At 73.6% G+C, this 56062-nt stretch carries 59 protein-coding genes (1 of these 59 cut by a window edge); 41 read left to right on the forward strand and 18 right to left on the reverse strand.

What is annotated here, in order from left to right:
- Positions 1-1109 (forward strand): AAA family ATPase (locus E4P39_RS19700; RefSeq protein ID WP_167761990.1); only part of this gene is annotated, 1109 nt, incomplete at its 5' end.
- A 9-nt stretch (positions 1110-1118) separates the two neighbouring features.
- On the opposite strand, the gene E4P39_RS19705 is transcribed toward E4P39_RS19700, so the two are convergent.
- Together E4P39_RS19705 and E4P39_RS19710 are read right to left on the reverse strand one after the other, a co-directional pair.
- Positions 1119-1943, reverse strand: coding sequence for an endonuclease/exonuclease/phosphatase family protein (locus E4P39_RS19705; protein ID WP_245159973.1), 825 nt, complete (start codon positions 1941-1943; stop codon positions 1119-1121).
- A 12-nt stretch (positions 1944-1955) separates the two neighbouring features.
- On the reverse strand, positions 1956-3629 hold the full coding sequence (locus E4P39_RS19710) for an alkaline phosphatase D family protein (RefSeq protein ID WP_135138292.1): 1674 nt from the start codon (positions 3627-3629) through the stop codon (positions 1956-1958).
- Between the two features lie 67 nt (positions 3630-3696).
- Here E4P39_RS19710 and ftsY point away from each other — a divergent pair, with 67 nt between their 5' ends.
- Positions 3697-4890, forward strand: a complete 1194-nt coding sequence (gene ftsY / locus E4P39_RS19715) for a signal recognition particle-docking protein FtsY (protein ID WP_135138293.1) — start codon at positions 3697-3699, stop codon at positions 4888-4890.
- Here ftsY and E4P39_RS19720 read toward each other — a convergent pair.
- From E4P39_RS19720 to E4P39_RS19735, 5 genes are read right to left on the reverse strand one after another with little or no spacing between them, the layout of a single operon-like run.
- Entirely contained in the window at positions 4887-5249 is a 363-nt protein-coding gene (locus tag E4P39_RS19720) for a nuclear transport factor 2 family protein (RefSeq protein WP_135138294.1), read from the reverse strand. The genes ftsY and E4P39_RS19720 overlap by 4 nt on opposite strands.
- A 22-nt stretch (positions 5250-5271) precedes the next feature.
- A complete protein-coding gene (locus E4P39_RS19725) occupies positions 5272-6021 on the reverse strand; it encodes an ABC transporter ATP-binding protein (RefSeq protein ID WP_135138295.1) in 750 nt (249 codons plus the stop codon).
- Positions 6018-6800 carry a cobalt ECF transporter T component CbiQ gene (cbiQ, locus tag E4P39_RS19730; protein WP_135138296.1) on the reverse strand — a complete coding sequence of 261 codons (783 nt, stop codon included), beginning with the start codon at positions 6798-6800 and terminating at the stop codon, positions 6018-6020. The genes E4P39_RS19725 and cbiQ overlap by 4 nt, the downstream gene beginning before the upstream one ends.
- A 1-nt stretch (position 6801) precedes the next feature.
- The gene (locus E4P39_RS22715; RefSeq protein ID WP_209306634.1) at positions 6802-7125 is read right to left on the reverse strand and encodes a PDGLE domain-containing protein; all 324 of its coding nucleotides are present in this window, start codon (positions 7123-7125) and stop codon (positions 6802-6804) included.
- Positions 7122-7826, reverse strand: coding sequence for an energy-coupling factor ABC transporter permease (locus E4P39_RS19735; protein ID WP_209306635.1), 705 nt, complete (start codon positions 7824-7826; stop codon positions 7122-7124). Before E4P39_RS19735 ends, E4P39_RS22715 begins: the two co-directional genes overlap by 4 nt.
- A gap of 312 nt (positions 7827-8138) precedes the next feature.
- Between E4P39_RS19735 and E4P39_RS19740 the strand changes: the two genes are divergently transcribed.
- From E4P39_RS19740 to E4P39_RS19765, 6 genes are all read left to right on the forward strand, one after another.
- Positions 8139-9491, forward strand: a complete 1353-nt coding sequence (locus tag E4P39_RS19740) for an ammonium transporter (RefSeq protein WP_135138297.1) — start codon at positions 8139-8141, stop codon at positions 9489-9491.
- Complete coding sequence (locus tag E4P39_RS19745) at positions 9488-9826, forward strand: P-II family nitrogen regulator (RefSeq protein ID WP_091980408.1); 339 nt, start codon at positions 9488-9490, stop codon at positions 9824-9826. Before E4P39_RS19740 ends, E4P39_RS19745 begins: the two co-directional genes overlap by 4 nt.
- Before the next feature lie 92 nt (positions 9827-9918).
- Entirely contained in the window at positions 9919-12300 is a 2382-nt protein-coding gene (locus E4P39_RS19750; protein ID WP_135138298.1) for a [protein-PII] uridylyltransferase, read from the forward strand.
- 80 nt (positions 12301-12380) lie between these two features.
- Complete coding sequence (locus tag E4P39_RS19755) at positions 12381-12572, forward strand: hypothetical protein (protein ID WP_135138299.1); 192 nt, start codon at positions 12381-12383, stop codon at positions 12570-12572.
- Between the two features lie 65 nt (positions 12573-12637).
- The gene (gene ffh / locus E4P39_RS19760) at positions 12638-14209 is read left to right on the forward strand and encodes a signal recognition particle protein (protein WP_135138300.1); all 1572 of its coding nucleotides are present in this window, start codon (positions 12638-12640) and stop codon (positions 14207-14209) included.
- On the forward strand, positions 14206-15288 hold the full coding sequence (locus E4P39_RS19765; protein ID WP_245159974.1) for an amidohydrolase family protein: 1083 nt from the start codon (positions 14206-14208) through the stop codon (positions 15286-15288). The genes ffh and E4P39_RS19765 overlap by 4 nt, the downstream gene beginning before the upstream one ends.
- Here E4P39_RS19765 and E4P39_RS19770 read toward each other — a convergent pair.
- The gene (locus tag E4P39_RS19770) at positions 15241-16539 is read right to left on the reverse strand and encodes a HAMP domain-containing sensor histidine kinase (RefSeq protein WP_135138301.1); all 1299 of its coding nucleotides are present in this window, start codon (positions 16537-16539) and stop codon (positions 15241-15243) included. The genes E4P39_RS19765 and E4P39_RS19770 overlap by 48 nt on opposite strands.
- On the reverse strand, positions 16536-17225 hold the full coding sequence (locus E4P39_RS19775; protein WP_135138302.1) for a response regulator transcription factor: 690 nt from the start codon (positions 17223-17225) through the stop codon (positions 16536-16538). Before E4P39_RS19775 ends, E4P39_RS19770 begins: the two co-directional genes overlap by 4 nt.
- A 102-nt stretch (positions 17226-17327) precedes the next feature.
- Between E4P39_RS19775 and E4P39_RS19780 the strand changes: the two genes are divergently transcribed.
- From E4P39_RS19780 to E4P39_RS19835, 12 genes are all read left to right on the forward strand, one after another.
- Positions 17328-17915 carry a hypothetical protein gene (locus E4P39_RS19780; protein WP_135138303.1) on the forward strand — a complete coding sequence of 196 codons (588 nt, stop codon included), beginning with the start codon at positions 17328-17330 and terminating at the stop codon, positions 17913-17915.
- Between the two features lie 140 nt (positions 17916-18055).
- A complete protein-coding gene (locus E4P39_RS19785; RefSeq protein WP_245159975.1) occupies positions 18056-19813 on the forward strand; it encodes a proline--tRNA ligase in 1758 nt (585 codons plus the stop codon).
- A gap of 168 nt (positions 19814-19981) precedes the next feature.
- Positions 19982-20509 carry a 30S ribosomal protein S16 gene (rpsP, locus tag E4P39_RS19790; protein ID WP_135138305.1) on the forward strand — a complete coding sequence of 176 codons (528 nt, stop codon included), beginning with the start codon at positions 19982-19984 and terminating at the stop codon, positions 20507-20509.
- Positions 20510-20512: 3 nt separating this feature from the next.
- Positions 20513-20749 carry an RNA-binding protein gene (locus E4P39_RS19795; RefSeq protein ID WP_135138306.1) on the forward strand — a complete coding sequence of 79 codons (237 nt, stop codon included), beginning with the start codon at positions 20513-20515 and terminating at the stop codon, positions 20747-20749.
- Between the two features lie 8 nt (positions 20750-20757).
- A complete protein-coding gene (rimM, locus tag E4P39_RS19800; RefSeq protein WP_167761991.1) occupies positions 20758-21297 on the forward strand; it encodes a ribosome maturation factor RimM in 540 nt (179 codons plus the stop codon).
- Positions 21294-22031: a tRNA (guanosine(37)-N1)-methyltransferase TrmD gene (gene trmD, locus E4P39_RS19805; RefSeq protein WP_135138308.1), complete on the forward strand. Its 738-nt coding sequence runs from the start codon at positions 21294-21296 to the stop codon at positions 22029-22031. The genes rimM and trmD overlap by 4 nt, the downstream gene beginning before the upstream one ends.
- Positions 22024-22524: an NUDIX domain-containing protein gene (locus E4P39_RS19810; RefSeq protein ID WP_135138309.1), complete on the forward strand. Its 501-nt coding sequence runs from the start codon at positions 22024-22026 to the stop codon at positions 22522-22524. The genes trmD and E4P39_RS19810 overlap by 8 nt, the downstream gene beginning before the upstream one ends.
- Positions 22525-22664: 140 nt before the next feature.
- Complete coding sequence (rplS, locus tag E4P39_RS19815) at positions 22665-23021, forward strand: 50S ribosomal protein L19 (RefSeq protein ID WP_135138310.1); 357 nt, start codon at positions 22665-22667, stop codon at positions 23019-23021.
- Between the two features lie 145 nt (positions 23022-23166).
- Positions 23167-24012 (forward strand): signal peptidase I, encoded by an 846-nt coding sequence (gene lepB / locus E4P39_RS19820; protein ID WP_245159976.1) that lies wholly within the window; start codon positions 23167-23169, stop codon positions 24010-24012.
- Positions 24013-24249: 237 nt separating this feature from the next.
- The gene (locus E4P39_RS19825) at positions 24250-24984 is read left to right on the forward strand and encodes a response regulator transcription factor (RefSeq protein WP_135138312.1); all 735 of its coding nucleotides are present in this window, start codon (positions 24250-24252) and stop codon (positions 24982-24984) included.
- A 132-nt stretch (positions 24985-25116) separates the two neighbouring features.
- Entirely contained in the window at positions 25117-25872 is a 756-nt protein-coding gene (locus E4P39_RS19830; RefSeq protein ID WP_135138313.1) for a ribonuclease HII, read from the forward strand.
- Positions 25869-26189 (forward strand): DUF2469 domain-containing protein, encoded by a 321-nt coding sequence (locus E4P39_RS19835; protein WP_089336022.1) that lies wholly within the window; start codon positions 25869-25871, stop codon positions 26187-26189. The genes E4P39_RS19830 and E4P39_RS19835 overlap by 4 nt, the downstream gene beginning before the upstream one ends.
- Here the strand turns inward: E4P39_RS19835 and E4P39_RS19840 are convergent, their stop codons facing one another.
- Positions 26190-26423, reverse strand: coding sequence for a hypothetical protein (locus E4P39_RS19840; protein ID WP_135138314.1), 234 nt, complete (start codon positions 26421-26423; stop codon positions 26190-26192).
- A gap of 109 nt (positions 26424-26532) precedes the next feature.
- Here E4P39_RS19840 and E4P39_RS19845 point away from each other — a divergent pair, with 109 nt between their 5' ends.
- The 7 genes from E4P39_RS19845 to E4P39_RS19875 all read left to right on the forward strand — a co-directional run bounded on the left by E4P39_RS19845 (position 26533) and on the right by E4P39_RS19875 (position 32861).
- A complete protein-coding gene (locus E4P39_RS19845) occupies positions 26533-26892 on the forward strand; it encodes a YraN family protein (protein WP_135138315.1) in 360 nt (119 codons plus the stop codon).
- Positions 26889-28409 carry a YifB family Mg chelatase-like AAA ATPase gene (locus tag E4P39_RS19850; RefSeq protein ID WP_135138316.1) on the forward strand — a complete coding sequence of 507 codons (1521 nt, stop codon included), beginning with the start codon at positions 26889-26891 and terminating at the stop codon, positions 28407-28409. The genes E4P39_RS19845 and E4P39_RS19850 overlap by 4 nt, the downstream gene beginning before the upstream one ends.
- Positions 28406-29662 (forward strand): DNA-processing protein DprA, encoded by a 1257-nt coding sequence (gene dprA, locus E4P39_RS19855; RefSeq protein ID WP_135138317.1) that lies wholly within the window; start codon positions 28406-28408, stop codon positions 29660-29662. The genes E4P39_RS19850 and dprA overlap by 4 nt, the downstream gene beginning before the upstream one ends.
- A 60-nt stretch (positions 29663-29722) precedes the next feature.
- The gene (locus E4P39_RS19860; protein ID WP_135138318.1) at positions 29723-30193 is read left to right on the forward strand and encodes a hypothetical protein; all 471 of its coding nucleotides are present in this window, start codon (positions 29723-29725) and stop codon (positions 30191-30193) included.
- Between the two features lie 126 nt (positions 30194-30319).
- Positions 30320-31255, forward strand: a complete 936-nt coding sequence (locus tag E4P39_RS19865) for a tyrosine recombinase XerC (RefSeq protein WP_135138319.1) — start codon at positions 30320-30322, stop codon at positions 31253-31255.
- A gap of 102 nt (positions 31256-31357) precedes the next feature.
- A complete protein-coding gene (gene whiG, locus E4P39_RS19870) occupies positions 31358-32158 on the forward strand; it encodes an RNA polymerase sigma factor WhiG (protein WP_245159977.1) in 801 nt (266 codons plus the stop codon).
- A gap of 88 nt (positions 32159-32246) precedes the next feature.
- Positions 32247-32861, forward strand: coding sequence for a class I SAM-dependent methyltransferase (locus E4P39_RS19875; RefSeq protein WP_135138321.1), 615 nt, complete (start codon positions 32247-32249; stop codon positions 32859-32861).
- 90 nt (positions 32862-32951) lie between these two features.
- Here E4P39_RS19875 and E4P39_RS19880 read toward each other — a convergent pair whose 3' ends face one another.
- On the reverse strand, positions 32952-33458 hold the full coding sequence (locus tag E4P39_RS19880; protein WP_209306636.1) for a M23 family metallopeptidase: 507 nt from the start codon (positions 33456-33458) through the stop codon (positions 32952-32954).
- Positions 33459-33756: 298 nt separating this feature from the next.
- On the opposite strand from E4P39_RS19880, the gene rpsB reads away from it, so the two are divergent.
- The 5 genes from rpsB to E4P39_RS19905 all read left to right on the forward strand — a co-directional run bounded on the left by rpsB (position 33757) and on the right by E4P39_RS19905 (position 38229).
- Positions 33757-34722: a 30S ribosomal protein S2 gene (rpsB, locus tag E4P39_RS19885; protein WP_135138323.1), complete on the forward strand. Its 966-nt coding sequence runs from the start codon at positions 33757-33759 to the stop codon at positions 34720-34722.
- Between the two features lie 89 nt (positions 34723-34811).
- Entirely contained in the window at positions 34812-35627 is an 816-nt protein-coding gene (gene tsf, locus E4P39_RS19890; protein ID WP_135138324.1) for a translation elongation factor Ts, read from the forward strand.
- 123 nt (positions 35628-35750) lie between these two features.
- Positions 35751-36500: a UMP kinase gene (pyrH, locus tag E4P39_RS19895; RefSeq protein ID WP_135138350.1), complete on the forward strand. Its 750-nt coding sequence runs from the start codon at positions 35751-35753 to the stop codon at positions 36498-36500.
- Between the two features lie 59 nt (positions 36501-36559).
- On the forward strand, positions 36560-37117 hold the full coding sequence (gene frr, locus E4P39_RS19900; protein ID WP_135138325.1) for a ribosome recycling factor: 558 nt from the start codon (positions 36560-36562) through the stop codon (positions 37115-37117).
- 128 nt (positions 37118-37245) lie between these two features.
- Positions 37246-38229: a phosphatidate cytidylyltransferase gene (locus tag E4P39_RS19905; protein WP_245159978.1), complete on the forward strand. Its 984-nt coding sequence runs from the start codon at positions 37246-37248 to the stop codon at positions 38227-38229.
- Between the two features lie 4 nt (positions 38230-38233).
- Here E4P39_RS19905 and E4P39_RS19910 read toward each other — a convergent pair whose 3' ends face one another.
- The 4 genes from E4P39_RS19910 to E4P39_RS19925 are packed head-to-tail and all read right to left on the reverse strand — an operon-like array spanning position 38234 to position 41954.
- Positions 38234-39325, reverse strand: a complete 1092-nt coding sequence (locus E4P39_RS19910; RefSeq protein WP_135138327.1) for a DUF952 domain-containing protein — start codon at positions 39323-39325, stop codon at positions 38234-38236.
- 13 nt (positions 39326-39338) lie between these two features.
- Positions 39339-40106, reverse strand: a complete 768-nt coding sequence (locus tag E4P39_RS19915; protein WP_135138328.1) for a UDP-galactose-lipid carrier transferase — start codon at positions 40104-40106, stop codon at positions 39339-39341.
- 46 nt (positions 40107-40152) lie between these two features.
- Complete coding sequence (locus tag E4P39_RS19920; protein WP_135138329.1) at positions 40153-40809, reverse strand: response regulator transcription factor; 657 nt, start codon at positions 40807-40809, stop codon at positions 40153-40155.
- Complete coding sequence (locus tag E4P39_RS19925) at positions 40806-41954, reverse strand: sensor histidine kinase (RefSeq protein WP_135138330.1); 1149 nt, start codon at positions 41952-41954, stop codon at positions 40806-40808. The genes E4P39_RS19920 and E4P39_RS19925 overlap by 4 nt, the downstream gene beginning before the upstream one ends.
- Before the next feature lie 141 nt (positions 41955-42095).
- Between E4P39_RS19925 and E4P39_RS19930 the strand changes: the two genes are divergently transcribed.
- The 4 genes from E4P39_RS19930 to E4P39_RS19945 all read left to right on the forward strand — a co-directional run bounded on the left by E4P39_RS19930 (position 42096) and on the right by E4P39_RS19945 (position 48767).
- The gene (locus E4P39_RS19930; protein WP_135138331.1) at positions 42096-42491 is read left to right on the forward strand and encodes a hypothetical protein; all 396 of its coding nucleotides are present in this window, start codon (positions 42096-42098) and stop codon (positions 42489-42491) included.
- A gap of 107 nt (positions 42492-42598) precedes the next feature.
- Positions 42599-44782, forward strand: a complete 2184-nt coding sequence (gene helR, locus E4P39_RS19935; RefSeq protein ID WP_135138332.1) for an RNA polymerase recycling motor ATPase HelR — start codon at positions 42599-42601, stop codon at positions 44780-44782.
- Positions 44783-44938: 156 nt separating this feature from the next.
- Positions 44939-45775, forward strand: a complete 837-nt coding sequence (locus E4P39_RS19940; protein WP_135138333.1) for a methyltransferase domain-containing protein — start codon at positions 44939-44941, stop codon at positions 45773-45775.
- 169 nt (positions 45776-45944) lie between these two features.
- Positions 45945-48767, forward strand: coding sequence for a BTAD domain-containing putative transcriptional regulator (locus tag E4P39_RS19945; protein ID WP_135138334.1), 2823 nt, complete (start codon positions 45945-45947; stop codon positions 48765-48767).
- Between the two features lie 119 nt (positions 48768-48886).
- Here E4P39_RS19945 and E4P39_RS19950 read toward each other — a convergent pair whose 3' ends face one another.
- Positions 48887-49546: an RNA methyltransferase gene (locus E4P39_RS19950; protein WP_135138335.1), complete on the reverse strand. Its 660-nt coding sequence runs from the start codon at positions 49544-49546 to the stop codon at positions 48887-48889.
- A gap of 33 nt (positions 49547-49579) precedes the next feature.
- On the opposite strand from E4P39_RS19950, the gene rlmN reads away from it, so the two are divergent.
- The gene (rlmN, locus tag E4P39_RS19955; RefSeq protein ID WP_135138336.1) at positions 49580-50752 is read left to right on the forward strand and encodes a 23S rRNA (adenine(2503)-C(2))-methyltransferase RlmN; all 1173 of its coding nucleotides are present in this window, start codon (positions 49580-49582) and stop codon (positions 50750-50752) included.
- Between the two features lie 76 nt (positions 50753-50828).
- A complete protein-coding gene (locus E4P39_RS19960) occupies positions 50829-51551 on the forward strand; it encodes a VIT1/CCC1 transporter family protein (protein ID WP_135138337.1) in 723 nt (240 codons plus the stop codon).
- On the opposite strand, the gene E4P39_RS19965 is transcribed toward E4P39_RS19960, so the two are convergent.
- On the reverse strand, positions 51552-51839 hold the full coding sequence (locus E4P39_RS19965) for a DUF2631 domain-containing protein (protein ID WP_245159980.1): 288 nt from the start codon (positions 51837-51839) through the stop codon (positions 51552-51554).
- Between the two features lie 87 nt (positions 51840-51926).
- Between E4P39_RS19965 and dxr the strand changes: the two genes are divergently transcribed.
- Entirely contained in the window at positions 51927-53123 is a 1197-nt protein-coding gene (gene dxr, locus E4P39_RS19970) for a 1-deoxy-D-xylulose-5-phosphate reductoisomerase (RefSeq protein WP_135138339.1), read from the forward strand.
- Positions 53081-54493, forward strand: coding sequence for a site-2 protease family protein (locus E4P39_RS19975; RefSeq protein WP_280790879.1), 1413 nt, complete (start codon positions 53081-53083; stop codon positions 54491-54493). The genes dxr and E4P39_RS19975 overlap by 43 nt, the downstream gene beginning before the upstream one ends.
- Here E4P39_RS19975 and E4P39_RS19980 read toward each other — a convergent pair.
- The gene (locus tag E4P39_RS19980) at positions 54480-55865 is read right to left on the reverse strand and encodes a hypothetical protein (RefSeq protein ID WP_135138341.1); all 1386 of its coding nucleotides are present in this window, start codon (positions 55863-55865) and stop codon (positions 54480-54482) included. The two genes, E4P39_RS19975 and E4P39_RS19980, sit on opposite strands and share 14 nt — an antisense overlap.
- Positions 55866-55991: 126 nt before the next feature.
- On the opposite strand from E4P39_RS19980, the gene ispG reads away from it, so the two are divergent.
- Positions 55992-56062: the 5' portion of a flavodoxin-dependent (E)-4-hydroxy-3-methylbut-2-enyl-diphosphate synthase gene (gene ispG / locus E4P39_RS19985; protein ID WP_135138342.1), read on the forward strand. The gene runs 1090 nt beyond the window's last position; the window shows 71 of its 1161 coding nt (coding positions 1-71); it begins with the start codon at positions 55992-55994; its stop codon lies beyond the right edge, outside the window.

Raw genomic sequence — 56062 nt, forward strand, 5'->3', positions numbered from 1 at the left:
CAACCACCGCCGCCCCACGCTCCCGCGCGGCCGTCGCCCGGGCCGCGCGGGAGCGTGGGGCGGCGGTGGCTGCCCGCGTGCGGGGCGATGCCGAGCGCGCGCTCACTGCGCTGGGGAACTCTCTCGCTCGTGCCGTCGCCGAGCGGGACGCCCTCGCCACGGCCCGGTCGTCGTCCGAGGCGGAACTCCTGGAGGTGCGGGCCCGAGTCCGTGCCGCGACGTCGGACCTCGACCGGCTCACCGACGAGGTGCACCGTGACGAGGTCGCCCGCGCCGAGCAGCGGTACCGGATCGAGGCGCTGGAGGAGCGGGCCGCCGAGGAGTACGGCGTCGACCTGCCCACCCTGCTCGCCGAGTACGGCCCGGCCGCGCCGGTGCCGCCCGCGCCCCAGCAGGTGGCCGCGGCCGAGGCGGCGGGGGAGCCCGAACCGGCGCCGACGCCCTACGACCGCGCCGTGCAGGAACGCCGCGCGGCGCGGGCCGAGCGGGACATGGCGACGCTCGGCAAGGTCAACCCGCTGGCGCTCGAGGAGTTCGCGGCGCTGGAGGAGCGGCACGGGTTCCTCGCCACCCAGCTCGAGGACCTCAAGTCCACGCGACGGGACCTGCTCACCGTCGTCCGCGAGGTGGACGAGCGCATCCACGACGTCTTCGCCGCGGCGTTCGCCGACGTCCAGCGCGAGTTCGAGATCGTCTTCGCCACGCTGTTCCCGGGCGGGCACGGGCGGCTGTTCCTCACCGAGCCCGACGACCTGCTGGCCACCGGCATCGAGATCGAGGCGCGTCCGCCGGGCAAGAAGGTCAAGCGGCTGTCGCTGCTCTCCGGCGGGGAGCGTTCCCTGACCGCCGTCGCCCTGCTCGTGGCCATCTTCCGCGCCCGCCCCTCGCCGTTCTACGTCCTCGACGAGGTCGAGGCCGCCCTGGACGACGTCAACCTGGGCCGGCTGCTCACCCTGGTCGAGGAGCTCCGGTCGACGTCCCAGCTGATCGTGATCACCCACCAGAAGCGGACGATGGAGATCGCCGACGCCCTGTACGGCGTGAGCATGCGCGGCGACGGGATCACCGGCGTCATCAGCCAGCGGCTCCGCGAGCTCGAGACGGCGTAGCCACCCGGTTCAGACGCCGCTGCGGACCTCGAGGTCGACGACGAGCGGCAGGTGGTCCGACGCGCCCTCGGCGTCCAGCACCCGGGCGGCGGCGACGGTCACGCCGGAGGAGACCCAGACCTGGTCGATCCGCTTGCGCGGCGAGCGGGCGGGGAACGTGTCGCCCTCGTCCCCGCGCCAGAACCGCCACCCCGCCTGGTCGTCGCGCTCCGTCGCCAGCTCCCAGGCGTCGGTGAAGCGCCCGCGGAGCGCCTCCAGCTCAGGGGCGTCCGGGGACGCGTTGAAGTCGCCCACCAGGACGCCGCCCTCCATCCGCTCGGTGTGCAGCGCGGCCAGCGCCGCCACCTGCTCGGCCCGCTCCGGCACCGACCGGGTCGTGAGGTGCGTCGCGGTCACCCACAGCGTGCCGCCGTCCAGCTCGAGCATCGTGCGGAGTGCGCTGCGCGGCTCGCCGCCGCCGGGCAGCCGGTGCACGTCGCTGACCAGGATCGGCAGCCGGGACAGCAGGGCGTTGCCGTACTGGCGCGGCTCGGCCGGCCCGTCCCCGCCCACCCGCGGCTCGTCGATCGCCGGCCCCCAGGCCAGCTGCATGTCCAGCGCCCGGGAGAGCAGCAGAGCCTGGTCGACGTCCTCGCTGCGGTCGCCGTAGTACCGGTCGACCTCCTGCAGGCAGATCACGTCGGCGTCCACCGCGTGCAGCAGCTTGGCCAGCCGCGGCAGGTCGTGCCGATGGTCGTCCCCGACGCCGTGGTGGGTGTTGAACGTGACCAGACGGACGGGGATCGGAGGCTGGTCGGGTCCAGGCGCCGGCCGCATCCCGGGGAGAGCTGTCACCGCCCCACCCTGTCAGGCCTCGGCCAGCGGCATGTCGAGGACCTGGGTCAGCTCCGTGGCACCCAGCTCGCTCACCGACAGCACGAACCGCGCCTCGCGCCCGGTGAGCACCAGCTCGCCGATCTGGTTGCCGAAGTACGGGCCGGCCTGCTTCTCCCACTCGAGCGTCGTCGGCTCGGCCCGCACCAGGCGGGCGAGCCGCTCGGTGAGACGCCGTGCCCGGGCGCTCCACCCGATCCGGAAACCCACCCGGATCGGGTGCGGGGCCTGGTTGTGCAGCGGCGAGACCGTCAGCTGGTGCACGCGGGCCGCGAGCCCCTCCGGGCGGACCACCTCGGCGGCGTAGGCGTGGTGGACGTCGCCGGAGAGCACCAGCGCGGTCGCCGGCGCGCGGCCGTGCTCGCCCCGCGCGACGGCGGTGAGCGCCGACCCGAGACGGTCGAAGGAGTGCCCGAAGGCCGCCCAGTGCTCCAGGTCGGACGCCTGGCGCACCGCCTCGGACAGGCGCCCCCGCCACCGGCCGTGGTGCCGGACGTTCAGCGTCTCGTTCCACCGCTCGAGGTTGTGGATGGCGTGCGGCAGCAGCCACGGCAGGGAGGTGCCGAGGATGAGGTGTTCCACGCCCTCGTCGACCGCCCGGTGCATGGCCGCTTCCACCCAGGCGAACTCGTCCTCGTCCAGCATCCGCCGGTGCTGCTCCTCCAGCACCCGGCCCGCCCGGCTGTCGATCATGATCAGCCGCGCGTCGCCCCAGTGGCGCACGAAGCTCCACCGGATCGTGGCCGGTTCGGCGTCGGCCAGTTCGGCCATCTCGCGCAGCATCGGCTCGGCGTCCCGGGCGGCGTCATCGGCGCTCATGCCCTGGATCGCCTGCCAGGTCTTGTTCTCCGCCAGCTCCTGCGGGCTGAGGTTGCCCAGGTGCTGGTAGACCCAGTAGCTGACCAGGCCGCCGCAGATCCGCCCGTGCCACCACGCCTCGCTGGTGACCTTCTCCCGCCACGCGGCGGAGGTGTTCCAGTCGTCGATCATCTCGTGGTCGTCGAAGATCATGGACGACGGGATGGTCGACAGCAGCCAGCGGACCTGCGGGTCGCCCCACGACTCCACGTAGAGCCGGGTGTACTCCTCGAAGTCCGCGACCTGGTCCTCGAGTGCCACCGCTTCCTTGCGGGACGTGCGGCGGCGCCTGAGGACGGACTTCGTCTCCTTCGTCAGCTCGTCGGCGTAGACCTGGTCACCGAGCAGCACCAGGGCGTCGGGCCACTGGTCCTCCGGCAGCGGCGCGATCCGGCTCGCGTACAGGTCCAGCGCGTCGGGCGGGATCCCCTCGGACTCCCCGACCGTCCGCGGGCTGGCGTACCGGCAGGAACCGAAGGCGATGCGGAAGGGGCCCGAGCCGCCGGCGGTGCGGATGCGGCTCGGCGGGAACTCCGACCCGGCCGGCGGCCACACCTGCCCGCCGTCGAGGCGCACCTCGTAGGGGGTGCTGCTTCCCGGCTCGAGGTCCTCCACCAGGACGAGCGCGTAGTGGTGGCCGCCGACGCAGAACGTGCGCGCCCGCCGGCCGAGCACCTCGACCTCGCAGGGGCGGTCGGTCTCCACCCACACCGTGGCGGACACGGGGTCGACGTGCCTCAGGAGTGGGCCGAGGAGGAGGGCGGGGGGGCTCTCGTCGGGCGGTGGCATGCCACCAGACTGGCCCACGCACCTGTGTCCCGCCTGCATCCCCGCTGTGGGCTGGAAGACTCGGGGCATGGAATTCGTGCTCATCGCGATCGTGATCCTCGTCGTCGCGCTGATCGCCGGGCTCGGCCTGCTCGTCGGCCGGGGACGACGCACCACCCGGCTGGACGACGACGCGGTCGCCGGCACGACGCTGACGCGGCCGCGCCCTCCCGTCGAGGAGGCGCCCCCCGCACGGGGTTCGACGGCATCCGGTCTCGGTCTGCCGCCCGAGGCGCCGGAGGTCTCGCTCCCGCCCGCCGAGCCCGAGCCGGGGCTGCTCTTCGAGACCCCGCCGCCGTCGGCCGGGCGGCTCGTGCGGCTGCGCTCCCGGCTGGCCCGCTCCCAGTCCTCGCTCGGCCGTGGCCTGCTCACGGTGCTGGCCCGCGAGAAGCTCACCGAGGACGACTGGGAGGAGGTCGAGGAGACCCTCCTCGCCGCCGACGTGGGCCTCGCCGCGACCACGCAGATCGTCGAGCGCCTGCGCACCCAGTCGATGGTGCTCGCCACCGCCAGTGGCACCGACCTGCGGGAGCTGCTGGTGCGCGAGCTCGTCGCCGTCCTGGGGCCGGACCTGGACCGCACGCTGGGCACCGACCGGCACGACGGGCTGCCGGGCGTCGTCCTCGTGGTGGGGGTCAACGGCGCCGGCAAGACGACGACCGTCGGCAAGATCGCCCGCGTGCTCGTCGGCGACGGGAAGAGCGTCGTCCTCGGTGCCGCCGACACCTTCCGCGCCGCCGCCGCCGACCAGCTGGAGACCTGGGGCGAGCGCGTGGGCGTGCTGACCGTGCGCGGCCGCGAGGGCGGCGACCCGGCGTCGGTGGCGTTCGAATCGGTCCGCACCGGCGTGGAGGGCGAGGTCGACGCCGTGCTGGTGGACACCGCCGGCCGGCTGCACACCAAGTCGGGCCTCATGGACGAGCTGGGCAAGATCAAGCGCGTCGTCGAGAAGCAGTCGCCCGTGACGGAGGTGCTGCTCGTGCTCGACGCGACGACCGGGCAGAACGGGATCGTGCAGGCGCGGGTGTTCACCGAGGCGGTGGACGTCACCGGAGTGGTGCTCACGAAGCTCGACGGCACGGCCAAGGGCGGCATCGTCGTCTCGGTGCAGCGGGAGCTCGGCATCCCGGTGAAGCTCATCGGGCTGGGGGAGGGACCCGACGACCTCGCGCCGTTCGAGCCGGGTGCCTTCGCGGAGGCGCTGGTCGGCGGAGGGGACTAGACGAGGTCCGCCGGGTCCAGCTCGACGGTGTACGACGTGATGGCGGTGACGACCCCGTCGCGGAACTCGTAGATGTCGCAGGAGGCGACGACGCCGACCTCGCCCTCGGCGTCCACGTAGCGGCCGATCGCGTCCACCGCGGCTGCGTCGCCCTCGGCGACGACCAGGAAGCGCTCGAAGCATGCCGTGCCCTTCGCGAGCTCGCTGAGCGTGGTTTCGCACGCGTCGATCACGGCCTCCCGCCCGGTCAGCGTGAACTGCCCGGGGGAGGTCCAGCGCACGTCGGTGGCCAGGGACGGGTAGGCCTCGGCGAAGCGGTGGCCGGAGAAGGCCTCGGCGATCTGGCGGGGCGTGGCCATCAGGTGTCCTCTCGGGCGACGGCTAGGACGACGGGACGTTCGCCGGGTCGAACCCGTAGGGGAGCTCCAGCCGGTGCGCGGCCAGCAGGTCGGCGTCGGCGAGCAGGTCGCGCGTCGGCCCGTCCGCGACCACGGCTCCGCCGTCCAGGACGACCGATCGCGGGCAGAGCTGCAGGGCGTACGGCAGGTCGTGGGTGACCATCAGCAGGGTCACCGGCAGCGCCTGCAGCACCTCGGCCAGCTCGCGGCGGCCGGCGGGGTCGAGGTTGGACGACGGCTCGTCGAGCACCAGGATCTCCGGGTCCATCGACAGCACCGTGGCGACCGCGACCCGACGGCGCTGGCCGAAGGACAGGTGGTGCGGCGGCCGGTCGGCGAACTCCGCCATGCCCACCCGGTCCAGCGCCGCCGCGACCCGCGCCGCGACCTCGGGTTCCGGCAGGCCGAGATTGCGCGGGCCGAACGCGACGTCCTCGGCGACGGTCGGCATGAACAGCTGGTCGTCGGGGTCCTGGAAGACGACGCCGACCCGCCGCCGGATCTCCCGCAGGGTCGGCTTGCCGACCGGCAGCCCGGCCACCGACACCCGGCCGCGGCCGGCCCGCAGGATGCCGTTGAGGTGCAGCACGAGCGTCGTCTTCCCGGCCCCGTTCGGGCCGAGCAACGCCACCCGCTCGCCCCGCTCGAGCCGCAGGTCGACGCCGAACAGTGCCTGGTGCCCGTCGGGATAGGCGAAGGCGACATCCTCGACCAGCAGGGAGGGAGCCGTCATCCGAGCACGAACCCCGCCGTCAGGACCGCCGCCGCGGCCACCGGCAGCGTCAGCGCCGTCGCCCAGGCCCGCGGGCGGACGGCGGCGGCCGGGCCGGTGCGCAGGTGCCCGTCGTAGCCCCTGGACAGCATGGCGAGGTGCACCCGTTCGCCCCGCTCGTAGGAGCGCACGAACAGCGACCCCGCCGTGGCGCCGAGGACGCGCAGCCCGGCCGCGCCCCGCGCGCGGAAGCCGCGGGACTCGCGGGCGACCCGCATCCGCTGGAGCTCGCCGGTGACGACGTCGGCGTAGCGGATCATGAACATCAGGATCTGCACGAGCACCGCCGGCAGCCGCAGCCGCTGCAGCCCGCGGAGCAGTGCCCGGGGCTCGGTCGTGACGGCGAGGACGGTCGCGGCGAGCACCGAGAGCGTGGCCTTCGCCAGCAGCCCGCCGCCGGTCTCCAGCCCGCTCCGGGAGACCGCCAGGCCGAGCACCTCCACCCGGGGCCCCGCCGTCACGAACGGCAGCAGCAGGGCGAACGCGACGAACGGCAGCTCGACGACCAGACCGCGGGCGAGCCGCCCGGGCCGCACCCGGGCGACGGCTGCCACGGCGAGCACCACCACCAGGTAGCCGGCGTAGGCCGCCGGGGCCCAGGCGGCGTGCACCGGCGTCGCCACCACGACCAGGGCGAAGGCCAGGACGGCGACGAGCTTGACGTGCGGCTCCAGCCGGTGGACCCGGGTGGTGCCGCCCACGTAGCGGGCGGTCAGGGCGCCGCCGTGACCCGCGCCCACGTCAGTCCGTCGGCGTGCCGGCGCCGGCGGCCCGCCGCCGGACGAGCAGGGTCAGTCCACCCGCCAGTGCGAGGGTGACCACGACGCCGGCGACGCCGGCCGTTCCGGTCGAGACGCGGCTCTCCTCGCCGGCCACGGCGTAGTCGGCCAGCGGAGAGTCCGCGGTCGCGCTGTCCTGGGCGGTGTCGGCGAAGCCCGCCTGCTCGGCAGCCGATTCGAGCCCGTCCGGGGAGGAGCTGGCGTACCAGCTGCCCACGCCGGCGACCAGCAGGGCCAGCAGCAGGCCGGTGACCCAGACCGTGCGGGTGCGGGGTGCGCGGCTCACCGGGTGATCCCGGCCCCGACCGGCTCGGCGCGGCTCTGCAGCGGGGCGGCCTGGTGCAGGTGCGTCGCGCCGTGGACGAGGTCCGGCCGCACGGCGAGGACGGCGCCGAGCACCGCGACGGTGATGGCGGCCTCGCCGACGCCGATCAGCAGGTGCACCCCACCCATGGCCGCGGCGACGGCGCCGAGGGGCACTCCCGCGACCCCGCCGACCGCGAACAGGGCGACGAACGCGAGCGCCGCCGCGGGCACGGAGAGGAACGCAGCCGTGGCCGCGGCGGCCAGCAGCCCGCCGCGCGTCCGGGGCAGCACGGCGGTGAGCAGCCGGAAGACGCCGTAGCCGAGCACGACCGACACCACCGCCATCAGCGTGACGTTGGTGCCCAGTGCCGTGAGCCCGCCGTCGGCGAAGAGGACCGCCTGGACCAGCAGGACCACGGTCATGCACAGGATCGCCGTCCACGGTCCCACCAGGACGGCGGTGAGCACCGCGCCGATCAGGTGCCCGCTGGTGCCGCCGGCGACCGGGAAGTTGATCATCTGGGCGGCGAAGACGAAGGCGGCCGTCAGGCCCGCGAGGGGCGCGGCGCGATCGTCCAGCTCGCGCTCGGCGCGGCGGATCGCCAGGGCGACGACGCCGACGGCCAGGGCCCCGGTGGCGACGGACGTGGCGGGGTCGAGGAACCCGTCGGGGACGTGCACGCTGCCTCCGGAGTGCTCGCGGGTGGTGGGCGGCGACCGCGCCCAGCTGGGGGTCTGCCGCCTGCGGAAACCTTATTGCACATCGTTTGCAATTGCACTGCCGGGTGTGTCCGGTGCCACGAACGGGGGGTCCGCAACACGACCGGAACGCAGGAGCGGGACACGCGGACCTGAGTTCACCGCCACGAAACGTGCCGAGGACGCCGCCAGAAACACGGGGACGGCACCGTGAACGCCACGTCGCCCTCCTCCCGAGGAGCGCCGGACACACCCGCCCCGGCCCCTGGCCGACGATCCACTCAGGAGGTTGCCGTGGACACCGGCGACACTGCCTGGGTCCTGACCAGCGCCGCCCTGGTGCTGCTCATGACCCCCGGTCTGGCGCTCTTCTACGGCGGCATGGTCCGCGCGAAGAGCGTCCTCAACATGATGATGATGAGCTTCGGAGCGCTCGCGCTGATCAGCGTGCTCTGGGTGCTCTACGGCTACTCGATGGCCTTCGGGAACGACATCGGCGCCGGCCTGCTCGGCAATCCCTTCGAGTTCTTCGGCCTCTCCGGGCTGCTCGGCACCGAGGGCATCGACAACGGGTTCGCCGCCACCTCGCTGGTCTTCACGGTCCCCTCGATGGCCTTCGTGGCCTTCCAGGCGGTCTTCGCGATCATCACCGTCGCCCTGATCTCCGGCGCCATCGCCGACCGGGCCCGCTTCGGTCCGTGGATGATCTTCGCCGGCGTCTGGGCGACCGTCGTCTACTTCCCGGTGGCCCACTGGGTGTTCGCGTTCGACGGTGCGGAGTCCGAGACCGGCGGGTGGATCGCCAACACCCTGCTGGCCATCGACTTCGCCGGCGGCACGGCCGTGCACATCAACGCCGGCGCCGCGGGCCTCGCGCTCGCCCTCGTCCTCGGCAAGCGCCGCGGCTTCGGCCGCGAGCCGATGCGGCCGCACAACCTCCCGCTCGTGATGATCGGTGCCGGCCTGCTCTGGTTCGGCTGGTTCGGCTTCAACGCCGGCTCGGCGCTGTCGGCCAACGGCCAGGCCGCCGAGGTCTTCGTGACCACGATCGTCGCCACCGCGGCCGCCACGCTGGGCTGGCTCGCGACGGAGAAGATCCGCGACGGGCACGCCACGTCCCTGGGCGCCGCGTCCGGCGTCGTCGCGGGCCTCGTGGCGATCACGCCGGCGTGTTCGTCGGTCACCCCGGTCGGCGCGATCTTCATCGGCCTCCTCGCCGGTGTCCTGTGCGCCCTCGCGGTAGGCCTGAAGTACAAGCTGGGCTACGACGACTCGCTCGACGTCGTCGGCGTCCACCTCGTCGGCGGCCTGTGGGGCACCCTGGCGGTCGGCCTGTTCGCCTCCGCCGCCACCACGGCGGGCGTCGACGGGCTGTTCTACGGCGGCGGCGTCGACCAGCTCTGGAAGCAGGCGGTCGGAGCCCTCGCGGTGCTGGTCTACTCGTTCGTGCTCACCATGGTCATCGGGATCGCCATCCAGAAGACGATCGGCTTCCGCGTCACCGACGAGGCCGAGATCGCCGGGATCGACAACGGCGAGCACGCCGAGACCGCGTACGACTTCGCCTCCCTCGGCGGCGGTAGCGGAACATCACTGGTCGGCCAGGCACACGCCGAGGCCCGCAACACGGAGGGAAGCCGGGTATGAAGCTGGTCACCGCGATCGTCAAGCCGTTCAAGCTGGACGACGTCAAGAACGCACTCGAGCTGATCGGCGTCGCCGGTCTGACCGTCAGCGAGGTCCAGGGCTTCGGCCGCCAGCGGGGACACACCGAGGTCTACCGCGGGGCGGAGTACCAGGTGGACTTCGTGCCCAAGGTGCGCATCGAGGTGGTCGTCAGCGAGCTGGACGCCGCCCGCGTGGTCGATGCCGTGGTCGAGGCCGCCTCGACGGGGCAGATCGGCGACGGCAAGGTGTGGGTCACCACGATCGACGAGATCGTGCGCGTCCGCACCGGTGAGCGCGGCGACGACGCGCTCTAGGTCCTGAGGACGGCCGCCGGCCGGGGGAGCGGATTCCGCTGCCCCGGCCGGCGTTCCTCTGCCAGGCGGCTCACATCCATCGAGGGGGAGACGTGCTCGACGTCGCCGCGCTGCCCGGCCTGACCCGCGCCGAGCGGGTGCAGGTGCTCGACGCGTGGCTCGGCAGGCTGCTCGACGAGGCGGTCGCCGGCACGCCCCCGTCCCGGCAGCGCCGCGGCGCGCCCCCGCCGCGGACCGGCACCAGCGGCATCGCGCTCGTCGCCGTCGGCAGCCTCGGCCGCCGCGAGCTGCCCCCGTTCGGCGACCTCGACCTGGTCCTGGTGCACGACGGGCGGCCCGAGATCGCCTCCGTCGCCGACGCCCTCTGGTACCCGGTGTGGGACGCCGGCCTCCGGCTGGACCACTCCGTGCGCTCGATCCCCGAGGCCGTGGGCGTTGCCTCCACCGACGTCAAGGCGGGCCTGGGGCTCCTGGACGCCCGGCTGGTCGCCGGCGATGCCGAGCTCGCCGCCCGGCTGCGGACGGCGACGCTGGCGAGCTGGCGGCAGTCCGCCTCCCGACTGCTGCCCCAGCTGCGCGACCTGCGCCGGGGACGGGCCCACCAGGTCGGCGAGGTCGCCTTCCTCCTGGAGCCCGACCTCAAGGAGGCCTACGGCGGCCTGCGCGAGGGCCAGGTGCTCCGCGCCGTCGCCGCCGCCCAGCTCGGCGACGAGCCCACCGCCGAGATCGAGGCCGCGTACGCCTTCCTGCTCGACGTCCGCGACGAGCTGCGGCGGCGCACCGGCCGCCCCGCCGACGTCCTCGTCCGTCAGGAGCAGCGCCCCGTCGCGGTCGCGCTCGGCCTCGCCGACGAGGACATCCTGCTGCGCGAGGTCAGCCTCGCCGGCCGCCGGCTCGCCTTCGTGGCCGACGAGACCTGGCGCCGGGTCGAGGCGGGCCTCGTGCGGCGGCCGCACGGCCGGTACCGCCGGGTGCGGCGCGAACCGCTGGCCGAGGGCGTCGTCCGGCAGGGGGACGAGGTCGTCCTCGCCCAGGGCGCCCGGCCGGCGGTCGATCCGGGGCTCCTGCTGCGCGCAGCGGCTGCCGCGGCCCGCGCCGACCTGCTGCTCTCGCCGTACACGCTCAAGGTGCTCGCGGTGCACAGCCCGCCGGTGCCCGAGCCGTGGCCGGCGGAGCTCCGCTGGTCCTTCCTCCGGCTCCTCGCCAGCGGTCGTGCGGCGGTCCCGATCCTCGAACAGCTGGACCAGGAGGGTCTCCTGGCGCGCCTGCTGCCGGAGTGGGACCGGGTCCGCTCCCTCCCGCAGCGCCACCCGTGGCACCGGTTCACCGTGGACCGGCACCTCGTGGAGGCGGCCGCGGCCGCCTCCGAGCTGACCCACGACGTCGACCGTCCCGACCTGCTGCTGGTCGCCGCGCTGCTGCACGACATCGGCAAGGGCTGGCCCGGCGACCACAGCGTCGTGGGCGAGCCGATCGCGGCGGAGATGGCCACGCGGATGGGGTTCTCCCCGCCCGACGTCGCGGTCCTCCGCGTCCTGGTCCGCCATCACCTGCTGCTGCCGGCCACCGCCACCCGGCGGGACATCGACGACCCCGCGACGATCGACCGCGTGGCCGCCACCATCGACCACGACCCCGCGGTGCTCCAGCTGCTGCACGCCCTCGCCCAGGCCGACGGAGCCGCCACGAGCGCGTCGGCGTGGTCCCCCTGGAAGGCGCATCTGGTCGCCGCCCTGGTCGCCCGCGTCCAGGCGAAGCTGGGGTCCGTGGCCGGGGCACCGGAGCCGGTGCTGCATCCGACGGAGCCCCAGGTGACCGCCCGGCCCCTCGACATCCCCGGGGCGGGCGGCGCGGTCACCGTCGGGATCGAGGACGTCGCCGACGGACAGCAGGTGACCATCGGTGCACCCGACCGGTCGGGCCTGCTCAGCACGTGCGCCGGCGTGCTCGCCCTCAACCAGCTCGACGTCCGCGCCGCGCGGATCGCCGTCGAGGCGGGGTACGCGACGGCCGTCTTCGCCGTGCGCCCCCGGTTCGGTCGCGCGCCCGTGCCGGAGATCCTCGCCGACGGCGTCCGCGCCGCGCTGGAGGGCACCCTGCCCCTGGCCGAACGCCTGCGGCAGCGGGAGGCGGACTACCGGCAGACGGGCGGCCGGTCGGCGCCGCCGCGCATCTCCTGGCACAACGGGGAGGTCAGCGGGGCCGCGAACGGCATCGTCGAGGTGCGGGCCGGGGACCGGGCCGGGCTGCTCTACCGGCTCACGGCGGCGATCACGGGGGAGGGGCTCGACGTCACCTCGGCCCGGATCGAGACCCTGGGGGCGGATGCCGTCGACAGCTTCTACGTCCGCAACCCGTCCGGCACACCCGTGGACGCCGAGCAGCGCCGACGGGTCGACGAGGCGCTGGTGACCGCCACCGGAGGCGCGGTGCACGACGTCCTCGCCGGCGGGACGACCGACACGCCGGGCTGAACTCCCCGGAACTGTCGTACGTACGTGCGACCGTCGAGACAGATCGGGACGGAACGGTCCCGCAGTCGAGAGGAGCGTCCATGGACAGCCGGCTGTGGCCCTGCCCGCCCTGTGGCGAGATCCGCGAGTTCATCCAGCCGACGTGCCTCGACGGGCACACCGACGACGGCGGCGAGTGTCCCGAGTGGGCGTGCGTCGACTGCGGCTCCGCCGTCGTGTTCGGGGACGTCGGCGTGGTCGCCGGCGTCCTGCGCCTGCGACAGGCCGCCTGAGCGGTCGATACCCTCGGGTCGGACGGCGCGACGTGTTTCGCGCCCGTGACTGCTGAGGACGTGCTGTGTTCGAGACCCTCTCCGACCGACTGGACAAGGTCTTCGCCGGCCTGCGTGGCAAGGGCCGGCTCACCGAGGCCGACATCGACGCCACCGCGCGCGAGATCCGCATCGCGCTGCTCGAGGCGGACGTCGCGCTGCCGGTGGTCCGCGCGTTCATCGCGTCGGTAAAGGAGCGCGCGACCGGCGCCGAGGTGTCCGCTGCGCTGAACCCGGCGCAGCAGGTCATCAAGATCGTCAACGAGGAGCTCATCGGCATCCTCGGCGGGGAGACCCGCCGGATCCGGCTGGCCAAGACCTCGCCGACGGTGATCATGCTGGCCGGCCTCCAGGGCTCCGGTAAGACGACCCTGGCCGGCAAGCTCGGCCGCTGGCTCAAGAGCCAGGGCCACACCCCGCTCCTGGTCGCCGCCGACCTCCAGCGCCCCAACGCGGTCAACCAGCTGTCGATCGTCGCCGGCCAGGCCGGGGTCGACGTCTTCGCCCCCCAGCCGGGCAACGGGGTGGGCGACCCGGTGGAGGTCGCCCGGGAGTCCATCGAGCACGCCCGGCGCACGATGCACGACGTCGTGGTCGTCGACACCGCCGGCCGCCTCGGCATCGACGCCGAGCTCATGGCCCAGGCCGCCGCCATCCGCGACGCCGTCCAGCCCGACGAGACGCTGTTCGTGGTCGACGCCATGATCGGCCAGGACGCGGTCACCACCGCGACGGCGTTCCAGGAGGGCGTCGGGTTCACCGGCGTCGTCCTGACCAAGCTCGACGGCGACGCCCGCGGTGGTGCCGCACTGTCCGTCCGGCACGTCACCGGCCAGCCGATCATGTTCGCCTCCACGGGCGAGAAGCTGGCCGACTTCGACGTCTTCCACCCCGAGCGGATGGCCTCCCGGATCCTCGGGATGGGCGACGTCCTCACGCTCATCGAGCAGGCCGAGCAGCACTTCGACGCCGACCAGGCCGAGAAGATGGCCGGCAAGCTCGCCTCCCGCGAGGGCTTCACCCTCGAGGACTTCCTCGAGCAGATGATGTCCATCCGCAAGATGGGCCCCATCGCCAACCTGCTCGGCATGCTGCCCGGCGCCGGTGCGATGAAGGAGCAGCTCAAGCAGATCGACGACCGCGACCTGGACCGCACCGCGGCGATCATCCGGTCGATGACGCCGACCGAGCGGGTCACCCCGAAGATCATCAACGCGTCGCGGCGGGTCCGGATCGCGAACGGTTCCGGCGTCAGCGTCACCGACGTGAACCAGCTCCTGGAGCGCTTCACCCAGGCCCAGAAGATGATGAGCCAGATGGCCGGCAGCATGGGGCTGCCCGGTATGGGCCCGATGTCGAAGAAGGCGCGCGGCCGTCAGATGCAGGCCCAGGCCAAGAAGGGCAAGAAGGGCAAGGGCGGCAAGGCCAAGGGCGGGCCGGCGCGGCGTCCCTTGGGCGCCCCAGGGCTCCCACCCGGCGCCGGCTTGCCCGGCGGCGGGCTGCCTGGCGGCATGCCGGGCCTCCCGCCCGGCCAGGGGCTGCCGGATCTCACGAAGCTCAATTTCGACCAGTTGAAGGACGAGCGGCCCGGCCGGTGAGCGCTCCGCTGCATCTGTCCGGGGTCGTCCTTCCGGAGGGGGAGCATCGCGACCTCTGGGTCCGGGACGGACGCTTCACGTTCGAGACGGTGCCGGGGGCCGAGACGGTGACCCGGGGCGGCTGGCTCGTCCCGGGGCTGGTCGACGCGCACTGCCACGTCGGCATCGCCACCGGCGGCACGCGCGTCCAGGACCTCGACGCGGCCCGCCAACAGGCACTGGCCGACCGGGCGGCCGGGGTACTCGCCCTGCGCGACTGCGGCTCGCCCGTCGACACCCGGGCGCTGGACGACGAGCCCGACCTGCCCCGCATCCTCCGGGCCGGCCGGCACATCTCCGCGCCGCGCCGCTACATCCCCGGCCTGGCGGTCGAGGTCGAGCCGCCCGACCTGGTGGCCGAGGTCCGCACCCAGGCCCGCCGCGGCGACGGCTGGGTGAAGCTCATCGGTGACTGGATCGACCGGGACCTCGGCGACCTCGGCCCCCAGTGGCCGCGCGAGGCGCTGGCCGCGGCGATCACCGCCGCCCACGAGGAGGGCGCCCGGGTCACCGCCCACACGTTCGGCACCGACGCGCTCCCCGACCTCGTCGCGGCCGGCATCGACTGCATCGAGCACGGCACCGGCCTCACCGAGGACCTCATCGCGGAGATGGCCACCCGCGGCACGGCCGTCGTCCCGACGCTGGTGAACGTGGCGAACTTCCCCGGCTTCGCGGCCGCGGGGGAGAAGAAGTTCCCGGGGTACGCGAGCACGATGCGGCGGCTGCACGCGAACTCCGGCGCCGTGGTCCGCGCGGCGTTCGACGCCGGGGTGCCGGTCTTCGCCGGCACCGACGCGGGCGGTGGCATCGCGCACGGTGTTCTCGCCGACGAGGTCCGGGCGCTGCACGGGGCCGGGCTGCCAGCCGAGGCGGCGCTGGCCGCGGCGTCCTGGTCCGCCCGCGCCTGGCTCGGGCTGACGTGCATCGAGGAGGGGGCATCCGCCGACCTCGTCGTCTACGACGCCGACCCGCGGACGGACCTCGACTCGCTACGGCGACCGCAACGGATGCTGCTCCGGGGCCGCGTCGTCGCCTGAGCCGGGCGCGCCCAGCGCGAGGACAACGGTCGAGCCGTCGTCCGAGGAGCCGAGCCGCAGGGTTCCGCCGGAGGACTCGGCGGTGCGGCGGGCGATGTCGAGACCCAGGCCGGTCGACCCGCCTCCGCTGCGTCCCCGTTCGACCGCGGTGTCCGGCATCCCGGGGCCCGCGTCCGACACGGTCACCTCGGCGCCACCCGCGGCCCGCGGTTGCACCGCCACGCGGAAGGCGGTCCCCTCCGGGGTGTGGGCGAAGACGTTGCCGAGCAGGGCGTCCACCGCCGCGCCGAGGTCCGATGCGGCGACGCGCACCGGCAGCGGCACGGGGCTCAGCTCGACCGTGACGGCGCGGCGCTCCTCCTCGGCCAGCACCGACCAGAACCGCACCCGCCGCGCGACGACGTCCACCGCGTCGCAGCCGGCACCCAGTCCCTCGCGGACGGTCCGCCGGGCCTCGGAGATCACCTCGTCGATGCCCCGGCTCAGGGCGTCGACGTCCCCGAGCAGGCGGGTCCGGTCCTCGCCGGGCAGCGCCTCGACGTCCAGCCGGAGGGCGGTGAGGGGGGTCCTGAGCCGGTGGGCGAGGTCCGCGGCGGCCTCGCGCTCGGCGGTCAGGAGCTCGGCGATCCGGCCGGCCAGCGCGTTGACCGCGGTCGCGACCTCACGGACCTCCGCCGGGCCGGCAGGGGTGGCCCGCGCCGACAGGTCGCCGCTCCCGAGCCGGTGTGCGGTGGTCGCCAGGTCGGTGACCGGCCGCGTGAGCGAGCGCGCCAGCCGGTCGGCGACCAGCAGCGCCAGCAGCAGCAGGACGACCCCCAGCCCACCGAGCACCAGCCAGGTCCGCGAGACCCCCGCGCGCAGCAGCTCGCGCGGGACGAACACCTCGATGACCGCGGTGCCGTCGGGGCGCCGCACCGGCTGCAGGAGGCGGGTCCCGGTTCCGCTCTCCACGACCGTCGGGGTCAGCGGGATGCTTCCGGCGTCGACCGAGCCGGGTTCGGTCAGCCACTCCCCGTCGGTCCACCGCACCGCGACGATCCGGCCGCCGTCGACGGAGGCCGCCAGTCCGGCGGCGACCTCCTCGGGCGGGTCGAGCCCGACCGACGGGATCAGCACCTGCAGCTGGGCCTGGGCGGCGTCCATGGCGCGGGCCTCGGCCACCCTCGCGACCAGGGAGGCCGCCGGCAGCAGGAACGCGAGCAGGACGATCGACGTCGTCGCCGCGACCAGCAGCGTGATCTGGCGCCTCACGACTCGGGCTCGGCCAGCCGTACCCCGACACCGCGCACCGTCTGCAGCAGGCGCGGCTCGGCGGCGCTCTCCCCGAGCTTGCGGCGCAGCCACGAGAGATGGACGTCGACGGTCTTGTCCGATCCGCCGTAGGGCAGCTGCCACACCTCGGCGAGGAGCTCCCGCTTGGTCACGACGGTGCCGACCCGGGCGGCGAGATACGCCAGCAGGTCGAACTCCTTGGGGGAGAGGTCCACCGGCCGGCCGGCCTGCGTCACCCGGCGGCCCCGCGGATCGACCACCACGTCGGCGACGGTCACGGTGGCGCTCGCCGCATCGGCCGCGCCCGCCGCCCGCCGCAGCACGGCCCGGATGCGCGCCTCGAGCTGGCCGGCCTGGAACGGTTTGAGCACGTAGTCGTCGGCACCGGCGTCGAGGGCCTGCACGATGCTCTCGTCGTCGTCCCGCGCCGTGGCCACGATGACCGGCACTGCGGAGACCGCGCGCAGCATGCGCAGCAGCTCCCGGCCGTCGAGGTCGGGCAGGCCCAGATCCAGGACGACGAGGTCCGGGCGCTCCTCCACGGCCGATCGCAGCCCGGCCAGCGCCGTACCCGCCGAGCTGACCGCGTGACCCCGCTCGCGCAGCGCACGGATCAGGGCAGTGCGGATCCGCTCGTCGTCCTCCACCACCAGGAGCTGGGCCACGCGGCGACGCTAATGCCGCTCCGGACCCTCCCGGGGGATCCGGGCCGGGTCTTGACCCCTTCTTGGGGTGGTCTTAACCCGTTCGGCTGCACCCTCCCTGGCATGAATCGATCAGTAGCACTCGGAGCCGCCTGGTCCGCATCGGCGGTCGCCGCCGTCGGCCTGGGCTTCCTGGCCGTGTCCCTCGTGGACGCCTCCGCCACGCCGAGCACCTCGCCCGTGGCGGCGACGACCACCGCATCGACGACGCCCGAGGCGCCGTCCGGCACCTCCCCGTCCCCGGTCCTGGCCACCGGCGAGTACGCCACCGTCGCCGGCACCGTCTTCGCCGACTGCACCAGCGGATCCCCCGTCCTGGCCGGCGCACCCGCGGTGGGCTGGTGGGCCGACGACTCGAACCGGCCCGGCGAGTTCGAGTTCAAGAGCGGCAATCAGAAGCTCGAGGTGCACGTCTCCTGCGTGAGCGGCAGCCCGCAGTTCTTCGACGAGGGTCTCCGCACCGACGACAGCGGCGGCAGCGGCAGCAGCTCGCACTCGTCGTCGTCCTCGGCGGCCTCGAGCTCGTCGGCCGGGCACTCCTCCGGGTACGACGACTCCTCCGGTCGCGACGGCGGCGGCCACGGCTCGGACGACTCCGGTGGTGACGACTCCTCCGGTCGCGGCGGCAGCGGGCACGGCTCGGACGACTGAGGAGATGCCCCCACTCCTGGCGACGCCCTGCGAGGGCGTCTCCGGGAGCGGGGGCCGAAGGCTCCCCGAGCGGGGGCGCGGACACGCTCGTCGCAGCCGGGGGAGGGGCGCTGATCGCGGTGTCGGGCAGTAGCCCGACAATGGGCATCGTGCTCCTTCGGATGTCGACGCTCTTTCTCCGCACGCTCCGTGACGACCCGGCCGACGCCGAGGTCCCCAGCCACCGCCTGCTGGTGCGGGCCGGCTACATCCGCCGGGCCGCGCCCGGTGGGTTCAGCTGGCTGCCGCTGGGCTTCCGCGTCTTCCGCAACGTCGAGCGCATCGTCCGCGAGGAGATGGACGCGATGGGCGCGCAGGAGGTGCACTTCCCCGCGCTGCTGCCGCGCGAGCCCTACGAGGCGACCGGCCGCTGGACCGAGTACGGCGACAACCTGTTCCGGCTGAAGGACCGCCGCGGGGTCGACCACCTGCTCGGCCCCACCCACGAGGAGATGTTCACCCTCCTCGTGAAGGACCTGTACTCGTCCTACAAGGACCTGCCGCTCTCGCTCTACCAGATCCAGACCAAGTTCCGGGACGAGGCGCGGCCCCGGGCCGGGCTGCTGCGGGGCCGCGAGTTCACCATGAAGGACAGCTACTCCTTCGACGTCGACGACGCCGGCCTGGAGCGCTCCTACGCCGCCCACCGCGACGCCTACATCCGCATCTTCGACCGGCTCGGCCTCGAGTACGCGATCGTCTCGGCGATGTCGGGCGCCATGGGCGGGTCGAAGAGCGAGGAGTTCCTGCACCCGACGCCGATCGGCGAGGACACCTTCGTGCGCTCGGCCGGCGGCTATGCCGCGAACGTGGAGGCGGTCACCACCGTGGCCCCGGACCCGGTCCCGTTCGACGGGCTACCCGAGGCGCACGTCGAGGACACGCCCGATACGCCGACGATCGAGACGCTGGTCGCGGTCGCCCGGGAGCTGTTCCCGGACGCCGGCTACACCGCGGAGTCGACGCTGAAGAACGTCGTCGTCACGCTGGTGCACCCCGACGGCAGCCGCGAGCCGCTGGTCATCGGCATCCCGGGCAACCGCGAGATCGACGCCAAGCGGCTGGAGGCGCAGGTGGCGCCGGCCGAGGTCGAGCCGTTCACCGAGTTCGACAAGCACCCATCCCTGGTGAAGGGCTACATCGGCCCGCAGGTGCTGGGCGGCGAGAGCGAGTCGAAGATCCGCTACCTCGTCGACCCCCGGGTCGTGCGCGGCAGCCGGTGGATCACCGGGGCGAACGAGCAGGGCCGGCACGTCTTCGACCTGGTGGCCGGTCGCGACTTCAGCTGGGACGGCGTGATCGAGGCCGCCGAGGTGCTGCCCGGTGACCCGGCGCCCGACGGCTCCGGCCCCCTGGAGCTGGCCCGCGGCGTGGAGCTGGGCCACATCTTCCAGCTCGGCCGCAAGTACGCCGAGGCGCTCGAACTGAAGGTGCTGGACGAGAACGGCAAGCTCGTCACGGTGACCATGGGCTCCTACGGCGTGGGCGTCTCGCGGGCGGTCGCGGCGATCGCCGAGTCGACCCACGACGAGCTGGGGCTCTGCTGGCCACGGGAGATCGCGCCGGCCGACGTCCACCTCGTGGCCACGGGCAAGGACCCGGCGATCTTCGAGGCGGCCGAGACGCTGTCGGCGGAGCTCGTCGCGGCCGGGCTCACCGTCCTCTACGACGACCGGCCGAAGGTGTCGCCCGGGGTCAAGTTCAAGGACGCCGAGCTGCTCGGGATGCCGACGATCGTCACCGTCGGCCGGGGTCTGGCCGAGGGCACGATCGAGGTGCGCGACCGCGCGACGGGCGAGCGCCAGGAGGTGCCCGTGGCCGACGCGGCGACCTTCGTGCTGGCCGCCGCCCGGGGCTGAGCGGACGGCCGGACGACCCTTCCGCGACGTCTGGCACAATGGCTGGTCGAACACGGCGGTGGCGGCCCTCTCACCGTTTCCGGCCGTGTCCATGGCTCCGCCCCGGCGTAACCCCACACGTCGCCCGGCGAGCAACCGATCCAGCGTTCGAGGAGTACACCACCCACCGTGGCCACCAAGATCAAGCTCATGCGCCTGGGCAAGATGCGCGCGCCGTACTACCGCATCGTCGTCGCCGACGCCCGGACCAAGCGTGACGGCCGCTCGATCGAGACGATCGGCAAGTACCACCCGAAGGAGGACCCGTCCTTCATCGAGGTCGACACCGAGCGCGCGCAGTACTGGCTCGGCGTCGGCGCCCAGCCGACCGAGGCCGTCGCCGCCATCTTCCGGGTGACCGGTGACTGGCAGAAGTTCAAGGGCGAGGCCGCGCCGCCGCCCATGCGGGTCGCCGAGCCCAAGCCGGACAAGAAGGCTATCTACGAGGCCGCCGTCCGCTCCGGCATGGACGAGCCGACCGCCGACGCGACCACGGCCAAGAAGAAGGCGGCGCCGAAGAAGGCCGCTGCTGCCGAGGCTCCGGCCGCCGAGGCTCCCGCCGCCGCCGAGACCCCCGCCGCCGAGACCCCGGCCGAGGCGACCGAGGCTCTGGCCACCGAGGCCGCCGAGGCCCCGGCCGAGAAGCCCGCCGAGTAAGACGTGCTCGAAGAGGCGCTCGAGCACCTGGTCAAGGGCATCGTCGACCATCCCGAGGACGTGACGGTCGACCTGCTCACCAACCGCCGTGGCAAGACCCTCGAGATCCGGGTGCACCCCGACGATCTCGGCAAGGTCATCGGCCGTGGCGGGCGCACCGCCAAGGCGCTGCGCCAGGTCATGAGCGGTGTCGGTGGACGCGGCCTGCGGGTCGACGTCGTCGACACCGACGGGCGCTGAGCGCAGGCTTGCCGGAACAGCCCTTCGACACCGTGGTGGTCGGCCGGATCGGCCGGCCCCACGGTGTCCGTGGTCTTGCCACCGTCGAGGTGCGCACCGACGACCCCGACCTCCGGTTCGCCCCGGGAGCGGTGCTGCTCACCGATCCGCCGGAGCGTGGTCCCCTCACCGTCGTGGAAAAGCGGTGGCACAGCGGGACGCTGCTGCTGCAGCTGGCGAGCCCGGCCGGCGAGGTCTACGGCACCCGCGAGGCGGTCGACGAGCTGCGCAACACCGTCTGCCTCGTCCCGGTCGCGGACCTCCCGGAGATCGACGACCCCGACTCGTTCTACGACCACCAGCTGGTCGGCCTGACCGTGCGGCTGCCCGACGACACCGTCGTCGGCGAGGTGACCGCGATCCGGCACGAAGCGCAGGACCTGCTCGTCGTGGACCGTCCGGACGCGGCCGAGGCGCTGATCCCGTTCGTCTCCGCGATCGTCCCCACCGTCGATCTCGCGGGTGGCTTCCTGGTCGTGGACCCGCCGGAGGGGCTGCTCGACCTGTGAGCTTCGCCATCCAGGTCGTCACCATCTTCCCGGAGTACCTGGCGCCGTTGCGTCAGTCGCTGCTGGGCAAGGCCGCCGAGCGTGGGTTGGTCACCATCGGCGTGCACGATCTGCGGCAGTGGACCGACGACGTCCACCGCACCGTCGACGACGCCCCCTACGGCGGCGGGCCGGGCATGGTGATGCGGCCGGAGCCCTGGGCCCGCGCCCTGGAGGCGGTGCGCCCGCCCGGAACCCGGCTCGTCGTCCCGACCCCGGCCGGGCAGCCCTTCACGCAGGCGCTCGCCGCGCAGTGGGCCGGCGAGCCCGGCCTCGTCTTCGCCTGCGGCCGCTACGAGGGCATCGACCAGCGGGTCGCCGACTGGGCGGCCGATGCCGGTCCGGTCTCGGAGGTCTCGATCGGCGACTACGTGCTCGCCGGCGGGGAGTCCGCCGTCCTCGTCATGGTCGAGGCGGTCACCCGGCTGCTGCCCGGGGTCGTGGGCAACCGCGAGTCGGTCGAGTTCGACTCGCACGCCGACGGCCTCCTCGAGGGCCCGTCCTACACCCGTCCGGCGTCGTGGCGCGGGCACGACGTGCCTCCGGTCCTGCTCTCCGGCGACCACGCCGCGATCGACCGCTGGCGTCGCGCGGAGTCGCTGCGGCGCACCGCGCAGCGCCGTCCCGACCTGCTGGCGGCGCTTCCCGACGGCGCGCTGACCGACGCCGAGCGGGCCCTGCTCGACCGTGACTGACCGCCCGATCATCCGGCCGACGGCGCGCGTGGTGGTGCTGGACCCGGACGGGCGGATCCTGCTGCTGGGCGCCCGGCTGACCGACCCGGCGATCGCGCCCGGCGACGTCCTGTTCTGGTACACGCCCGGCGGGGGAGTGGAGGGCGGCGAGAGGCTCCGCACGGCGGCCGTCCGGGAGCTGGCCGAGGAGATCGGGCTCGTGGTCGCCGAGGAGGACCTGGAAGGGCCGGTCTGGCTCCGCCGGCACGTCGGTGCGTTCGCCGGTCAGGACTACGACTCCCGGGAGACGTTCTTCGTGCTGCGCGACGTCGTCCACGAGGTCGACGCCAGTGGGCGCACCGAGCTGGAGCTGCTGGGGGAGGAGCCGCACCGCTGGTGGTCGGTCGCCGAGATCGCGTCGAGCACCGAGACCTTCGCGCCCGCCGACGTCGCGGCGGCCCTGCAGGAGCTGCTCGCCGGCCCGTGGACAGGGGCCCCGCGCGTCGTGTCCTGAACATGTGGCACAGTAGAGAGCTGCTGCAGAAGCTCCGACGAGGAGCCGCAGCCATTGATTCGGACGGCCGGGCTTTCCGCTGTCTGCACCGAACGAGCTCCGCCCGCCTAGACCTGAGCCAGAACATGAGGACTGCCGAGATGAACACCCTGGACGCACTCGACGCCGACTCGTTGCGCGACGACATCCCCGACTTCCGTCCCGGGGACACCGTCAAGGTCCACGTCCGCGTGGTCGAGGGCAACCGCTCGCGCATCCAGGTCTTCCAGGGCGTCGTCATCCGCCGTCAGGGCGGCGGCATCCGCGAGACCTTCACCGTGCGCAAGGTGAGCTTCGGCGTGGGCGTCGAGCGCACCTTCCCGGTGCACACCCCGGTCGTCGAGAAGATCGAGGTCGTCACCCGCGGCGACGTCCGCCGCGCCAAGCTGTACTACCTGCGCGAGCTCCGCGGCAAGGCCGCCAAGATCAAGGAGAAGCGCGACATCATCTCGCGCTGACACGCCTGAGGGCCGTTCCGGCCCACCGGCGACCCGGCGGGTCCTTCGCGCCGTACGCTGCTTCCTGATGAGCAGCGAACGGCATGGAGGGCCCGCCGATGTCGTTCCCGGGGATCCCGGATCTTCGTCGTCGGGAGAGCCCGGGATGACGCCGGCCGAGGGGACGCCGGCCGAGGGGAACGGCCGAGCCTCCCGACGCGCCCGTCAGCGGGCCGAGGCGAAGAAGGGCTCCCTGCTCCGCGAGCTGCCGGTGCTGCTGCTCGTCGCGTTCGTCCTCGCGCTGATCGTCAAGACGTTCTTCGTGCAGGCATTCTTCATCCCCTCGGGGTCGATGGAGCAGACCCTGCACGGCTGCACCGGCTGCACGGGTGACCGCGTCCTCGTCAACAAGGTGCCCTACTGGTTCGGTGAACCGGAGCCCGGCGACATCGTGGTCTTCAAGGGCCCCGACACGTGGACCCCCGAGGTGACCGTCACCGAGCCCAGCAACTGGCTCGGCGGCGCGCTGCTGTGGCTCGGCCGCACGGTCGGTGTCGCGCCGCCCAGCGAGGACGACTTCGTCAAGCGCGTGATCGCCGTCGGCGGCCAGACGGTGCAGTGCTGCGATCCCGAGGGCCGGGTCACGGTCGACGGTCAGCCCCTGGAGGAGCCCTACATCTTCGAGGACTCCCCGATCGACCAGCGGGCCTTCGGGCCGGTCACGGTGGACGACGGCCGGCTGTGGGTCATGGGTGACCACCGGTCGGCCTCGGCGGACTCCAAGGTGCACATGGGTGACCAGTACTCCGGCACCATCGGGGTCGACGACGTCATCGGCAAGGCCGCGATGATCGTCTGGCCGGTCAGCCGCTTCGGGATGCTCGACTCACCCGACATCCAGGGCACCGAGACCGCGTCCGCAGGTGCGACGGTCGCGCCCTACGCGGTGGGTCTGGCCGGGGCCGTCCCGTTCGTCGCCTGGCGCCGTTCGCGCGCCCGCAGCGGCGACTGAGCAACTCTCTCCCGCCCTTTTGCGGTCCGCACCGCGCGCCTGATGCGGCGCATTCGCAGCCATTGGCGACGCCCGACCGTTTCGCTGTTACCGGTGAGGCCGTCCAACGGGCCTATTGCTATCGCGGGATAGCAATCAGAAAAATGTACGGAAAGTATTCAAGCAACCGTTTCACCCTTCCGATGGAGACATTGCAAGTTCACCGGAGTCGAAACGGAGTCAGTTGTGTCTGCACCTATGGCGAGCACCGCCCGCGGGGTCACCCGCGTGCTCCTCCTCGCTGACGCGCCCGTCCTGCGTCGCGGTCTGGTCGGCATGATCAACGAGACCGCCGGCATGCAGTCGGTGGGTACGCCCGGCGAACTGCGCCGCGCCCTCACGCTGGTCGAGTCGGCCCGCCCCGACGCCGTCGTGGTCGAGCTCGGCACCGGCCGCGCCGCGACCCTCAACGCCTGCCGTGACCTGCGGCGCCGCTTCCCCCGTGTCGCGATCGTCGCGCTGGCCTCGTCCGAGGACCCGGCCGTCGTGAACGAGGCGCTCGCCGCGGGTGTCCGTGGCTACCTCATGATCAACACGTCTCCGACGCTGCTCGGCTGGGCCATCCTGGCCGCCCGGGCCGGCCGGACCGTCGTCGACCCGCAGATCCGCCGGGTCGAGCCCTCCGACGTGCCGGCCGCGAAGCCGTTCACGCCGGAGATCCCGCTCACGCGGCGGGAGTCCGACGTGCTGGACGAGCTCCTCCAGGGCCAGTCCAACCGTGCGATCGGCCGCAACCTGTTCATCAGCGAGGACACCGTCAAGTCCCACGTGAAGGCCATCCTGCGCAAGCTGGGTGCCCGCGACCGGGCCCACGCGGTCTCCCTCGTGCTGTCCAACCGTCAGCCCGGGTGCACGTGCGGGCACGCCGGCGGCTCGGCGGACCTCGGTAGCGCCGAGATCGCCGAGTCCGAGATGGGTACCGCCGAGATCTGATCGGCTCCGCACTCCGGCGTACGACGGGCCGGTCCTCCTCGGAGGGCCGGCCCGTTCCGCGTCGCGGGTAGGCGATGTCGGGTGGTGTCCCGCTCCCGCCCTCGGTCCCGCCCGTCGTAGGGTCGTTCTGCGATGGCCTTCCGATCCGCTGTGCACACCCGAGCCGCCGACGACCGCCCCGACGCCCTCTGGGACATGGAGCGCTCGCTCCGCCGCCGGGGCTTCGCCATCGTGGCCGGCGCCGACGAGGCGGGGCGCGGCGCCTGTGCGGGCCCGCTCGTCGCGGCCGCCTGCGTGCTGCCGGCGGGGAAGCGCGGCCGGGTGCCCGGACTCGCCGACTCCAAGCTGCTCACCCCCGCCGCCCGCGAGCGCGTCTACGCGGAGGTCGTCGACCGGGCGCTCGCCTGGTCGGTCGTCACCATCCCGGTTCCCGACCTCGACGCCCGGGGCATGCACGTCACCAACATCGAGGCGCTGCGTCGGGCCGTCCTCAGCCTGGACCCCGGGCCGGACTACGTGCTCACCGACGGCTTCCCGGTGCCCGGGCTGGCACGGCCCGGGCTCGCCGTCTGGAAGGGCGACCGGGTGGCGGCCTGCGTCGCGGCGGCCTCGGTGCTGGCGAAGGTGACCCGCGACCGGATGATGCTGGAGCTGCACGAGCGCTTCCCGGAGTACGACTTCGCCGGGCACAAGGGCTACATCACCGACGTCCACAGCGCGGCGCTGGAGCGGCACGGGCCGTGTCCGGAGCACCGGATGCGCTTCGTCAACGTGCGCAGCGCCCGGGACGCGCACGCCGCCAGGGGGTTCCAGGTCACCGCGCCGGTCGGCATGGTCGATGATGGGGACATGGTCCCTTCCGGTTCCCCTGCGGAGCAGCGTCGATGAGCACCGAGGACCTCGAGAAGTACGAGACCGAGATGGAGCTGCAGCTCTATCGCGAGTACCGGGACATCGTCCGCCAGTTCACCTACGTCGTGGAGACCGAGCGGCGCTTCTACCTCGCCAACTCCGTCGACCTCCAGGTGCGCGAGGCCGGCGGCGAGGTCTACTTCGAGTTGAAGCTGTCCGACGCCTGGGTCTGGGACATGTACCGGCCGGCGCGCTTCGTCCGCAATGTGCGGGTGCTGACGTTCAAGGACGTCAACGTCGAGGAGCTGGACAAGCCCGACCTCGAGCTGCCCGACAACCCCCGCCTGCCGTAGTCACTCGCCGTCGTAGGCCTGGACTCGCTCCAGGTTCGTGACGTCGAAGACCTCGGCGGCGGAGACGACGGAGACCGGACCGCCGGCGAGGGGCTTCATCGTCAGCCAGCCGGCGGGCGAGAAGCGGACGAACGCGTCCACGGGCGGCCGGTTCGAGACGACGGCGGACCGCAGCCGGACTGTGGCCTGGTAGGTGTCCCGGTCGTTGATCTGCACCACTGTCTCGACGTACATGGCGCGACGGTAACCGGGCGGGTGGTCCACGCCGTCCACAGGCGGGTCTCCCGTCCACAGCTCCGCCTGAGCCCTTCTCCCGACTCGCGGGGACGGCGACGGTCGACGGGTGCTCTCCACCAGCGAACTCGGGGCGCGCGGCGAACACATCGCCGCCGCCTACCTCACCGACGCCGGCCTTCGCGTGCTCGACCGGAACTGGCGCTGCCGCGAGGGAGAGCTGGACATCGTCGCCCGGGAGGGCAGGGCGCTCGTCTTCTGCGAGGTGAAGACGCGGCGGGGCACCGGCTACGGCTACCCCGTCGAGGCGGTGACGCGGGTCAAGCAGCGTCGCCTGCGCGTCCTGGCCCAGCGGTGGCTCGATGCCCATGACGAGCACGCCCCGGACCTGCGGTTCGACGTCGTCGGCGTCCTCGTGCGGCCGTCGCGGCCGGCGCTGGTCACCCATCTGCGGGCGGCGTTCTCGTGACGCTCGCCCGCACCTGGTCGGTGGGCCTGGCCGGGGTGCACGGCGCCATGGTGGAGGTCGAGGTCGACATGGCCGCCGGTGTGCCGCAGGTGGTGCTCGTCGGACTCCCGGACGCGGTGGTGCGCCAGTCGGTGGACCGGGTTCGCGCAGCCGTCGTCAATGCGGGCGGCAGCTTTCCACTGCGCCGCATCACCATCGGGCTCTCGCCGGCGGCGATGCCGAAGCAGGGGAGCGGCTTCGACCTGGCGCTGGCGGCGGGGATCCTCGCGGCGAGCGGCGCCGTTCCGACGGAGGCGGTCGACCGGCTCGTGCTCCTCGGCGAACTCGGTCTCGACGGCTCGGTGCGCGGCATCCGCGGCGTCCTCCCGGCGGTGCTGGCCGCGGCCCGGGCGGGTCATCCGCAGGTGGTCGTCCCGGCAGCCAACGCGGAGGAGGCCGCGCTGGTCGAGAGCGTGGAGGTCCTTGCCGCAGACACGCTCGCGCAGGTCGTCGCCCACCTGGCCGGTCGGGTGGCTCTGCCCCGGCACGTCCGCGGGGCGCTGCCCGAGCCACCGGCGGTGCCCGACCTCGGTGACGTCGTCGGTCAGGCCGCGGGGCGGCGGGCGGTCGAGGTCGCCGCCGCGGGCGGCCACCACCTGTTCCTCGCCGGCCCACCCGGGGCGGGCAAGACGATGCTGGCGGAGCGGCTGCCCGGCCTCCTGCCACCGCTCGACGAACAGGCGGCGCTGGAGGTGACGGCGATCCATTCGGTGGCCGGCACGCTCCCACCCGAAGCGCCGCTGGTGGCCCGGCCGCCCTACGAGTCGCCGCACCACTCGGCGACGATGGCCGCGCTCATCGGCGGGGGCTCGGGGCAGATCCGGCCGGGCGCCCTCTGCCGCGCGCACCGCGGGGTGCTTTTCCTGGACGAGGCGCCCGAGTTCCCGCGAGCCGTTCTCGACACCCTCCGCCAGCCGCTGGAACGCGGCAGCGTCACCATCCACCGCGCGGCCGGGGCGGCCACCTTCCCGTGCCGCGCGCAGCTCGTGCTCGCCGCCAACCCGTGTCCGTGCGCCACGGCCGCGGGCGACGCGGCGTGCACCTGCAGTGCGCTGGAGCGGCGGCGGTACCGGTCGCGCCTGTCCGGGCCGCTGCTCGACCGCATCGACCTGCGGGTGGACCTGCCGCCGGTGACCCGGGCGGCCTGGCTGGACGGGTACGGGGACCCGGAGACCACGGCGACCGTGGCCCGGCGCGTGGCCGCGGCCCGCGCGGCCGCGGCGGAGCGGCTCGCCGGGACCGGTCTGACGGTGAACAGCCAGGTGCCCGGCCGGCTGCTGCGGAGCCGGTGGTCGGTGCCCCGGTCGTCGCTGGCGCTCGCCGAGCGGGCGCTGGAGCGGGGTGCCCTCTCGGTGCGCGGCTTCGACCGGGTCACCCGGGTCGCGTGGACCCTGGCGGACCTGGCGGGCCGGCCGGTGCCCGGTCCCGACGAGGTGGCCGAGGCGCTCGGCATGCGCCTGCAGCGGGTCGCGGCATGACGCTGGACGAGGATCTGGAGGCCGCGGCCGGAACGGGCGGACGGCTGCCCACGGGGGAGGTGCACCCGGCGCTGCGGCGGGCCCGGGCGTGGCTCAGCCGGGTGGCCGAACCCGGGACCGTCGACTTCTGGCGGTTCGTGGACGCAGTGGGTCCCGTCGCGGCCGCACAGCAGCTGCGCGGCGGAAGGGCGCCGGAGCGGATCCGCACGCTGGTGGGCGCCCGGGCCGGGCAGGACGAGACCTTGGCGGACCTGCGGCGCGCCGAGCAGTGCGGGGCGCGCCTGATCGTGCCGGAGGACGACGAGTGGCCGGCCCTGCCGCTCCACGCCCTGACGGTCGCCGTGAGCGGCGAGCCCGACGACCCCCGGTATCAGTCCGACCGGACGACCGCGCCGGTCCCCCCGGTGGCGCTCTGGGCGCGCGGTTCGGCCCGTCTCGACGAGCTCGTCGAGCGCTCGGTCGCCATCGTCGGCTCGCGAGCGTCGACCGCGTACGGGGAGCACGTCGCGGCCGAGCTCGGTCACCGGCTGGGGGAGCGCGGCTGGACGGTGGTCTCCGGCGGGGCGTTCGGCATCGACGCGGCCGCCCACCGCGGCGCGATGGCCGCCGAGGCGCCGACGCTGGCCGTCCTCGCCTGCGGCGTCGACCGGCCCTATCCGGCTGCGCACGGCGCTCTGTTCGCCCGCATCGCCGAGACCGGCCTGCTGGTCAGCGAATGGCCGCCCGGGTGCGCACCGCTCCGGCACCGCTTCCTCGTTCGCAACCGGCTGATCGCCGCCCTGACGCGCGGCACCGTGGTCGTGGAGGCCGCGGCCCGCTCGGGTGCCCAGGCGACGGCGAAGCGGGCCCGGCGGCTGGGGCGGGAGGTGCTGGTCGTTCCGGGGCCGGTGACCTCGGCGATGTCGGTCGGCTGCCACGAGCTGCTCCGCGATCCCGATATCCAGGCGACGCTGGTGGCCTCGGTAGAGCACGTGATCGAGGCGGTGGGCGGCATCGGCGTCGATCTCGCCGCACCGCCGGACCGTCCCACAGGCCCACGGGACGGGTTGTCCGACCTCGCGAGCCGGGTCCTGGATGCCTGCCCGGTGCGCACGGGGGTCGGTCCCGAGCGGCTGGCGGCGGTCGCGGGCTGCGACGTGCTGGAGGTGCTGCGCGTCCTCCCGGCCCTGGAACTGGCTGATCTCGTGCAGTGGACCGGCACCGGCTGGCGGCTGGCCCCGCCCCCTCGAGAGGCGGTGACTCGCGGAGGTTGAGCCACCGGAATGTCATGGGCGAGAGCCGTCATAGGGCTGAACATGGATAGCCTGCGCCATATGGACCCGGCGATCGTCGCCCTCATCACGGCCGCCCTGACGACGTTCGTCGCCGCCGGGACCGCGTTGCTCGTCGCCCGACGGCAGCACGAACTGCAACTGATCCGGGAAATGGACGCCGCGTCGATCGCGCGGCTGGGGGCGTTCCTCGGCGCAACGCACGCCGTCTCACTTGCCGTGTCCAAACTTGCGCGCGCATCCGAGAGCGACAAGGCGGATGTCGAGGCGGAGGCCGACGAGACAGCCGATCGGATGAATACCGCCTTGGCCGCTGTGCGCGTCGCTGAGCCCAACCTTGTCGTTTCTGCTGCGAGGGCTTTGGATCGCTACCTGATCGAGTTGTTGGACGATGCCAGGTCCAGCCAATGGGAGCGTGAAGCCTGGCGACAGCGGCGTGCAGCGACGGAGACACTCGTCGATGACGTGATCGTCGCAAGCCGCGATTCTGTAGAGGCGCGGAAGCGGAAGTAGCAACTACTCGCGACGGCGACGGTCATGTCCGGGCAGTCGACCGACTGGCGCGCACCCTGTGCTGACTGGGCCACCGGACCGGCGCGGCGCCTTGACGCCCCGGAGCCGGCATCGGACGGTTCGGGGATGACCGCCGGGACAGCAGACGTGCGCGCCGCGCTGCCGCCGGCGCTCGCCGAGGCCCTCGCCGGCTACGAGGACCACCTGCGGAGCCAGCGGGACCTGTCCGAGCACACCGTGCGCGGCTACGTGGCCGACGCCGTGGGGCTCCTCGACCACCTGACGCGGCGGGGCGGCGAGCAGGCGCACGACCTCGATCTGGCGGCGCTGCGCAGCTGGCTGGCCCAGGGACGCACACGGGGGCACAGCCGCGCCACGACCGCCCGCCATGCCGCATCGGCCCGGTCCTTCACCGCGTGGCTGCGCCGCGCCGGCCTGACCCCGCAGGACGTCGGGCAACGCCTGGTGAGCCCGAAGGCGCACCGCATCCTCCCCGGCGTCCTCGCCCCGGAGCAGGCCCGCGCGGTCGTCGACGCCGTGGCCGGCGCGGAGGAACCGGTCGGGCTGCGGGACTCGGTGGTCCTCGAGCTGCTGTACGCCAGCGGCATCCGGGTCAGCGAGCTGGTCGGCCTCGACGTCGACGACGTGGACCGGGGCCGTCGATTGCTGCGCGTGCTCGGAAAGGGCCGCAAGGAGCGGAGCGTGCCCTACGGCGTCCCGGCCGAGCGCGCCGTCGACGCCTGGCTGACCCGTGGCCGCCCCGCCCTGGCGTCCGCCGATTCCGGTCCCGCCCTGCTGCTGGGTGCCCGTGGGCGCCGGCTCGATCCCCGCGAGGCACGCCGGATCGTCCACGCGGCCACCGCCGGGGTCCCGGGCGCCCCGGACATCGGCCCGCACGGGCTGCGGCACTCGGCGGCGACCCACGTGCTCGAGGGCGGCGCCGACCTGCGCTCCGTCCAGGAGCTGCTCGGCCACGCTAGCCTCGCAACAACCCAGATCTACACCCACGTGACGGTCGAGCGGCTCCGTGCGGTCCACGCCCAGGCTCATCCCCGGGCCTGAACGGCCGTCCGGGTGGTGGCAGGATCGGCGGAAGCCATGACCGGGCAGGACCACCGCAGGACCGTCCCGCAGGACCGAGCACCAGCACCGAGGAGCGCGCCCGTGTCTGAGGCCACCATCGACGATCTCGACGAGGTCGGTGAGGACACCGACGCCCTGCTGGCCGCGCTCTGGAACGACTACGTCGCCGGCCGGGACTCCGCGCTGCGCGACCGGCTGATCCTGCACTACGCGCCGCTGGTCAAGTACGTCGCCGGCCGCGTCGGCAGCGGTCTCCCCGCGCACGTCGAGCAGGCAGACCTCGTCTCCTACGGCACCTTCGGGCTGATCGACGCGATCACCCGGTTCGAGCCCACCCGCGAGGTCAAGTTCGAGAGCTACGCGATGGCGCGCATCCGCGGCGCCATCATCGACGAGCTGCGCAACACCGACTGGATCCCGCGGTCGGTCCGCATGAAGGCCCGTCAGTTCGAGCGGGCGGTCGCCGACCTCGAAGCGAAGTTCCAGCGCACCCCGACCGAGGAGGAGGTCGCCGAGGTCATGGAGATGGAGGTCGAGGACGTCCGGAAGTTCCTCGGCCAGCTGTCCCTGGTCAACGTCGTCGCCCTGGACGAGCTCCTGACCGACGACGACGGCGGATCGCCGCGACTGGGCGACACGCTCCAGGACTCCAGCGCCCTCGATCCGCAGGCGATGGCCGAGCACGGCGAGGCCCGCCAGCTCCTGGCGCGCGCCGTCGAGCAGCTGCCGGAGCGGGAGAAGGTCGTGGTCAGCCTCTACTACTTCGAGGGCCTGACCCTGGCCGACATCGGCCGTGTGCTCGGCGTGACCGAGAGCCGCATCTGCCAGATGCACACCAAGGCCGTGCTCCACCTGCGCACCAAGCTCGCCGACATCGCCTGAGACCGTGACCGGCACGGAGCCGGCGGGCGCCCGCTACGACGGTGCCGACTGGTAGGACGCGTGGGCGCAGACCGACGGCGCCAGAGCGATGGCCGCGGCGCAGGCGGCCCTCGCCGAGCTGATCCCCAACGGACGGGGACTCGCCGTCGACCTCGGGTGCGGGACCGGCCTGCATGCCGACACCGTTCGGCGCCGCGGCTACGACGTGCTCGGTCTCGATGTCAGCGCGGACCAGGCGCGTCTCGCCCGCTCGCGCGTCGCCGTGCTCAGAGCCGACGCGCGAGCCGTCCCCCTGCGCGACGGCGTCGCCTCCCTGGTGTTCTCCGTGCTGACGCACACCGACATCGATGGCTTCGGCACCCTCGTCGGCGAGGCGGTCCCCCTGCTGGCTCCCGGTGGCTGCTTCGTCCACGTGGGAGTCCACCCCTGCTTGGTGAGCCCCGTCGCCGAGCGGTTGGCCGACGGGGTGCGCATCCACCCGGGGTACCGGGTCGGCGGCTGGCGGGAGCGCACGCCGCACACGGGGAACGCGGTCCGCAGCCGGGTCGGCGTCCACCACCTCCCGCTGGAGCTCCTGCTGTCCGCTGCCCTGCATCCGGCCGCGCCCGTCGACGCCGTGACGGAACGAGGCGGGGACGCGGTTCCGGAATTCCTGTCCTTCCGCCTCCGGCGGGCACCGGTCGATCCAGCACGAGCTGGATGACACGGAGCCCGGCCACCTCGTGAACGAGCCGAGGCGGCGACTGCCCATCGGCCCGCCGGGCGAGCGGGACCGCGCCGTCCATGGGACCGCTCATCCCAGCGGCAGCAGCCGGATCCCCGGAGGCCGGAGCAGCAGCAACGGATCCAGATAGGTGTCCCCGCGACGCACGCCCCAGTGCAGGCAGGCCGCGGCCGCACACCCGGCATGACCGGTGGCCAGGATGCCGATGGGAGAGCCCCGCGCCACCGCCTGACCCGCCCCCACCGACGGGGCGACCGGCTCGTACGTCGTCCGCAGGCCGTTCGCGTGGTCGATGCTCACCACCGGCCGGCCGGCCACCATCCCGGCGAAGACGACCACCCCGTCGCCGGCGGCGAGGACCGGGGCGCCCGCGGAGCCCGCGAGGTCCACTCCCCGGTGGCCGGGGCCGTACGCGTGCGGCGGCGGCTCGAACGGCCGGCCGACCGCGAGCGGCCCGTCGAGCGGGACCGTCCACAGGGCCACCGGCGGGAGCGGGCGCTCGGGAGCAGCGGTCGCGGCCGACGGGGCCACCACGCAGGTGAGCAGGATCAGCAGGGCTGCGGGGCGATGTCGCACGGAGGGATCGTCGGCCCGGCCGGGACGCTGCGAGCGCCGGCCGCCGCATCTGTGGAGGGGCCGGAACGCTGGGGAAACCCACCCTGCGTCCTCGCGTATGCTGTCCGGTGCGGCCCGTCCCGACGGGTCGACTTCGCGCGTCCTCCTCCCGCCGGCTCAGGCGGGGCAGTCGCCACCTCGGTCCCAGCGGGCAACCGCCGGGGGTGTGGCGCCGCTGGACGCCAGGGCGGCGCACCACCCGGTGCCCGCGACAACCGAGAAGCGCGGCCACCGGCCGCGCGCACAGAGAAAGGCGACCATGGCAGTCGTCAGCATGAAGCAGCTGCTCGACAGCGGCGTCCACTTCGGGCATCAGACCCGTCGCTGGAACCCGAAGATGAAGCGCTTCATCTTCACCGAGCGCAACGGCATCTACATCATCGACCTGCAGCAGACGCTCGGGTACATCGACAACGCCTACGAGTTCGTCAAGCAGACGGTCGCCCACGGCGGCTCGATCCTGTTCGTCGGCACCAAGCGTCAGGCGCAGGAAGTCGTCGCCGAGCAGGCCACCCGCGTCGGCATGCCGTACGTGAACCAGCGCTGGCTGGGCGGCATGCTCACCAACTTCCAGACCGTGCACAAGAGGCTCCAGCGGCTCAAGGAGCTCGAGGACCTCGAGCAGACCGGCGCACTGGTCAGCCTCTCCAAGAAGGAGCAGCTGGTCCTCAGCCGCGAGAAGGCCAAGCTCGAGCGCAGCCTCGGCGGTATCCGCGACATGCAGAAGGTGCCCAGCGCCATCTGGATCGTGGACACCAAGAAGGAGCACATCGCCGTCGGCGAGGCGCGGAAGCTGAACATCCCGGTCGTCGCGATCCTGGACACCAACTGCGACCCCGACGAGGTCGACTACAAGATCCCGGGCAACGACGACGCGATCCGCAGCATCGCCGTCCTCACCCGCGTGATCGCCGACGCCGTCGCCGAGGGCCTCATGGCCCGTTCCGCCGCGCAGGCCAACGCCGGTCGCGACGAGGACGGCGGCGAGAAGGTCATCGGTGGCGACGAGCCGCTCGCCGACTGGGAGCGCGAGCTCCTGACCGGTGGCCAGGAAGCCGGCGCAGCCGCGGCGGCCACGGCCGCCACGGCTCAGGACGAGGCCACCCCGCTGCCGGAGACCCCGGCCGAGCCGCCCACGGTCACCGCGAACGAGGTCGCCCCGACCGCGGGCGTCCCCGCCACCGGCGACACGAGCACCGGCACCCAGGGCGCCCAGAACGGCTGACGGTCCGGCGCCGTCCCCGTTCCCGGGGACGGCGCCGCGGCATGCCCGCACCGCACACCAGCACCACCCCAGACCACAGAGGAAGTGACATGGCTGAGTTCACCGCAGCCGACGTCAAGCGTCTCCGCGACGCCACCGGCGCCGGCATGATGGACTGCAAGAAGGCCCTGACCGAGGCCGACGGCGACTTCGACAAGGCCGTCGAGTTCCTGCGCGTCAAGGGCGCCAAGGACGTCGGCAAGCGCCTCGAGCGCTCCACGACCAACGGCATCGTCGTCAGCAAGGACGGCGCGCTGCTCGAGCTCGACTGCGAGACCGACTTCGTCGCCAAGAACGCCGACTTCGGCAAGCTCGCCGAGCGCCTGCTCGACATCGCGCTGCAGACCCGGCCGGCCGACGCGCAGGCCCTGCTGGCCACCGAGGTCGAGGGCCAGACCGTGGCCGCGCTCGTCGAGGGCGAGTCCGCCCGCATCGGCGAGAAGCTGGTCCTGAGCCGGTTCGCCGCCTTCGAGGGCACCACCGCCACGTACCTGCACAAGCGGGCCACCGACCTGCCCCCGGCGATCGGTGTCGCGGTGCAGTACTCAGGGGGCACCGAGGAGGCCGCGCGCAGCCTGGCGATGCACATCGCCGCCGCGCGTCCCCGCTTCCTCAGCCGCGACGAGGTCCCGGCCGAGACGGTCGAGACCGAGCGCCGCGTCGCCGAGCAGACGGCCAAGGAGGAGGGCAAGCCCGAGCAGGCGATCGTGAAGATCGTCGAGGGCCGGGTCAACGCCTACTACAAGGACTTCGTCCTGCTCGAGCAGCCGTCGATCACCGACCCCAAGCGCTCGGTCAAGCAGATCGTGGACGAGGCCGGCGTCACCGTCGAGCGCTTCGCCCGCTTCGAGGTCGGCCAGGCCTGAGGCACAGCACGGACACGTTCGGCCCCGCTCCCCTCCCGGGAGCGGGGCCGTTCGTCCATGCGGCAGGATTCGAGCCACTGACTCCGAGCGAGGGATGACGCGTTGACCGACACCACCCCACCGCTGTCCGCCCCCACCGCCTTCCAGCCGGCCGACGGCAGCGGCTACCAGCGCGTGCTGCTGAAGCTCTCCGGCGAGACCTTCGGCGGCGGCAAGGTCGGCGTCGACCCCGTGATCGTGCGCGGCATCGCCGAGCAGCTGGCCGAGGTGGTCGCCAAGGGTGTGCAGGTCGCCGTGGTCATGGGGGGCGGCAACTTCTTCCGGGGCGCCGAGCTGTCCCAGGCCGGCATGGACCGCACCAAGGCCGACTACATGGGCATGCTCGGCACGGTGATGAACTGCCTGGCCCTGCAGGACTTCTGCGAGAAGGCCGGGGTCCAGACCCGGGTGCAGACGGCGATCACTATGGGCCAGGTGGCCGAGCCCTACATCCCGCTCCGTGCCATCCGGCACCTGGAGAAGGGCCGGCTGGTCATCTTCGGGGCAGGGGCCGGCATGCCGTACTTCTCGACCGACACGACCGCCGCCCAGCGGGCCCTGGAGATCGAGTGCCAGGTGATCCTCATGGGCAAGAACGGTGTCGACGGCGTCTACGACGACGACCCGAGGATCAACCCCGACGCGGTCATGTACGACGACCTGGACTACGGCACCGTGCTCGCCAAGCAGCTCAAGGTCGCCGACGCCACGGCGATCAGCCTGTGCATGGACAACGCGATGCCGATCGTCGTGTTCAACCTGCTGCGCGACGGCAACATCGCCCGTGCCGTCGCAGGTGAGAAGATCGGGACGTTGATCAGCCAGCCGGCCTGACGGCGAGTCACCGGACGAGGACGACGGCGGGGGTTGCTCCCGCCCAGGAGGAGACACCCGTGATCGACGACACCCTGCTCGATGCCGAGGAGCGGATGGACAAGGCGCTGTCGGTCGCGCGCGAGGACCTCGGTTCGGTCCGCACCGGCCGGGCGGCGCCGTCCATGTTCAGCAAGATCATGGTCGACTACTACGGCGCTCCGACGCCCGTGCCGCAGATGGCCTCCATCACCGTGCCCGAGGCGCGGATGGCGGTCATCAAGCCCTACGACACCAGCCAGCTCGCGGCCATCGAGAAGGCCGTCCGCGACAGCGACCTGGGCGTGAACCCGACCAACGACGGCCAGGTCCTGCGCGTCAACTTCCCGCAGCTCACCGAGGAGCGGCGCCGCGACCTGGTGAAGATGGCGCGGGCCAAGGGCGAGGACGCCAAGGTGGCGATCCGGAACATCCGCCGCCGTGCCAAGGAGGAGCTCGACCGCCTGGTGAAGGACGGCGAGTCCGGTGAGGACGACGTCCGCCGCGCGGAGAAGGAGCTCGACGAGCTCACCTCCCAGCACGTGCACGCCATCGACGACGCGATGAAGAACAAGGAGAGCGAGCTGCTCGAGGTCTGACCGCGACGGCCCGCCCGCCCATGACTCCGCCTCCGCTCCCTGGCCGCCCGGGCCCCTCCGATCCGGGGACCGAGCCGCTGCCGCGCGTGGGCGCGCAGCTCGCGGACCAGCCCGGTCCCGCTGCGCCGGTGAGCCCCGCTCCGTGGCGGCCCCACGACACCGGCCCGATCCCGGTCGTCGGTCGGCCGGCCCCGCCCTCCGCGGCCGCCTCCCGCCCGACCGAGGTGCTGCCGGCGGGGGCCACGCTGGCCCCCGTCGAACTGACCGGGCTGCCGACCACGGAGCAGCCGGTCGGCAAGAAGCCCGGACGGTCCGGCCGCGACCTCGGCGCCGCCATCGGGGTGGCGCTCGCCCTGGGCGCGGTCATCCTGCTGTCCCTGCTGGTGTGGCGGCCGGCGTTCCTGCTGGTCCTGACGGCGGCCGTCGTGGTGGCCACCATCGAGCTGGTGCGGGCCCTGCGGAAGGGCCGCTTCCGCCCACCGCTGGTGCCCGTTCTCGCCGGGGGACCGGTGATGATCGGTCTGGCCTGGAGCCGAGGTCCCACCGGGCTGGTCGCCGGGTTCCTCATCACGGTGCTGGCGGTCATGCTGTGGCGCCTGGCGGAGGGGCCGGTCGGCTACCTGCGCGACGCCGCCGCCGGCGTGCTGGTCGCCCTCTACGTGCCACTGCTGGCCGGTTTCGCCGCCCTGATGCTGGTGCCCGACGACGGTGCGGCCCGGGTGGTCGCCTTCATCGTGACGGTCGTGTGCAGCGACGTCGGGGGGTTCGCCGCCGGCGTCCTCTTCGGGAAGCACCGCATGGCGCCCTCGATCAGCCCGAAGAAGTCCTGGGAGGGCATGGCCGGCTCGGTCTCCGCCTGCATGCTGGCCGGCGTCCTGCTGATCGGCCTGATGCTGGGCGGACCCTGGTGGGGCGGGCTGATCTTCGGCGCCGCGATCGCGGTGACGGCGACGATCGGCGATCTGGGGGAGTCGCTGATCAAGCGCGACCTCGGGATCAAGGACATGGGGGATCTGCTCCCCGGCCACGGCGGGCTGATGGACCGGATGGACTCGCTGCTGCCCTCGGCCGCGGTGGCCTACCTGCTGCTGTCGCTGTTCGCCCCTGCCTGAGGGGTCAGGCCTCCCGGCTCGCCTCCCACACCGAACCGACCGTCTCGAACCCGCGCCGGGCGTACCAGTGCCGCGGCCAGTCGCCGGCCGCCGCCTCGAGGACGACGAGGTCGCAACCGGCCGCCGCGGCGAGGTCCAGGGCTCTGGCGAGGACGGCGGCCCCGAACCCCCGGCGCCGCGCGGCGGGATCGGTCAGCACGGAGTCGACGGCGGCCGTCGCGCCGTCCACCCGGAGCTGCCCCGCGGCGACCACCCGCCCCGCGTCCCGCACCACGACGTCGGACACCGCCACGACCCGGTCGTTGAGGTGCTCCCGCCCGACGAGGGAAGCCACGACGCGGTCCAGGTCCCGGGTGCCGGCCAGGGACCGGCGCCAGGACCGCTCCCACAGGTCGTGCACCTCGCGCTGCGGGACGACCTCGGCACGATCGCCGCCCGGGAGGGCCGCGGTGGACCGCGCCATCAGCAGCACCTCGCCGACGTCCCATCCGCGCCGGCCGAGCTCGGCCGCGACCGGGCCGGCGCCGGGCCACAGCAGGGTCGCCGCCTGGTGCGGCCAGCCCGCGTTGCCGCCGACCTCGGCGGCGGACGCCTCGATGCTGTCGGCGTCCACCGGGTCGGAGAGGAGGAGCCGGTTGTTGTCCCGGGAGGAGGCGACGTCCGGGTCGAGCACCGCGACCCCGCCCGGCACGTCGCCCACGCCGACGGCCCGTCGCAGGGGCAGTGACGTGAGGTAGGCGAGCGCGCGGCCGAGCGGGTCGCCGGGGATGGGCAGCCGGAGGGGAGCGGGCGGCCGGTAGGGGACGACGGCGATCACCGCGGCGGTCGGCAGCGGCCCGTACAGATGCGGGAAGAGCAGGCCGTCCGGGTGCGGCGGCCGGCCCGGTTCCAGCCGCACCGGGTCGGTCAGCCGGGCCGGGTCGACGACGAGCAGGACCAGGTCGCGCCGCCCCGGGAAGAGCGCCTGCGCGGGGACGTGGACCTGCTCCGGCGTCGACAGGTGCACGAAGCCCTCGGCGGCCAGGGACGGCGGCCGCACCGCTCCCTCGGGAAGGGCGGCCCGCCAGGCGGCCGGCTCGATGAGGTGGACGAACAGGGGGCTCTCCGCGTCAGGTGGACAGCGGCGGGTCGGGGTCGAGGCCGCGGGCCTTCAGCGCCGACTCGATCGCCTCGCAGACGGTGCGGACCACGTCCACCCGCGCCCAGCGCTTGTCGTCGCCGGCGACGACGTGCCACGGCGCGACGTCGGTGTCGGTCCGCTCGAGCATCTCCTCCACGGCCGCCTCGTACTCCGGTCGCTTCTCCCGGTTGCGCCAGTCCTCGTCGGTGAGCTTCCACGCCTTGTAGGGGTCGTCCCGGCGGGACTCGAAGCGGCGCAGCTGCTCCTCCGGCGACACGTGCATCCAGAACTTGACCAGGATCGTGCCCTCGGCGGCGAGGGTGGTCTCGAGGTCGACGATCTCGCCGTAGGCCCGCCGCCAGGCCTCCTCGGAGGCGAAGCCCTCGACGCGCTCGACCAGCACCCGGCCGTACCAGGTGCGGTCGAGCACGGCCATGCCGCCCCACCCGGGCAGCACCGGCCAGAACCGCCACAGGAAGTGGTGCCGCTTCTCGTCGAACGTGGGTGCGGCGAACTGGGCCACCCGGACGTGCCGGGGGTCGAGCTCGCTCACGAGGCGGGTGATCGCGCCGCCCTTGCCCGAGGCGTCCCAGCCCTCGAACAGCACGCACAGCGGCGGCCCGAGCTCTCCCGGCCCGATCTGTCCGCCGAGCAGGAGGCGCAGGTGGACCAGCCGCTCCTGCGCGGCCTGGAGCTGCTTCTTGCCCTCGGACTTGGACAGGCGGACGCCGAGGTCGACCTCGCTGAGCCGGCTCATGGTCAGAGCCTGGCGCTCCCGGCCGCGCCGCGCAGCCCGGGGCACCTCATCGGGTGGCGCTGCTGCCGGCCAGTCCGCACTCGTGCGCCAGCACGATCGCCTGGGGCCGGTCGCGCAGGTCGAGCTTGGCGAGGATGTGCCGGACGTGGGTCTTCACGGTCGCCAGGGAGATGTAGAGTTCCGCGGCGATCTCGGGATTGGACCGGCCGGCGCCGACGAGGGCGAGCACGTCGCGCTCGCGTTCGCTCAGCGCGGCGAGCCTGGCCGGGCTGTCCGGCGCCGGCGGCCGCTGCACGTAGGAGGCGACCAGCCGGGCCACCACCTCGGACGCCAGCGGCATCTCGCCCGCCGCGACCGCCTCGACGGCGGACACCAGCCGGGCGCCGCCGGCGTCCTTGAGCAGGTAGCCGGCCGCACCCGCCCGCAGCGCCCGGAAGGTCAGCTCCTCGCCCTCGAAGGTGGTCAGCACGAGTACCCGGGTGGGGCTGCGCGCCTCGACGATGCGGCGCGTCGCCTCGATGCCGTCCAGCTTCGGCATCCGCAGGTCCATGAGCACGACGTCGGGACGCAGGTCCAGGACGAGCCGCACCCCTTCCTCGCCGTCCTCCGCCTCACCGAGGACGTCGATGCCCGCCAGCTCGAGGATGAGTCGCAGCCCGTCCCGGACGAGCTTCTGGTCGTCCACCAGCACCGTCGTCGTCACGGCGCCCCCGGGAGCTCGCGCGGCAGCCGGGCGGTCAGGGCGTAGCCGCCCTCGTCCGTCGGGCCGGCGTCCAGCCGGCCGCCGAGCATCCGCACCCGTTCGCGCATGCCCACCAGCCCGAAGCCCGACGACTCCGACCGGGGCGACGGGATGGCGCCTTCCCGGTTGACCACCTCGACCAGCACCTCGGCGTCGTCCCCGACGACCCGGACGTCGACCGATGCGCCGGGTGCGTGCCGGCGGGCGTTGGTCAGGGCCTCTTGGACGAGCCGGTAGGCGGCCAGCTCGACGCTGGCGTGCGTCGGCTGGGACGGCGGCCGCAGGGTCAGATCGACCTGGAGGCCGGCGGCGCGGGACTGCTCCACCAGCGCCGGGACGTCGGGCAGGCCGGGCTGGGGGCGCAGGTCCTCCTCCTCCTCGGCGGCGCGCAGCATGCCCACGACCCGGCGCATCTCGGCGAGCGCCTCCGCGGCCGAGGACCGGATGGCCTCGATCGGCACGGCCGCCCGTTCCGGCGCCTTCGCCAGCGCGGCCGCCGCCGCGTCGGCCTGCAGCGCGATGACGGTCACCTCGTGGCCGATGACGTCGTGCAGCTCCCGGGCGATGCGGGAGCGTTCCTCCGCCACGGCCGCGCGCTCCGCGGTCGCCCGCTCCTGGACCAGGCGGCCGGTCAGTTCCTGCAGCAGCGCGGTCTGCGACCGCTGGTGGGCGACGAGCCGGCCTGCGGCGGCGGGGCCGGCGACGGCGAGCGCCGCCCCGATCGCCGCCTGCCAGATCTCGGGCCCGAGCAGCGTGCCGACCACTCCCACGACGACGCCGACTCCGGTGACCACGACGACCCGCCACAGCCGGGCCTCGTGGGCACCGACGGAGTAGAAGAGCAGCCCGGCGATGAGATAGCCGAGGAGCAGGAACCCCTGCGGCGTGGGGATCGTCCAGACGGCCGTCATCGTCAGCGCCGCGACGGCGGGATGCACCCGCCGCCAGGCCAGCGGGAGCGTCGACCCCGCGGCGACGAGCACCGACACCACCGGGCTCGCGATCGGTGCGAGCACCACCTGCAGCAGCGACAGCGCGAGGAAGACCGCCGCGAGGACGACGTCGGCCCGCGGCGGCACGGCCGGCCGGGGCAGCGACGGGATCACGAACGCGAAGGGTAGGGGCGACCGGGCCCGGCGACATCAGCCCTGGGGCTGACGGCGGGAACAGCCCTCGGGTCGATGTCGTGCGGGCTCCGCTCTTCCTAGCGTTCGGGGCGTCGATCCCACCCCCGTCCAGGAGGAACCATGACCACGACCGCCGTCCGCCCCCGGGTCCGCCGTACCGCCCTGCTGCAGGGCACCCGCATCCTGCTCGGCCTCTTCGGGGCCGTGAAGCTCGCCGGCACCGCGTTCTTCCTGTTCTTCGCCACCGCCGAGCAGAACGGCGACCCCGAGGGGCTCGCCGACTGGTCGGTCGGGATCTGGTCGACGGCGCTGGCCGTGGCCTTCCTGGTGGCCGCCGCGCGGCTCGGCGCGGACCGGCGCGTGCTCCCGGCGCTGGCCGGCGTCCTGCTGCTGGACCTCGTCTTCAGCGCGGTGAAGCTCACCGTCTACGACGAGCCCGAGGCGGTTCTCTTCATGGCCGTCGACCTGGTGATCATCGTCCTGCTCACCCTGATCGGCCGTCGCACGAGGACGTGACAGCGGGGCGGGGGACTCCCTCATCTCCTTTGTAGCAGAGTTCGGCGGCGCTCATGAGCGGAAAAAATCCGACCTATGGTCACGGACATCAGATCGGAGCTGATGCCGTGAACCCCTTGACCACCAGCGCTTTCGACCTTCCCGCCCACCTCAGCCCCAAGGCCGCCCCGACCCTGATCGCCGGCGACGAGCAGCACTTCGCGGCGATCGCCGAGGGCCTCGAGCAGTCGATCGCCGACCTGTCCGACCGCCTCGACGCCGAGCGCAAGGCCCCCGGGGGCATCGGCCAGGAGGCCCTGGACCGGGACCTGGAGATCCACCGGCTGACGGCTCGCCTGCGCACGCTGCGCCGCTTCGGTCTCGACCTGTGCCTCGGCCGCATCGTCTCCGCGGACGGCGCCGAGCCGGTGTACGTCGGACGGCTCGGCCTCACCGACAGCTCGGGGCGCCGGCTGCTGCTCGACTGGCGATCCCCGGCGGCCGAGCCGTTCTTCGGCGCCACGCACGCCAACCCGATGGGATTGGCCAGCCGCCGCCGGTACCGCTGGACCCGTGGCCGGATCAGCGACTACTGGGACGAGGTGTTCGCCCTCGACGAGTTCGGGGGGATCGCCGGGTTCGAGGGCCACGCCGCGCTCGACGACCAGTCCGCCTTCATCGCCAGCCTGGGCAGCAACCGGTCGGCCCGGATGCGGGACGTGCTGGGCACCATCCAGGCCGACCAGGACGCCATCATCCGCGCGGGATCCCGCGGCGCTCTCGTCGTCGACGGCGGTCCGGGGACGGGCAAGACCGTCGTCGCCCTGCACCGCACCGCCTATCTCCTCTATTCCGACCCCCACCTCGGTCACCACCGTGGCGGCGTGCTGTTCGTCGGACCGAGCCAGCCCTACCTGGCCTACGTCTCCGACGTCCTCCCCAGCCTCGGGGAGGAGGGCGTGCAGACCGCCACCGTGCGGGACCTCGTCCCCGAAGGCGCCGCGGCAGGGATCGAGGCCGACCCGGAGGTGGCCCGCCTGAAGTCGTCGATGGACGTGGGGACGGCGATCGAGGCGGCCGTCCGGTTCTACGAGGAGCCGCCCCCCACGGGGTTGACGGTCGAGACCGACTCGGCAGATCTCCGGCTGAGCGCCGCCGACTGGGCCGAGGCGTTCGAGGCGCCGGACCCCGGGACCCCGCACAACGAGGCGCGCGACCAGGTCTGGGACGAGCTGCTCGCCATCCTGATGGACTCCTACGACGGCGACGAGGCGGACGACCTGCTCCGGAAGTCGCTGCAGCAGAACCGGGACCTGCTCGCTGCCTTCAACCGCGCGTGGCCGCTGCTCGAGGCCACCGACGTCGTCGGCGACCTGTGGTCGGTGCCCGCCTACCTGCGCAGGTGCGCTCCCACGCTCGGCGCCGACGACGTCCGGCGGCTGCAGCGCGCGGACGCCCAGGCCTGGACGGTGTCGGACCTGCCGCTCCTGGACGCGGCGCGCCAGCGGCTCGGCGACCCGGAAGCGTCGTGGCGCCGGCGCCGGCAGGAGGCGACCGTCGCCGCCGAACGCGAGCGCATGGCCGGCGTCATCGACGAGCTGATCGCGACCGACGACTCCGAGCTGCTGCTGATGACGACCCTGCGCCACCAGGACCTCCGCGACACCCTGGTCGACGAGGCGGCGCTGCCCGAAGCGGACCCCGACCTGCTCGCCGGCCCGTTCGCGCACGTCGTCGTGGACGAGGCCCAGGAACTGACCGACGCGGAGTGGCAGATGCTGCTGCTCCGCTGCCCGTCCCGGAGCTTCACCGTCGTCGGGGACCGCGCCCAGGCCCGGCACGGATTTCCGGAGACCTGGCAGGAACGGCTCGAGCGCATCGGGCTCGACGAGATCGGCCTGGCCTCCCTCACCATCAACTACCGGACGCCGGAGGAGGTCATGGCCGAGGCCGAGCCGGTCATCCGGGCGGTGCTCCCGGACGCCAACGTGCCGACGTCCATCCGCAGCAGCGGCGTCCCCGTCGTCCACGGCTCCGTGTCGGAGCTGGACTCGATCCTCGACGCGTGGCTCGCCGAGCACGCCGAGGGCGAGGGGATCGCCTGCGTCATCGGCGGTCCCCCGTTCCGGGCAGGGTTCCGGCCGGGGCCCCGCGTGCGGTCGCTGACCCCGGAGCTGTCGAAGGGGCTCGAGTTCGACCTGGTGGTCGTGGTCGACCCGGAGGCGTTCGGCACGGGCATCGAGGGCGCGGTCGACCGCTACGTCGCGATGACCCGGGCGACCCAGGAACTCGTTCTCCTCACGAGTTCCTGACGTCCGCTCCCGCGTGGAGCCGGGGGCGGATCCGGCACGCCGTGGGCGTACGCCGCTGGATTGCACGAGGCTGCGTCCGGGTTGCAGCCGGTCTGCAACGTGCCGGAGTCATCGTCGTCGCACTGCGGAACCACCGCACGACGAAGGGAGCGAGGAATGACCGACACCATCGACGCGATCACCGCCGATCGCGCGCTCAAGGCCCGGCACCGCGCGATGTGGGCGCTGGGCGACTACCCGGCCGTTGCCTCGCAGCTGATCCCCGAGCTGGGGCGTGTGCTGGTCGCCGCAGCCGGAGTCGGCCGCGGGGACCGGGTCCTGGACGTCGCGGCAGGCACCGGCAACGCCGCCGTCCCCGCCGCGCTCACCGGCGCCGATGTCGTGGCATCGGACCTCACCCCGCAGCTGTTCGCGGCGGGCCGCGAGTTCGCGGCGCGCGAGGGCGTCGAGGTGGCCTGGGACGAGGGCGACGCCGAGGCGCTGCCCTACGCGGACGGCGCATTCGACGTCGTGCTGTCCAGCGTCGGCGTGATGTTCGCGCCGCACCACCAGCAGGCTGCCGACGAACTGGTGCGGGTGTGCCGCCCCGGCGGGCGGATCGGCCTCATCAGCTGGACTCCCGAGGGTTTCGTCGGCGAGATGTTCCGGACGATGAAGCCCTACGCGCCGGCGCCGCCCCCCGGTGCCCAGCCGCCTCCGCTGTGGGGCGACGAGGCCCACGTGCGCAGCCTTCTCGGCGATGCGGTGACCGACGTCGTCGCGCGTCGGAAGACCGTGACGGTAGGCGGCTTCGGGACGCCGGAGGAGTGGCGGGACTTCTGGAAGTCGGTCTACGGGCCGACGATCGTGGCCTACCGCAACATCGCCGACGAGCCCGATCGCGTCGCGGCGCTCGACCGCGACCTCGCGGCGCTCGCCGCCCGCTACGACCGCGGCGACGGGACGACGATCCTGGAGTGGGAGTACCTGCTCCTGACCGCGCGTCGGACCTGAACGACGAGCAGTCTCAGCGGCAGGGGCGCTCCCTTCCGGGGGCGCCCCTGCCGCACTGCGTCGCACGCGCGCTGCCGGCGAACATCTGGTCCTCCTCCGGAACTCGCCACTACTGTCTGCCTCGCCCGTTGCACAGCGATTGCAGGGCGGGACAGGCAGGTGCTGGGCGGTGCGCTTACGGATCCTGGGGCCCTTGCAGGTCGAGGACGGACGTGGACCGGTCGCCGTCGGTGGTCCCAAGCCGCGCGCGCTGCTGGCCGTCCTGCTGGTCGCCGGGGGCGAGGTGGTGCCCGCCGATCGGCTGGTCGACGCCCTGTGGGGGGACACTCCACCCCCCGGGGCACGGACGGCGCTCCGCGCCTACGCCTCCCGGCTCCGGGGCGTCCTCGGTGCCGCCGCGCCCCTCCGGCACCGCCCCCCGGGGTACAGCCTGTCCCTCGACGCCGCGACGCTCGATGCCGCGGAGTTCGAGCAGCTGGTCGGCGCCGCACGGGCCGCCGCCGGCGAGGGAGACCATGGGCGGGCGCTGGCCGACCTCGACGCCGCCCTCGCGCTGTGGCGGGGTGATGCGCTGGCCGAGTTCGCGGACGACGAGTTCGCGACGGCCACTGCCGCCCGGCTGACCGAGCTGCGCACGAGCGCGCTCGAGGCCCGGGCGGAGGCTCTGCTCGCACTGGGTCGGGTGGCCGAGGCGATCCCCGAACTCGAGGCGATCGTGCGCCGTCATCCCTCGCGGGAGCGGCCGGCGGTCGCGCTCATGGAGGCGCTGTACGCGACGGGGCGTCAGGCCGACGCGCTCGCCGCCTACCACGAGTTGCGCGCCCGTCTCGACGACGATCCGGGCGTCGAGCCGGCCGCTCCGGCACAGGCGCTCTACCGGCGGATCCTCCTCCACGACCCGGCACTTGCCGCACCGGCACGGCAGGGGAACCTCCCCCGGCGGGCCAGCGGGTTCGTCGGCCGCAGGGCAGAAGTGGACCGCGTCCTGGCCGCTCTGCGGGCCGGACCGCTGGTCACCCTGACCGGCGTCGGGGGCGCCGGGAAGACGCGGATCGCGGTGGAGGTCGCGGGCCGCGACCGGGCGCGCTTCGCCGACGGGGCATGGCTCTGCGAGCTGGCCGCCCTGCCCGACGGCAGCCCGATCGGGGACGCCGTCGCCGCGGCGCTGCGGATCCAGCAGCGTCCCGGTCTGTCGGTCGAGCAGACCGTGATCGAGTACCTGCGCACGCGGACCCTGCTGCTCGTCGTGGACAACTGCGAGCACCTCCTGGCGCACGCATCCCGGCTCATCGCCGAGGTCGTGCAGCAGTGCCCGCAGGTCGTGGTCCTCGCGACCAGCCGCGAGGCGCTCGGTGTCGAGGGGGAGCAGCTGTGGCCGGTCCCGCCGCTGCCGGTCGAGGACGCCATGGCGCTGTTCGTCCAGCGCGCCCGCGCGTCGTCGCCCGACTTCCTGCTCGACCAGGCCGCAGCGGAGGCGGTGGCGACGATCTGCGCCCGGCTCGACGGGCTGCCGCTCGGCATCGAGCTCGCCGCGGCCCGGATGCGGGTGATGAGCCCGATGGAGGTCGCCCGGCGGCTGGAGGAGGCCCCGCTGCTCGGTGGAGGACGCGGACCCGTCGCCCGGCACCAGAGCCTCGTCGCGGCGATCGAGTGGTCCTATCGGCTGCTGCCAGAGGCCGAGCAGCGGCTGTTCCGCAGCATGTCGGTGTTCGTCGGCGGCGCCGACCTGCGCGCGGTGCACCAGGTCGCCGACCCGGCGGCGGACGAGGACGACGTGCTCGATCGGCTGACCCGGCTGGTCGACCGTTCGATGGTGGTGGCCGCCAGCGGGGTGCACAGCCGATATCGGCTCCTCGAGACCCTGCGGGCCTACGGGCGGTCCCGGACGGAGGCCGACGACGCCGACCTGCCGCTCGCCCAACGGCATGCCAGGTACTACACGGAGCTGGCAGAGCGCGCGGCGCAGGGGCTGCAGGGCCCGGACGAGCGGGCATGGGTGGAGGAGGCGCTGGCCGACTACGACAACCTGCGTGCCGCATTCCTCCGGGCACATGCGGACCGCGACTGGGACCTGGCGGTGCGTCTGGTGGCAGCCGTGCCGGAGCTGGTGAGCCTGCGGATCGGGTACGAGGCCTCCGGGTGGGCCGAGCGGCTGCTCGACGACGTCGATCCCGACCATCCCCGGTACGCGACCGCGGTGGGCGCCGCCGCCCGGGGTGCGTGGAACCGCAACGAGTACGAACGGAGCGCGAGCCTGGCGCGGCGGGCGGAGGGCCGGCAGCCGCCACCGGGGACCCCGCGCATCGCCTACCCGGGCGACGTCCTCGCGGACGTCGCCCTCTACGAGGGGGACGTGGACCTCGCCCTGCGGCACTACACCGCCGAGGCGGAGCGTGCCCGCGGGAACGGCGACCGGATCCGGCTGGTGTGGACCCTGTACTACGTCGCGGTCTGCCAGGCCGTGCGCCGGGAACCGCAGCTCGGGGTGCCGGCCGCGCAGGAGAGCCTCGACGTGGCGGAGGAGACGGCCAACCCGACGGCACGGTCGATGGCCCGATACGCGCTCGGCCTGGTGGTGAAGAAGTCCGAACCCGCCCGTGCGCTGGCCCTCTTCGACGAGGCCGCTGCCCTGGCGTCGTCCGTGCGCAACTTCTGGTGGCACGGGATCGCGATGATGGAGGCCGCGGCGACCCGCGCCGTTCACGGTGATCCGGTGGCGGCCGCGCGCGCGTTCCTCACCGTGCTCGACCACTGGGACCAGGCCGGGGACACCACGCAGCAGTGGCTGAACCTGCGCTACGTGGCGCGGCTGCTCCACCGGGTCGACGCCGGGTCCGACGCCGCCACCCTGCATGCGTTCCTGGTCGCCGCGGGGAAGCCCTCACCGCTGGGTCCGCCGGAGTCGGCGCAGTCCGGACCGCGGCCCGGCCCAGGGGCGTCCGCGGTGGCAGCGGTCGCCCACGCCCGCGCCGCCCTCCGCCGAGTTGCCTGAGGCTGCTCCGCTCGTCATCCTCCCGCCATGGATGGTCGCGCCGAGTGGGCCCCGGAGGGGTCCGCGCAGGCACGACGGAGCGGCTCAACTCAGCGGGGGAACGGCACCTGGCCGCGGTGTCATCCGGAGGATGACGATGTCATCGCGTGCTGTCGCACCCAGGCGTGCATCGCGATCCCGGCGGCCACCCCGGCGTTGATCGACCGGGTGGAGCCGAACTGGGCGATCGACAGCACGCCGTCCGCTGCCTCGCGGGCCTCGGCCGACAGGCCGCTGCCCTCCTGGCCGAAGAGCAGCACGCACGCCCGGGGCAGCGCAGCCGTCTCCAGCGGCTGCGCGCCCGGGAGGTTGTCGACGGCCAGCAGGGGCAGCTGCGCCTCGCGGGCCCAGGCCACCAGCGAGGCGACGTCCGGGTGGTGCCGCACGTGCTGGTACCGGTCGGTCACCATCGCCCCGCGCCGGTTCCAGCGCTTCTTCCCCACGACGTGCACCGCCTCGGCGAGGAAGGCGTTCGCGGTCCGGACGACGGTGCCGATGTTGAGGTCGTGCCGCCAGTTCTCGATGGCCACGTGGAAGGGATGCCGGCGGAGGTCCAGGTCGGCGACGATGGCCTCGACGGTCCAGTAGCGGTACCGGTCGACGACGTTGCGCCGGTCGCCCGCGGCGAGCAGTTCGGGATCGAGACGGGGGTCGTCGGGCCACGGCCCCTGCCAGGGACCGACCCCGACGCTGTCGAGAACGGTCTCCGGTGGAGTGAGCTCCCTCTCGGTGTCCGTCACCCGGGGCAGGCTAGTGGGACCATGGACGACGCCATGACTGCCCTGCCCCTCGTCTTCGACGCGCCCCGACGGGGCATGCCCCCGCGCCACCTCGCCGATCTCACCCGCGAGGAGGCCCGTGCGGCGGTCACCGAGCTCGGCCACCCGCCGTTCCGCGCGGACCAGCTGGCCCGGCACTACTACCGCGGCGTCACCGACCCCGCGGACATGACCGACGTCCCGGCCGCGGCGCGCGGGACACTGGCCGAGGCGCTGCTGCCGGGCCTGCTCACCGTCGTGCGGCACCAGACCGCCGACAACGGGCGGACCCGCAAGACGCTGTGGCGGCTGCACGACGGAGCCCTGGTCGAGAGCGTGCTCATGCGCTATCCCGACCGGGCGACGGTGTGCATCTCCAGCCAGGCCGGCTGCGGCATGGCCTGCCCGTTCTGCGCGACCGGCCAGGCGGGGCTGACCCGCAACCTCTCGGCCGCCGAGATCATCGGCCAGGCCGTCGCGGCCGCGGCGGCGATGGCGAACGGGGAACTCGACGGTGGCCCGGGGCGGCTGTCCAACGTCGTCTTCATGGGGATGGGCGAGCCGCTGGCCAACTACGCCCGGGTGCGCAAGACCCTGGACGCCCTGCTCACGCCCGCGCCGCACGGTCTCGGCCTGTCCCAGCGGTCGGTGACGGTCTCGACGGTCGGCCTGGTCCCGGCGATCCGCCGGCTCACCGAGGAGGGCCGCAACGTGACCCTGGCGGTCAGCCTGCACGCCCCCGACGACGAGCTGCGCGACACCCTCGTGCCGATCAACACGCGGTGGAAGGTCGGCGAGGTCGTCGACGCCGCCGACGCCTACGCGAAGAAGACCGGACGCCGGTACTCCGTCGAGTACGCGCTGATCCGCGACATCAACGACCAGCCGTTCCGGGCCGACCTGCTCGGGAAGCTGCTGGCCGGGAAGCTCGCGCACGTGAACCTGATCCCGCTCAACCCGACGCCGGGCAGCATCTGGGACGCCAGCCCGCTGCCCGCGCAGCGCGAGTTCGTCGCCCGCCTGCGCGCGGCCGGGGTGGCGACGACGGTCCGCGACACGCGCGGCCAGGACATCGACGGCGCGTGCGGGCAGCTCGCGGCCAGCGAGGACGTCGGCGTCCCCACCGTCGCGCTGCCCACCCCGCAGCTGGAGCCCACCGTGCCCCTGGGTGCCGAGGCCGACGAGTAGTGAGCGAGCTTGCGAGCTCACGCATGGGCGCAGCAGCTCTGCTCACGCGTACGACGAGCGCCGGCGAGGAGGACGAGTGAGCGGCACCGAGGCGCTGCCGGAGGCCGAGGCGCACGACCACAGCCACGCCGACGTGTCCGGCGGCTGGCTCCGTGCGGCCGTGTTCGGCGCGATGGACGGGCTGGTCAGCAACACCGCGCTGGTGGCCGGCGTCGCGGGCGGTGGGGCGAACCCGCGGACGGTCGTCCTGTCCGGCGTCGCCGGGCTGATCGCGGGGGCCATCTCGATGGCGCTGGGCGAGTACACGTCGGTCAAGACGCAGAACGAGCAGCTGGACCTCGAGGTGGCCAAGGAGCGCCGCGAGCTCGAGGTCAACCCCGAGGGGGAGCTGGCCGAGCTGATCCAGATGCTGCGCGTCCGGGGGGTGGAGGAGCACCTGGCCCGGGAGGTCGCCGTCCAGCTGTCCCGCGACCCCGAGACGACGCTCCGGCTGCACATCGTCGCCGAGCTCGGGCTCAGTCCGGAGGACAAGCCGTCACCGCGTACCGCGGCGGTGACCTCGCTGCTGACCTTCGCTCTGGGCGCGCTGCTCCCGCTGCTGCCCTACCTGTTCGGGTATCCGCTGCTGTGGGCCGCGCTCGTCTGCGGTGGCGTCGGGCTGGTCGTCGCCGGGGCGCTCTCGTCGGTCTTCACCCCGCGCCCGTGGTGGTACGCGGGGCTGCGGCAGCTCCTGTTCGGCGCGATCGCGGCCGGGGCCACCTACGCGATCGGTTCGGCGATCGGCGTCTCGGTCGGCTGATCAGCGGCTGCGCCAGGCGTTCTTCCTGCGCCGCGCGTCCCAGACCAGGATCAGGACCATCAGCAGGGCGAAGCCGACCAGCCACAGGTCCTCGAGGCGGCCCTCGTGGTTGCCGATGATCATGCTCAGCAGGAACAGGATGGGGATGACCGCCAGGCGGCGGCCCCACTTGCCCATCTCGCCGTGCCAGCCCCACTCCTCGGGTCGCTCGTGCTCCACCGCGTGCGCATCGGTACGGACGACGGCCTCTTCGCGGCCGGGCTGGTTGACCCGCTGGGTTGCACTCACGGCGGACATTCTGGCAGCCCCGCGCCGATGCCACCGCACGAGGGAGGACGGCGTGGCGAGCCGCGGCTGATCGGGGAGACTGCGCGCGTGAGTTCTTCCCGCGAGGTCACCGTGCTCGGGTCGACCGGCTCCATCGGCCGGCAGGCGATCGCCGTCGCCCGGCAGAACCCGGAGCGGCTGCGGATCACCGGCCTGGCCGCCGGGGGAGGGGACGTCGGGCTGCTCGCCGAGCAGGCGCTGAGCCTCGGCGTCCGGACGGTCGCCGTGGCCCGCGCGACCGCGGCGCAGGACCTCCAGCTGGCCTTCTACGCCGCCGCGTCGAAACGCGGCTGGTCCAAGGGCGAGTACGCGCTACCGGAGATCCTCGCCGGACCGCGGGCCGCCGAGGAGCTCGCCACCCGGCCCGCCGACGTCGTCCTGAACGGGATCACCGGCTCCATCGGGCTGCGGCCGACGCTGTCCGCGCTCGAGGCCGGCCGCACCGTCGCCCTGGCGAACAAGGAGTCGCTGATCGCCGGGGGAGCGCTCGTCACGGCCGCCGCGGCCCCCGGTCAGCTCGTACCGGTCGACTCCGAGCACTCGGCGCTCGCCCAGTGCCTGCGCAGCGGCACCCGCGGCGAGGTCGCCCGGCTGGTGCTCACCGCCAGCGGCGGACCGTTCCGGGGTCGCGCCGCGGCCGACCTCGCCGGCGTCACGGTGGCCGAGGCCCTGGCCCACCCCACCTGGGACATGGGGCCGGTGGTCACCATCAACTCGGCGACCCTGGTCAACAAGGGCCTGGAGCTCATCGAGGCCCACCTGCTCTTCGACGTCCCCTATGCCGACATCGACGTCGTCGTGCACCCGCAGTCGATCGTGCACTCGATGGTCACCTTCGCCGACGGCGCGACCATCGCGCAGGCCAGCCCGCCCGACATGCGCCTGCCGATCGCGCTGGCGCTGGCGTGGCCGGACCGGCTGCCCGTCGTGCAGCCCGCGCTGAACTGGTCGGCCGCGAGCACCTGGGAGTTCCTGCCGCTGGACGAGGTGGCGTTCCCCGCCGTGCGGCTGGCTCGCGAGGCGGGGCAGGCGGCCGGCGTGGTCCCGGCGCTCTACAACGCGGCGAACGAGGAGGCCGTCGCCGCCTTCGTGGCGGGTCGGCTGTCGTTCCCGGGGATCGTGGACGTCGTCGCGCGTACCCTCGATGACGCGCCGGACCTCGGCGCACCCACCTGCGTCGAGGACGTGCTGGCCGCGGAGAAGTGGGCCCGGGAGCACGCCCGGGGCGTCATCTCCGGAGGCTGAAGCTGAGCGGGATCCTTCTCACGACCCTGGGGATCGTCGCCTTCGCGGTCGGGATGCTGTTCTCGATCGCGTTCCACGAGGCCGGCCACTTCTTCTGGGCCCGTCGGTTCGGCATGCGCGTCCCGCAGTTCATGGTCGGCTTCGGTCCGACGGTGTTCTCCCGGCGCCGCGGTGAGACCGAGTACGGACTCAAGGCGATCCCGCTCGGCGGCTACATCCGCATCGTCGGCATGATCCCGCCGGCCGAGGAGGGCGAGAGCAAGCGCGCGACCCGCATGCGCAGCTTCATCGCCGAGGTCCGCGGCCAGGCCCTCAACGACGTCCTGCCCAGCGACACGGGCCGGGTCTTCTACGCCAAGCCCTGGTGGCAGCGCGTCATCGTCATGTTCGCCGGGCCGTTCAACAACCTGGTCCTCGCGGTGCTGTTCTTCACGATCGTCCTGGTCGGCTTCGGCCGCCCCGAGACGACGACCACGATCTCCGTCGTCCCCGGCTGCGTCATCCCCGCGGGAGCCGAGAGCGCGACGGCGAAGAACCCCTGCTCGGTACCGATCACCTCCGACGGGGAGCTGTGCGACCTGGGGTCCGCCGGCTGCGCGAAGCCGGAGCGGAGCCCCGCCGAGAAGGCCGGCCTGCGCGCCGGTGACACGATCCTGGCGATCGACGGCGAACCGATCTCCCGCGAGACCGACGTCGGCTGGCAGCGGGTGCAGGAAGCGATCCGCGCCAGCGCCGACACCCCGGTTGTCTTCACGGTCGAGCGCGACGGGGGACGCCGGGAGCTGACGGTCACGCCGATCGAGAACACCGTCTACGCAGATCCCGAGGGCGAGCGCACGATGCGCGTCGGCTACGTGGGCGTGAGCCCGGCCCAGACCTACGTGCGCCAGTCGGTCACCGAGGTGCCGGCCTTCCTGGGGAACATGATCGTCGCCTCGGTGGACCGGCTCGTGGAGATCCCGCAGAAGATCCCGGCGCTGGCCCGCGCGGCATTCCTCGGCGAGGAGCGCGACCCGCAGGGGCCGATCGGGGTGGTCGGGGTCAGCCGGATCTCCGGTGAGGTCTTCGCCTTCGAGAAGTTCACGACCACCGAGAAGATCAGCTACTTCTTCCAGCTGCTGGCCGGCGTGAACCTGGTCCTGTTCCTGTTCAACCTGCTGCCGATCTATCCGCTGGACGGCGGCCACGTCGCCGGTGCCCTCTACGAGAAGGCCCGGGCCACGGTCGCCCGCCTGCGCGGACGGCCGGACCCGGGCCCCTTCGACATCGCTCGGCTGATGCCGGTCGCCTATCTGGTCGCCGGTCTGTTCCTCGGCCTGTCGGCGCTGCTGTTCATCGCCGACATCGTCAACCCGATCACACTGGGCTGAACGGCTCCGGGTAGCGCGGCGGCGTCTGCCCGGAGGTCGCGGGTGCGACGACGGGCAGGCCGGCCCACCGGCGGGCGACGCCGAGCACCGCGCCGGCCTGGTCGTCCGAGTAGCTCCAGGGCATCTCGGTGACCGAGCGGCCGATGGCCTCCAGGTGGGGGCGGGCCGAGTCGGCGTCCTCCGCCAGCCAGAAGGCGTAGGCGGCCAGGTTGTGGCCGAACAGCCGGCCACCCGGGCGCGGGCCGCCGTCCGGTCCGGCCATCCACCGCTGCACGCACGCGCGCAGCTCGGTGCGGGTCGCGCCGGACTCCATGTGCCGGGAGCCCTTCGCGGGACCGCCGATGCCGTCGGAGAGCTGCAGGTAGTGCTCGACGTGGGCCATGACCGGCAGCAGGCAGGTGGCCGAGCCCTCGGGCGCCTCGGCGGCCAGCCCGCGGGCGAACTCGAACATCGTGTCGGTGTTGCCCATCCACTTGGCGCAGACGGTCTGCAGGACCGCGTGGGCGCCGTGCACGTGGCTGGGTGCGCGCTCGAAGAGCCCCTCCATCCGCCGCTCGAACTCTTCCTGCTCGACCTGCTGGCCGCGGGCCATCTCGACCAGGGTCACCCACGGCATCGGGTCGGCCGGGTCCAGTTCGACCGCCTTCTCGGCCAGCCGCTGGGCCTGCGCGAGCCCGGTGAAGAACGCCTGGATCTGGTCCTGCGACGTCTGGGCGGCGTAGGCCGCTCCCCGGGCCGCCCAGGCGCGGTGCAGTGCCAGCTCGGCGCGGATGACGGTCGCGGTCGGGTCGTTCGGCGTCGCGGCGAACCACTCCTCGACCCACTGGCTGTCGTGCAGGGACTGCTCGGCCAGCAGACGGAGGCGGTCGGCCCGCACCTCGGGGTCCCCGGTCGCGGCGAGCAGGGCGGCGGCGGGCTGCCACTCACCGCGGCGGGTCGCCTCCAGCGCCGCGGCCAGGTCGACGTCGTCGCCGATCTCGTCGACCGGGACGATCTCGTCCGGCGACAGCTCACCCTCCACCGCTGTGCGCCCGCCCATCTGGAAGGTGAGGAACCGCGCGAACCGTGCGCCGGTGAGCACCAGCACCCCTCCGGCTGCGGCGTAGCCGACCTGGGTCGGCAGCGCCGCGGTCTCCACGTGCGGCGCGATCAGCCCGTACGTGAGCCCCCACACGCCCACCAGGACGGCGGGGTAGGCGACGACCAGGCTGATCGCCCGCACGCCGGTCGGGTTGAACAGGAACGGCGCGTCCGCGCGGATGCCGAACAGATAGCCCAGCCGGCTGCCGGCGATCACGAACATGAAGGCGAAGAGCAGGACGACGATGACGGCGCTCGTCGCGACGTTCGCGCCCGTGGGGTCGAGGGTCATGGAGCGGGAGGCTAGGCGGGCCGGTGCCGGAACTCCGCCCGCCGTCGCGGACGCGCCGGGTGCGCTGTCCGGCACGTCACAGCAGCGTCACCAGCATCAATCCGCGCGCGGGGGATACTGGCCGTCATGGCGATCCCCGTCGGTCTCGGCATGCCGACTGCACCTCCTCCCGTTCTCGCTCCCCGTCGCAAGACCCG

Origin of the sequence: Blastococcus sp. CT_GayMR19, from assembly GCF_004570385.1 — a bacterium.
Classification (GTDB): Bacteria; Actinomycetota; Actinomycetes; order Mycobacteriales; family Geodermatophilaceae; genus Blastococcus_B.

What these genes read in the sequence shown, in the direction of transcription:
- E4P39_RS19915 (WP_135138328.1), bottom strand. Translation starts at nt 40,106, where the DNA reads ATGAGCCGGCTCAGCGAGGTCGACCTCGGCGTCCGCCTGTCCAAGTCC.
- E4P39_RS19860 (WP_135138318.1), top strand. Translation starts at nt 29,723, where the DNA reads ATGGACCCGGCGATCGTCGCCCTCATCACGGCCGCCCTGACGACGTTC.
- E4P39_RS19830 (WP_135138313.1), top strand. Translation starts at nt 25,117, where the DNA reads ATGGCCTTCCGATCCGCTGTGCACACCCGAGCCGCCGACGACCGCCCC.
- E4P39_RS19840 (WP_135138314.1), bottom strand. Translation starts at nt 26,423, where the DNA reads ATGTACGTCGAGACAGTGGTGCAGATCAACGACCGGGACACCTACCAG.
- rlmN (WP_135138336.1), top strand. Translation starts at nt 49,580, where the DNA reads ATGACTGCCCTGCCCCTCGTCTTCGACGCGCCCCGACGGGGCATGCCC.
- E4P39_RS19785 (WP_245159975.1), top strand. Translation starts at nt 18,056, where the DNA reads ATGGGCATCGTGCTCCTTCGGATGTCGACGCTCTTTCTCCGCACGCTC.
- E4P39_RS19780 (WP_135138303.1), top strand. Translation starts at nt 17,328, where the DNA reads ATGAATCGATCAGTAGCACTCGGAGCCGCCTGGTCCGCATCGGCGGTC.
- E4P39_RS19980 (WP_135138341.1), bottom strand. Translation starts at nt 55,865, where the DNA reads ATGACCCTCGACCCCACGGGCGCGAACGTCGCGACGAGCGCCGTCATC.
- E4P39_RS19720 (WP_135138294.1), bottom strand. Translation starts at nt 5,249, where the DNA reads ATGGCCACGCCCCGCCAGATCGCCGAGGCCTTCTCCGGCCACCGCTTC.
- E4P39_RS19745 (WP_091980408.1), top strand. Translation starts at nt 9,488, where the DNA reads ATGAAGCTGGTCACCGCGATCGTCAAGCCGTTCAAGCTGGACGACGTC.
- lepB (WP_245159976.1), top strand. Translation starts at nt 23,167, where the DNA reads ATGACGCCGGCCGAGGGGACGCCGGCCGAGGGGAACGGCCGAGCCTCC.
- E4P39_RS19940 (WP_135138333.1), top strand. Translation starts at nt 44,939, where the DNA reads ATGACCGACACCATCGACGCGATCACCGCCGATCGCGCGCTCAAGGCC.
- E4P39_RS19875 (WP_135138321.1), top strand. Translation starts at nt 32,247, where the DNA reads ATGGCCGCGGCGCAGGCGGCCCTCGCCGAGCTGATCCCCAACGGACGG.
- E4P39_RS19835 (WP_089336022.1), top strand. Translation starts at nt 25,869, where the DNA reads ATGAGCACCGAGGACCTCGAGAAGTACGAGACCGAGATGGAGCTGCAG.
- E4P39_RS19865 (WP_135138319.1), top strand. Translation starts at nt 30,320, where the DNA reads ATGACCGCCGGGACAGCAGACGTGCGCGCCGCGCTGCCGCCGGCGCTC.
- rpsB (WP_135138323.1), top strand. Translation starts at nt 33,757, where the DNA reads ATGGCAGTCGTCAGCATGAAGCAGCTGCTCGACAGCGGCGTCCACTTC.
- E4P39_RS19930 (WP_135138331.1), top strand. Translation starts at nt 42,096, where the DNA reads ATGACCACGACCGCCGTCCGCCCCCGGGTCCGCCGTACCGCCCTGCTG.
- E4P39_RS19710 (WP_135138292.1), bottom strand. Translation starts at nt 3,629, where the DNA reads ATGCCACCGCCCGACGAGAGCCCCCCCGCCCTCCTCCTCGGCCCACTC.
- rplS (WP_135138310.1), top strand. Translation starts at nt 22,665, where the DNA reads ATGAACACCCTGGACGCACTCGACGCCGACTCGTTGCGCGACGACATC.
- E4P39_RS19725 (WP_135138295.1), bottom strand. Translation starts at nt 6,021, where the DNA reads ATGACGGCTCCCTCCCTGCTGGTCGAGGATGTCGCCTTCGCCTATCCC.
- E4P39_RS19755 (WP_135138299.1), top strand. Translation starts at nt 12,381, where the DNA reads ATGGACAGCCGGCTGTGGCCCTGCCCGCCCTGTGGCGAGATCCGCGAG.
- ftsY (WP_135138293.1), top strand. Translation starts at nt 3,697, where the DNA reads ATGGAATTCGTGCTCATCGCGATCGTGATCCTCGTCGTCGCGCTGATC.
- dprA (WP_135138317.1), top strand. Translation starts at nt 28,406, where the DNA reads ATGACGCTGGACGAGGATCTGGAGGCCGCGGCCGGAACGGGCGGACGG.
- E4P39_RS19825 (WP_135138312.1), top strand. Translation starts at nt 24,250, where the DNA reads ATGGCGAGCACCGCCCGCGGGGTCACCCGCGTGCTCCTCCTCGCTGAC.
- tsf (WP_135138324.1), top strand. Translation starts at nt 34,812, where the DNA reads ATGGCTGAGTTCACCGCAGCCGACGTCAAGCGTCTCCGCGACGCCACC.